At 71.7% G+C, this 56,355-nt stretch carries 52 protein-coding genes and 1 tRNA gene (2 of these 53 running past the window's edge); 26 read left to right on the plus strand and 27 right to left on the minus strand.

Going from position 1 to position 56,355, the window contains the following annotated elements:
• Positions 1–371: the 5' portion of a GNAT family N-acetyltransferase gene (locus tag ACIA5C_RS41660; RefSeq protein WP_396065462.1), read on the minus strand. 190 nt of this gene lie to the left of the window's left edge; the window shows 371 of its 561 coding nt (coding positions 1–371); the start codon lies at positions 369–371; its stop codon lies beyond the left edge, outside the window.
• A 225-nt stretch (positions 372–596) separates the two neighbouring features.
• Here ACIA5C_RS41660 and ACIA5C_RS41665 point away from each other — a divergent pair, with 225 nt between their 5' ends.
• The gene (locus ACIA5C_RS41665; RefSeq protein ID WP_396065464.1) at positions 597–1,718 is read left to right on the plus strand and encodes an arabinogalactan endo-beta-1,4-galactanase; all 1,122 of its coding nucleotides are present in this window, start codon (positions 597–599) and stop codon (positions 1,716–1,718) included.
• Here the strand turns inward: ACIA5C_RS41665 and ACIA5C_RS41670 are convergent.
• Positions 1,703–2,173, minus strand: coding sequence for a nuclear transport factor 2 family protein (locus ACIA5C_RS41670; protein ID WP_396065466.1), 471 nt, complete (start codon positions 2,171–2,173; stop codon positions 1,703–1,705). The two genes, ACIA5C_RS41665 and ACIA5C_RS41670, sit on opposite strands and share 16 nt — an antisense overlap.
• 41 nt (positions 2,174–2,214) lie before the next feature.
• Positions 2,215–2,832 carry a hypothetical protein gene (locus ACIA5C_RS41675; protein WP_396065468.1) on the minus strand — a complete coding sequence of 206 codons (618 nt, stop codon included), beginning with the start codon at positions 2,830–2,832 and terminating at the stop codon, positions 2,215–2,217.
• A gap of 53 nt (positions 2,833–2,885) precedes the next feature.
• Between ACIA5C_RS41675 and ACIA5C_RS41680 the strand changes: the two genes are divergently transcribed.
• Entirely contained in the window at positions 2,886–3,140 is a 255-nt protein-coding gene (locus tag ACIA5C_RS41680) for a hypothetical protein (RefSeq protein WP_396065470.1), read from the plus strand.
• A 77-nt stretch (positions 3,141–3,217) separates the two neighbouring features.
• Here the strand turns inward: ACIA5C_RS41680 and ACIA5C_RS41685 are convergent, their stop codons facing one another.
• Positions 3,218–3,838 carry a hypothetical protein gene (locus ACIA5C_RS41685; protein WP_396065472.1) on the minus strand — a complete coding sequence of 207 codons (621 nt, stop codon included), beginning with the start codon at positions 3,836–3,838 and terminating at the stop codon, positions 3,218–3,220.
• 93 nt (positions 3,839–3,931) lie between these two features.
• On the opposite strand from ACIA5C_RS41685, the gene ACIA5C_RS41690 reads away from it, so the two are divergent.
• The 4 genes from ACIA5C_RS41690 to ACIA5C_RS41705 all read left to right on the plus strand — a co-directional run bounded on the left by ACIA5C_RS41690 (position 3,932) and on the right by ACIA5C_RS41705 (position 6,434).
• Positions 3,932–4,669 carry a DUF899 domain-containing protein gene (locus ACIA5C_RS41690; protein ID WP_396065474.1) on the plus strand — a complete coding sequence of 246 codons (738 nt, stop codon included), beginning with the start codon at positions 3,932–3,934 and terminating at the stop codon, positions 4,667–4,669.
• A gap of 170 nt (positions 4,670–4,839) precedes the next feature.
• Entirely contained in the window at positions 4,840–4,989 is a 150-nt protein-coding gene (locus tag ACIA5C_RS41695; RefSeq protein ID WP_396065476.1) for a hypothetical protein, read from the plus strand.
• Positions 4,986–5,840: a 5'/3'-nucleotidase SurE gene (locus tag ACIA5C_RS41700; RefSeq protein ID WP_396065478.1), complete on the plus strand. Its 855-nt coding sequence runs from the start codon at positions 4,986–4,988 to the stop codon at positions 5,838–5,840. Before ACIA5C_RS41695 ends, ACIA5C_RS41700 begins: the two co-directional genes overlap by 4 nt.
• 54 nt (positions 5,841–5,894) lie before the next feature.
• Positions 5,895–6,434 carry a DUF6218 family protein gene (locus tag ACIA5C_RS41705; RefSeq protein ID WP_396065480.1) on the plus strand — a complete coding sequence of 180 codons (540 nt, stop codon included), beginning with the start codon at positions 5,895–5,897 and terminating at the stop codon, positions 6,432–6,434.
• A gap of 403 nt (positions 6,435–6,837) precedes the next feature.
• Here ACIA5C_RS41705 and ACIA5C_RS41710 read toward each other — a convergent pair whose 3' ends face one another.
• Positions 6,838–7,125, minus strand: coding sequence for a hypothetical protein (locus tag ACIA5C_RS41710; protein WP_396065482.1), 288 nt, complete (start codon positions 7,123–7,125; stop codon positions 6,838–6,840).
• A 9-nt stretch (positions 7,126–7,134) separates the two neighbouring features.
• Between ACIA5C_RS41710 and ACIA5C_RS41715 the strand changes: the two genes are divergently transcribed.
• From ACIA5C_RS41715 to ACIA5C_RS41725, 3 genes are all read left to right on the plus strand, one after another.
• On the plus strand, positions 7,135–7,365 hold the full coding sequence (locus ACIA5C_RS41715) for a BRCT domain-containing protein (protein WP_396065607.1): 231 nt from the start codon (positions 7,135–7,137) through the stop codon (positions 7,363–7,365).
• 126 nt (positions 7,366–7,491) lie between these two features.
• A complete protein-coding gene (locus ACIA5C_RS41720) occupies positions 7,492–8,601 on the plus strand; it encodes a hypothetical protein (RefSeq protein ID WP_396065484.1) in 1,110 nt (369 codons plus the stop codon).
• 15 nt (positions 8,602–8,616) lie between these two features.
• Positions 8,617–10,683, plus strand: coding sequence for a prolyl oligopeptidase family serine peptidase (locus tag ACIA5C_RS41725; protein WP_396065486.1), 2,067 nt, complete (start codon positions 8,617–8,619; stop codon positions 10,681–10,683).
• Positions 10,684–11,517: 834 nt separating this feature from the next.
• Here the strand turns inward: ACIA5C_RS41725 and ACIA5C_RS41730 are convergent.
• The 10 genes from ACIA5C_RS41730 to ACIA5C_RS41775 form a co-directional block, all read right to left on the minus strand.
• On the minus strand, positions 11,518–12,159 hold the full coding sequence (locus ACIA5C_RS41730) for an FHA domain-containing protein (RefSeq protein WP_396065488.1): 642 nt from the start codon (positions 12,157–12,159) through the stop codon (positions 11,518–11,520).
• On the minus strand, positions 12,156–13,424 hold the full coding sequence (locus ACIA5C_RS41735; protein WP_396065490.1) for a VWA domain-containing protein: 1,269 nt from the start codon (positions 13,422–13,424) through the stop codon (positions 12,156–12,158). The genes ACIA5C_RS41730 and ACIA5C_RS41735 overlap by 4 nt, the downstream gene beginning before the upstream one ends.
• Positions 13,425–13,426: 2 nt before the next feature.
• Positions 13,427–14,503: a PP2C family protein-serine/threonine phosphatase gene (locus ACIA5C_RS41740; RefSeq protein ID WP_396065492.1), complete on the minus strand. Its 1,077-nt coding sequence runs from the start codon at positions 14,501–14,503 to the stop codon at positions 13,427–13,429.
• Between the two features lie 16 nt (positions 14,504–14,519).
• Complete coding sequence (locus tag ACIA5C_RS41745; RefSeq protein WP_396065494.1) at positions 14,520–16,718, minus strand: tetratricopeptide repeat protein; 2,199 nt, start codon at positions 16,716–16,718, stop codon at positions 14,520–14,522.
• Positions 16,715–17,905: a hypothetical protein gene (locus ACIA5C_RS41750; protein ID WP_396065496.1), complete on the minus strand. Its 1,191-nt coding sequence runs from the start codon at positions 17,903–17,905 to the stop codon at positions 16,715–16,717. The genes ACIA5C_RS41745 and ACIA5C_RS41750 overlap by 4 nt, the downstream gene beginning before the upstream one ends.
• Positions 17,902–18,870 (minus strand): glutamate ABC transporter substrate-binding protein, encoded by a 969-nt coding sequence (locus ACIA5C_RS41755; protein WP_396065498.1) that lies wholly within the window; start codon positions 18,868–18,870, stop codon positions 17,902–17,904. Before ACIA5C_RS41755 ends, ACIA5C_RS41750 begins: the two co-directional genes overlap by 4 nt.
• A 38-nt stretch (positions 18,871–18,908) precedes the next feature.
• A complete protein-coding gene (locus ACIA5C_RS41760) occupies positions 18,909–20,252 on the minus strand; it encodes a hypothetical protein (protein ID WP_396065500.1) in 1,344 nt (447 codons plus the stop codon).
• 169 nt (positions 20,253–20,421) lie between these two features.
• Entirely contained in the window at positions 20,422–21,969 is a 1,548-nt protein-coding gene (locus ACIA5C_RS41765) for a long-chain fatty acid--CoA ligase (protein ID WP_396065502.1), read from the minus strand.
• 149 nt (positions 21,970–22,118) lie between these two features.
• Entirely contained in the window at positions 22,119–22,790 is a 672-nt protein-coding gene (locus tag ACIA5C_RS41770; RefSeq protein ID WP_396065504.1) for a hypothetical protein, read from the minus strand.
• A gap of 44 nt (positions 22,791–22,834) precedes the next feature.
• Complete coding sequence (locus ACIA5C_RS41775) at positions 22,835–23,671, minus strand: DUF1028 domain-containing protein (RefSeq protein ID WP_396065506.1); 837 nt, start codon at positions 23,669–23,671, stop codon at positions 22,835–22,837.
• A gap of 61 nt (positions 23,672–23,732) precedes the next feature.
• Between ACIA5C_RS41775 and ACIA5C_RS41780 the strand changes: the two genes are divergently transcribed.
• Both ACIA5C_RS41780 and codA read left to right on the plus strand, forming a co-directional pair.
• Entirely contained in the window at positions 23,733–24,893 is a 1,161-nt protein-coding gene (locus ACIA5C_RS41780; RefSeq protein WP_396065508.1) for a Rieske 2Fe-2S domain-containing protein, read from the plus strand.
• Entirely contained in the window at positions 24,890–26,134 is a 1,245-nt protein-coding gene (gene codA, locus ACIA5C_RS41785; RefSeq protein WP_396065510.1) for a cytosine deaminase, read from the plus strand. Before ACIA5C_RS41780 ends, codA begins: the two co-directional genes overlap by 4 nt.
• On the opposite strand, the gene ACIA5C_RS41790 is transcribed toward codA, so the two are convergent.
• Complete coding sequence (locus ACIA5C_RS41790; RefSeq protein WP_396065512.1) at positions 26,131–26,379, minus strand: hypothetical protein; 249 nt, start codon at positions 26,377–26,379, stop codon at positions 26,131–26,133. The genes codA and ACIA5C_RS41790 overlap by 4 nt on opposite strands.
• Positions 26,380–26,433: 54 nt before the next feature.
• Entirely contained in the window at positions 26,434–26,946 is a 513-nt protein-coding gene (locus ACIA5C_RS41795; RefSeq protein WP_396065514.1) for a pyridoxamine 5'-phosphate oxidase family protein, read from the minus strand.
• A 100-nt stretch (positions 26,947–27,046) separates the two neighbouring features.
• On the opposite strand from ACIA5C_RS41795, the gene ACIA5C_RS41800 reads away from it, so the two are divergent.
• The 3 genes from ACIA5C_RS41800 (at position 27,047) to ACIA5C_RS41810 (ending at position 30,273) form a co-directional block, all read left to right on the plus strand.
• Complete coding sequence (locus ACIA5C_RS41800) at positions 27,047–28,201, plus strand: type III PLP-dependent enzyme (protein ID WP_396065516.1); 1,155 nt, start codon at positions 27,047–27,049, stop codon at positions 28,199–28,201.
• A 354-nt stretch (positions 28,202–28,555) separates the two neighbouring features.
• Positions 28,556–28,627, plus strand: a tRNA-Ser gene (locus tag ACIA5C_RS41805).
• Between the two features lie 95 nt (positions 28,628–28,722).
• On the plus strand, positions 28,723–30,273 hold the full coding sequence (locus ACIA5C_RS41810) for a TROVE domain-containing protein (protein ID WP_396065518.1): 1,551 nt from the start codon (positions 28,723–28,725) through the stop codon (positions 30,271–30,273).
• 58 nt (positions 30,274–30,331) lie between these two features.
• Here the strand turns inward: ACIA5C_RS41810 and ACIA5C_RS41815 are convergent, their stop codons facing one another.
• On the minus strand, positions 30,332–30,994 hold the full coding sequence (locus tag ACIA5C_RS41815) for a DUF4360 domain-containing protein (protein WP_396065520.1): 663 nt from the start codon (positions 30,992–30,994) through the stop codon (positions 30,332–30,334).
• A 449-nt stretch (positions 30,995–31,443) separates the two neighbouring features.
• Between ACIA5C_RS41815 and ACIA5C_RS41820 the strand changes: the two genes are divergently transcribed.
• On the plus strand, positions 31,444–32,100 hold the full coding sequence (locus ACIA5C_RS41820; RefSeq protein WP_396065609.1) for a DUF4360 domain-containing protein: 657 nt from the start codon (positions 31,444–31,446) through the stop codon (positions 32,098–32,100).
• A 462-nt stretch (positions 32,101–32,562) separates the two neighbouring features.
• Here ACIA5C_RS41820 and ACIA5C_RS41825 read toward each other — a convergent pair whose 3' ends face one another.
• The 3 genes from ACIA5C_RS41825 to ACIA5C_RS41835 form a co-directional block, all read right to left on the minus strand.
• Entirely contained in the window at positions 32,563–33,762 is a 1,200-nt protein-coding gene (locus ACIA5C_RS41825; protein WP_396065611.1) for an IS30 family transposase, read from the minus strand.
• 719 nt (positions 33,763–34,481) lie between these two features.
• A complete protein-coding gene (locus ACIA5C_RS41830; RefSeq protein ID WP_396065522.1) occupies positions 34,482–35,900 on the minus strand; it encodes a purine-cytosine permease family protein in 1,419 nt (472 codons plus the stop codon).
• 213 nt (positions 35,901–36,113) lie between these two features.
• On the minus strand, positions 36,114–37,349 hold the full coding sequence (locus ACIA5C_RS41835; protein ID WP_396065524.1) for a lactate racemase domain-containing protein: 1,236 nt from the start codon (positions 37,347–37,349) through the stop codon (positions 36,114–36,116).
• 105 nt (positions 37,350–37,454) lie between these two features.
• Between ACIA5C_RS41835 and ACIA5C_RS41840 the strand changes: the two genes are divergently transcribed.
• The 6 genes from ACIA5C_RS41840 (at position 37,455) to ACIA5C_RS41865 (ending at position 45,279) form a co-directional block, all read left to right on the plus strand.
• Positions 37,455–38,699, plus strand: a complete 1,245-nt coding sequence (locus ACIA5C_RS41840) for a cellulose-binding domain-containing protein (RefSeq protein ID WP_396065526.1) — start codon at positions 37,455–37,457, stop codon at positions 38,697–38,699.
• Positions 38,700–38,728: 29 nt separating this feature from the next.
• A complete protein-coding gene (gene uxaC / locus ACIA5C_RS41845) occupies positions 38,729–40,138 on the plus strand; it encodes a glucuronate isomerase (protein WP_396065528.1) in 1,410 nt (469 codons plus the stop codon).
• Complete coding sequence (locus tag ACIA5C_RS41850) at positions 40,135–41,430, plus strand: mannitol dehydrogenase family protein (protein WP_396065530.1); 1,296 nt, start codon at positions 40,135–40,137, stop codon at positions 41,428–41,430. The genes uxaC and ACIA5C_RS41850 overlap by 4 nt, the downstream gene beginning before the upstream one ends.
• A 110-nt stretch (positions 41,431–41,540) precedes the next feature.
• Positions 41,541–42,662 carry a nitrous oxide reductase family maturation protein NosD gene (locus ACIA5C_RS41855; RefSeq protein ID WP_396065532.1) on the plus strand — a complete coding sequence of 374 codons (1,122 nt, stop codon included), beginning with the start codon at positions 41,541–41,543 and terminating at the stop codon, positions 42,660–42,662.
• 400 nt (positions 42,663–43,062) lie between these two features.
• On the plus strand, positions 43,063–44,535 hold the full coding sequence (locus tag ACIA5C_RS41860; RefSeq protein ID WP_396065534.1) for an ATP-binding protein: 1,473 nt from the start codon (positions 43,063–43,065) through the stop codon (positions 44,533–44,535).
• Between the two features lie 51 nt (positions 44,536–44,586).
• Complete coding sequence (locus ACIA5C_RS41865; protein WP_396065536.1) at positions 44,587–45,279, plus strand: hypothetical protein; 693 nt, start codon at positions 44,587–44,589, stop codon at positions 45,277–45,279.
• Here the strand turns inward: ACIA5C_RS41865 and ACIA5C_RS41870 are convergent.
• The 6 genes from ACIA5C_RS41870 to ACIA5C_RS41895 all read right to left on the minus strand — a co-directional run bounded on the left by ACIA5C_RS41870 (position 45,269) and on the right by ACIA5C_RS41895 (position 52,013).
• Entirely contained in the window at positions 45,269–45,970 is a 702-nt protein-coding gene (locus tag ACIA5C_RS41870; RefSeq protein WP_396065538.1) for a response regulator, read from the minus strand. The two genes, ACIA5C_RS41865 and ACIA5C_RS41870, sit on opposite strands and share 11 nt — an antisense overlap.
• Entirely contained in the window at positions 45,967–47,913 is a 1,947-nt protein-coding gene (locus ACIA5C_RS41875; protein ID WP_396065540.1) for a histidine kinase, read from the minus strand. The genes ACIA5C_RS41870 and ACIA5C_RS41875 overlap by 4 nt, the downstream gene beginning before the upstream one ends.
• A gap of 44 nt (positions 47,914–47,957) precedes the next feature.
• Positions 47,958–48,683 carry an ABC transporter permease gene (locus ACIA5C_RS41880; protein WP_396065542.1) on the minus strand — a complete coding sequence of 242 codons (726 nt, stop codon included), beginning with the start codon at positions 48,681–48,683 and terminating at the stop codon, positions 47,958–47,960.
• On the minus strand, positions 48,680–49,558 hold the full coding sequence (locus ACIA5C_RS41885; protein ID WP_396065543.1) for an ATP-binding cassette domain-containing protein: 879 nt from the start codon (positions 49,556–49,558) through the stop codon (positions 48,680–48,682). The genes ACIA5C_RS41880 and ACIA5C_RS41885 overlap by 4 nt, the downstream gene beginning before the upstream one ends.
• Before the next feature lie 68 nt (positions 49,559–49,626).
• Positions 49,627–50,310: a glycerophosphodiester phosphodiesterase gene (locus ACIA5C_RS41890; protein WP_396065545.1), complete on the minus strand. Its 684-nt coding sequence runs from the start codon at positions 50,308–50,310 to the stop codon at positions 49,627–49,629.
• Positions 50,311–50,408: 98 nt separating this feature from the next.
• Positions 50,409–52,013, minus strand: a complete 1,605-nt coding sequence (locus ACIA5C_RS41895; RefSeq protein WP_396065547.1) for an acyl-CoA dehydrogenase family protein — start codon at positions 52,011–52,013, stop codon at positions 50,409–50,411.
• 64 nt (positions 52,014–52,077) lie between these two features.
• Here ACIA5C_RS41895 and ACIA5C_RS41900 point away from each other — a divergent pair, with 64 nt between their 5' ends.
• From ACIA5C_RS41900 to ACIA5C_RS41920, 5 genes are all read left to right on the plus strand, one after another.
• Positions 52,078–52,839 (plus strand): aminoglycoside N(3)-acetyltransferase, encoded by a 762-nt coding sequence (locus ACIA5C_RS41900; RefSeq protein ID WP_396065549.1) that lies wholly within the window; start codon positions 52,078–52,080, stop codon positions 52,837–52,839.
• A 108-nt stretch (positions 52,840–52,947) separates the two neighbouring features.
• Positions 52,948–54,720, plus strand: coding sequence for a prolyl oligopeptidase family serine peptidase (locus tag ACIA5C_RS41905; protein WP_396065551.1), 1,773 nt, complete (start codon positions 52,948–52,950; stop codon positions 54,718–54,720).
• The gene (locus ACIA5C_RS41910) at positions 54,717–55,412 is read left to right on the plus strand and encodes a pentapeptide repeat-containing protein (protein WP_396065553.1); all 696 of its coding nucleotides are present in this window, start codon (positions 54,717–54,719) and stop codon (positions 55,410–55,412) included. Before ACIA5C_RS41905 ends, ACIA5C_RS41910 begins: the two co-directional genes overlap by 4 nt.
• Before the next feature lie 2 nt (positions 55,413–55,414).
• On the plus strand, positions 55,415–56,191 hold the full coding sequence (locus ACIA5C_RS41915) for a hypothetical protein (RefSeq protein WP_396065555.1): 777 nt from the start codon (positions 55,415–55,417) through the stop codon (positions 56,189–56,191).
• Positions 56,188–56,355, plus strand: the 5' portion of a protein-coding gene (locus ACIA5C_RS41920; protein WP_396065557.1) for a class I SAM-dependent methyltransferase. Its footprint extends 579 nt past the window's final position; 168 of the gene's 747 nt are visible here — the first part of the coding sequence; the start codon lies at positions 56,188–56,190; its stop codon lies off the right edge, out of view. The genes ACIA5C_RS41915 and ACIA5C_RS41920 overlap by 4 nt, the downstream gene beginning before the upstream one ends.

Genomic DNA, 56,355 nt, shown 5'->3' on the forward strand with positions numbered 1-56,355 from the left:
AGCCCGAAACCTTGCCGCCATCGTCGCGGGTCGACCACGTAGCCCAGCCCCATGGCCGGGCCGGGTTCCACCGCGTCGATGACCGGCCCGTGCGGGGTTTCGGCATATCGGCACCAGCGGTCGAAGACGTCCCCACCGACCTTGGCCACCGGGTCGCCGGCCGCGTCGAACGCCACCCACGAATGGGTGCGGACCACCCGGCGTCCCCGGAACATTTCCCCGATGCCCGAGCCCAGCAGACGCAGCTCCCGCTCCGGCCACTCCGGGCCGCCCAGCCACCGCCGGACCTCCGGGTGGTGGAACCAGGGACGCACGGCCGGCAGCAGGTCCTCGGTGAAGGGCGACAACGTGAGCGCGGGCGGGATCCCCATGAGGCCCGAGTCTGCCGACTCCGTCCGAGGAGCGCAAAGGTCGCGTTTTCCGGTCCGGAACCCGGGTACCCGGGAGTCTTCCGAGGTAGGGAGTGGCCGAGTCAGTGGCAACCGTCTGGGTTCCGGTCGACGACATGGACCGGGCGTTGCCGCACCGGGCCGAGGTTGACAGCGGCGGGCCGGCGCGACAGCTTGGAGGCAAGCGCTTTCCGTTGGAGGTTGTCGATGGCCGGGATCAGTCGGCGTGGGGTTCTGGGCGGTGGGCTCGCGCTTGCCGCCGGGCCGATTCTTCCGGTGCCGCGGCACGCGCGGCGGGCGCTGTCGGTGCGCGGCGCCGACCTGTCGTTCCTGCCTCAGCTGGAAGAGGCCGGGGTGAAGTACCGGGACCTCGGCGGGCGGGTCGAGCCGGCCGAGCGGATCCTCGCCGAGCAGGGCGCGAACGCGATGCGGCTGCGGGTCTGGGTCAACCCGCCGGCCGGTTACAGCGACGAAAGAAGGGCGCTCGGGCTGGCGCGGCGAGCGAAGCGGGCCGGCCTGAAGATCGTCCTCGACCCGCACTACAGCGACTTCTGGGCCGACCCGGGCAAGCAGCCGATCCCGGCCGGCTGGCCGGTTGATCTGGCCGGCCTCACGGCGAAGATCCGGCAGTACACGCGGCGGCTGGTGCGTGACTTCGCGGCCCAGGGCACGCCGGTCGACATCCTGCAGATCGGCAACGAGATCACCAACGGGATCCTCTGGCCGGTCGGGCAGCTCTACCCGCCGGACGGCACCCAGCGGTGGGAGGCGTTCACCCAGCTGCTCAAGGCGGCGATCGGCGGGGCCCGCGAGGAGTGCGACGCGCGGATCATGCTGCACATCGACAAGGGCGGGCTGATGGGCGACACCCGCTGGTTCTTCGACCACATCGTCGCCCACGACGTGCCGTTCGACATCATCGGGCAGTCCTACTATCCGATGTGGCACGGGTCGATCGCCGACCTGGCGGCCAATACGAACGATGCGGTCGAGCGCTATCGGAAACCGGTGCTGCTGGCGGAGATCGCCTATCCGTGGACGTTCGAGGACGGCGACGGGCGGGGCAACATCGTCGGGCCGGGCACGGTACTGCCCGACGCCGCGCGCTTCCCGGCGACACCGGACGGGCAGGCCGCCTTCTTCCACGGCGTACGGGAAGTGCTGGCGAAAGCACCCGGCGGGGGCGGACTTGGTTTTCTGGCCTGGGAACCGGAATGGGTTCCCGGTGTGGGCTGGGAACCGGGCGCGGAAGCGTCGAACGACAATCTGACCCAGTTCGATTTCACCGGCCGGGCCCTTCCGTCGATCCGGGCCTATCGGCGGCCGTGATCATTGCAGCGGAATGTCGTCCTCCGGCCCGGAACGGGGCCGGACAGGCGCCGCTCCGACTCGCTGATCGGCACGTCGTTGATCGAGGCCTCGCGGCGGCGCATCAGGCCGTTCTCGTCGAATTCCCACAGCTCGTTGCCGTAGCTGCGGAACCACTGGCCGCTCGCGTCGTGCGATTCGTACTGGAAGCGGACCGCGATGCGATTGCCGCTGACCGACCACAGGCTCTTGCGCAGCACATAGTCGAGTTCCCGCTCCCATTTCGCGGTGAGGAACTTGACGATCTCGTCGCGGCCGGTGACGAACTGGTCGCGATTGCGCCACACCGAATCGGGCGTGTAGGCCAGGCTCACCCGGTGCGGGTCGCGAGTGTTCCAGGCATCTTCGGCCGCCTGCACCTTCTGGCGGGCGCTCGCCTCGTCGAAAGGCGGAAACGGCGGGCGGGACTCGGGCATGGCGGCCTCCTTACGGTTCGGGTCGGTCCGACCGTACGCCCTCAGCTCAGCACGGCGAGGGTGACCGAGCCGCCCGGCCAGGTCCCGGTGAGCGTGAGCGTCGCGTCGGGCGGCGTGGCCAGCGGAAAGCGGGACACCGAGAGCTCGCCCACGTTGGTCAGGATGACCGCCGGGTCACCGTCGTCGACGCGGATGATCTCGGCGACGCTGCCTTTCGCCTGGGTGCCGGAGCCGAGCATGGTCATCAGGGGTTCCCGCGCGACGAGCGGTCCGCCGGGCGTCTGAAAATATTCCGTCGCCTGGTGACCGCCGGTGCGGATGGCCTCGGCCGTGGTGGCGACGAAGACCGGATCGGCGACGGCGTCGTAGACCCAGCGGGCGCCGAGCGTCGAGTGCTCGGTGGTGCCGATCAGCCACTCCCCGGCGCCGTCGAGCGGTGCGGCGCGGTAGGTCATCGGCACCTGGGTGAGTGGCCCCTCCGGCGTCCGGACCAGAAAGATCTCCACGCCGACCGCATCAGCCGGGTCGTCGAACCGGGCCGCCCCGACGCGTTCGAGGCCGGCCGCGACGGCGCCCGGGTACCAGGAGCGGGTCGGCAGCCACGCCTCCAGCAGTTCGAGCTTGGTCGGGGTCAGCGTCGCCTGATGGATGAGGGCCATGCGGACGGATGGTAGCGGCTGCGAGTAACGGCCGGGGGTGCGACGATCGCGGGATGACCGTCATCGCGACGCTGACCGTGACCCGCCCCGCCGGCTCGTGGGCGGCCCGGCTGCGCCCCCACGAGATCGTCGTCGACGACGTCTCGCGGGGACGCCTGGCCGCCGGCAGGAGCCTGTCGCTGGCCCTGCCCCCAGGGCGCCACCGCGTGCGGGCCGGCCACGGCGACGAGATCGAGGTGCACCTGGGCCCGGGCACCGAGGAGCGGCTGATCCTGGACGGGACGTCGCTCAGGGGCGCCGGAGCGTAGCGACCAGTCGTCGCCGGCGACGTAGGCCACTCCACACTCGAGTGCTCCGGCCCGTTCGGCCGGCACAGCAGCGGTCGCTACGATTCCGCGCGGCTCACCTGCAGCCGGCCGGGGCCCCGTGTCCAGTGCGGGCGGCGGCTCAGGCCGGCGATCAGCAGGATCAGCGAGAGCAGCGGCATCGGGTGACCGATGACCAGGGCCAGCGCCAGGTCGGCCAGGCCGCCGAGTACGGTCGCGGCGAAGACCCAGGCCGGGGCGGTGCCCGGGAGCGGGCGGCGCGGGCCGATGCGGCCCCACGGTTTGGCGATCGACAGCCAGCCCTGGAAGGCGATCGCGGACGCCATCAGGCCGCTGCCGACGATCTGCGCCGGGCCGGGACCGGATGTCGTCGCCGCGTCGAGGGCGGGGGACAGCACGAAGATGGCGAGCACGAACTGGACCATCGAGATCGCGAACTTGGTGAACACCCACCAGTTGCGGAAGATGCCCCACGCCGTGGCCGCGCCCAGCATGACGCCGGTGAAGACCGAGGCGTCGGCCATCGGGCCGACCAGGCGGCCGTCGAGGGCCTGAGCCATGGCGGTGGCCGCGCCGGAACCGATCGAGAGCAGCACGCACAGGGACATCGCCTGGGCCATCCAGCCGACCGAGGTCAGCACGTGGAGCCACACGGTGAGCTGCCGCCAGCGTCGGGTCATGGGCCGATCCTCTTCGGCGGCCGCACCGAGAAACCATCCGGAAAAACCCTTAGGGACCGATGACTTGACGGCCCGGAGCCGGTCTGCACTCACATGACACTTCCGGAAATCGTTTCGCGCGAAGACTGGCTGGCCGCCCGCAGGGAGCTGCTGACCAGCGAGAAGGAGGCCGTGCGGGCCAAGGACGCACTGAACACCCGGCGCCGCCTGCTGCCGATGGTCCGGATCGAGAAGGACTACCGGTTCGACGGCCCGGACGGCCCGGCCGGGCTGCGCGACCTCTTCGACGGGCAGCGCCAGCTGGTGGTGCAGCACTTCATGTTCGACCCGGGCTGGGAGGACGGCTGCGGCAGCTGCACGGCCGCGGTCGACGAGCTTTCCGACGGACTGTTGCGGCACCTGCGTGCCCGTTCCACGACGTACGCGGTGGTGGCGCGCGCCCCGCTCGCCAAGCTGGAGGCCTATCGGGCCAAGCGCGGGTGGACGATCCCGCTGTACTCGTCCTACGGGTCGGAGTTCAACTACGACTTCCAGGTCAGCCTGGACGCCGGCGTCACCCCGGTGATGTTCAACTACCGCGGCCCGGACGAGCTGCGGGCGGCCGGTCAGGGCTGGGCGCTCGACGAGCCGATGGAACAGCCCGGCATGAGCTGCTTCCTCCGCGACGGCGACGACGTCTTCCACACCTATTCGACGTTCGCCCGCGGCACCGAGCAGATGGGCGGCGCCTACGGGGTCCTCGACATGACCGTCCTCGGGCGGCAGGAGGAGTGGGAGGAGCCCAAGGGCCGGGCCGACACGTCGCGCGGCCCGATCCCCGACTTCACCTGACCGGCGGTCTGCGCTTCACCGACCAGGCGCGGCAGGCAGCGGCCTACCGCATCGGGCGGGTCCCTGACCAATCCCATCTTCCTGGGTCAGGTGAATTCTCGGTCGGTGAGGTCGTGGTCGTCTCCCCGGCTGTCGTAGGCTGGCGGCGCCGAGACCCAGCGGAGGTGCGGATGCCGGAGCGGGCCACCGCGGTCGCCGGCATGGCCGAGGGCCGGCCGACCGCCGAGAGGCCGGCCGTGGGCCGCTTCGAGCTGGTTCCGGGCTGTCGCTTCGGCCGGCCGGTGCCGGCTGATCGAGTCCCGCCGGCGATGGCCGCATGACCAGGGTCCTGATCACCAACGACGACGGCATCGCCGCTCCCGGGCTGGCCGCGCTGGCCGGCGCCGCCCGCCGGCACGGCTTCGACGTGGTGGTGGCCGCACCGGCGCGGGAGATGAGCGGCATGAGCGCCGCGCTCCGCCTCGAGCACACGTCCGTGCGCCGCACCGACGCCGGGCTCGCGGTCGACGCCACACCCGCCTCGATCGTCGGGCTCGCGGCCCGGGGTGCCTTCGGTGAGCCGCCCGACGTGGTGCTGTCCGGCATCAACCGGGGCGCCAACGTGGGCCTCGGCATCCTGCACTCGGGCACGGTCGGCGCGGTGCTGACCGCGGCGAACGGCGGCCTCCGCGGCCTGGCCGTCTCACTCGACGTACTGCTGCCGGGCGGCGACCTGTCCGAGCCGCCGGACGGCGAACTGCCCTGGCGGGCGGCGGCCGAGGTCGCGGCCGGCCTGTTCGACGAGGTGGTGGCGGCGCCTCCGGGCACGGTGCTCAACCTCAACGTGCCCGGCCGGGTGCCGGTGGCCGGGCTGCGCACGGCCACGCTGGCGCCGTTCGGCCAGGTCGAGCTGGTCATTGCCGCGCCCACGTCGGACAGCTTCGAGCCGGGCCTCGAGCGGAGCAGGGCCAGCGCGCCCGGCAGCGATGTCGACCTCCTCGGCGAGGGCTTCGCGACGGTGACCGCCATCCAGCCGCCGGCCGCGGTGGCCATGCCCTTCATCCCCGCCCAGCGTCAGCCGGCCCAGCGTCAGCCGGCCCAGCGTCAGCCGGCCCAGCGTCAGCCGGCCCAGGGTCAGCCGGCCCAGCGTCAGCCGGCCCAGCGTCAGCCGGCCCAGCCCAAGGTGGATTAGCCGGACGACCTCACGGTCGCCGCGGCCACCATCCCGGGCGTACGCGGGCACGCCGTGCTCGCCGAGGACGCCGACGCCACCGCCGTCCGGCGTCTCGACGCCTTCGGCACCGCGATCGGCGCCTGGGTCGTACCCCGGGCCGGCGACCCGGATCTGCCAAGCCTCGCCGACGTGTACCGTGGCCTGCGCGGCTGCGCGACGGTCGCCTGGGCCGGCGACGAGAAGGTCGGTCCGGATACCCCGGTCCTGTTCATCGACGACCTTCTGGACGAGATCCGCGAGCACCGGCAGCGCTACGCCGAGGCCCACGACGCCTTCCGGGCCACCCGCAGGGCGAAGATCACCGACTTGGACCGGGCGTCCGAGGTCCCGCCGCCCGGCCGGGCCCGGTCGCTGCTCACCGTGCGCCGCCCGGCGGCCTCCCCGGTCGCCGCGAGCGCCCTGGCCGTCGCGGGCGCGGTGCGCACCGCCATCGAGCTTTGGGTGGTCCACGAGCAGGTCCGCTACCGCCGCGTGCACCTGCGATCGTCCGGCGACGCCCAGCCGCTGCCGCCCCGCTGGCTGGCCGGGCTCCGCGCGGCGTACGGGCGGTAGGCGCATGTACGCGGTGATCGACCTGGAGACGACCGGGTTACGCACGAGTTGGCACGAACGCGTCGTGGAGGTCGCGGTGGTGCGGCTCGACGCGCCTGGCCCGGCATTTCCTGCCGGCGGCCGGCCGTAGCCTGGCGGCCTGCCGGGCCGCGGCCGGGCTGCCACCGCACCGGGCGCACTCCGCGCTGCACGACGCCCGGGCCGCCGCCGACCTGCTCGCCCTGCATCGGCGGGCGGCGGGTGATCCGCCGCCCTGGCCGGCCCCGGTGGACGAGGCCTGGCCGCCGCTGCCCGCCGCCGGTTCCGGTCCCGTGTCGCGTCGTCGGCCCGGGGAGCGCGAGCCGCACTTCCTGACCCGGCTCGTCGACCGGCTGCCGCGGTCGGCCGACCCGCGCGGCGACTCCTACCTCGCCTGCTCGAGGGGGCTCTCGTCGACCGGCACATCTCGGCGTCCGAGGCGGACGACCTGATCGCGGTCGCCATCGGTTCGACCTGTCCCCGGGCCGACGTCGAGCACCTGCACCGCGGCTACCTGGCCGGGCTCGCGGCGGTCGCCCTGGAGGACGGCGTCGTCACGGCCGCGGAGCGTCACGATCTTGACGGCGTCGCCGTCCTGCTCGGTCTGTCCACCGCGGCGGTCGACGAGGCCCTCGCGGCGCCCGCACCGGCTCGCGACCGATGGCAGCTCCACGTCGGTGACCTGGTCGTTTTCACGGGCGCGACGAGCCCGCCCCGCGAGGACTGGCAGCGGGAGGCGGTCGCCGCGGGCCTCACCGTCGGTGACAACGTCACCACCAAGACCCGCCTGCTGATCGCCGCCGACCCCGACTCGATGTCCGGTAAGGCCAAGAAGGCGAGGCAGTACGGGGTGCCGATCGTCCATCCGGTCGCCTACCAGGGCATACTCGCGGGCCTCGGCGCAACTGTCTGACCATCGGCGTGTCGTCCGGAAAAGGTCGGCTGAGCGTCGCGCGGTATGGACGCGTACCGGAGTTTTCTCGGATGGGAAGGTTGTTAACGTCAGCTCCCGGAAGATCGTGGGGGCAGGATGTACGCGGTGGTCGACCTGGTGACGGCCGGGGCAGGGCTCGGGGTCGCCGAGATCGCGGTGGTGCGGGCGGACCGGCTCGGCCGGGTGATCGACGAGTGGTGCCGGCCGGTGGCGGAGGACTTCGCCGCGCTCGCCGGCCACCTGGTGTCGCTCCTGAAGGGCCGGACGGTGGTGGCGCACAACCTGGCGGCGCGCGGGCTGGCGCTGGCCGACGAGTTCGGGCGGCTCGGTGTGACCGCGCCGCTCGACGGTCTGTGCACGATGCGGCTGGCCCGATATTTCCTGCCCGCCGCCGGCCGCGGGCTCGATGCCTGCCGGATCGCGGCGGGGCTGTCGCCCCACCGGGTCACCGGCGCACTGCCGGACGCCCTCGCGGCCACCGACCTGCTTGCGGTCTATTTGCGTACGACCGGCGCGCCGCCGCCCTGGCTGCCGATCCTCGACGAGGCGGCCGTCGCGCGCTGGCCCGACCTTCCGCCCGGCCGTGCGGAAGCCCCGGGTGGCTGCACGGCGACCGAGCAGGCGCGAACCCTCCGGACGCGACTGGTCGAGCGGTTGCCCCGGGCCGCCGAGCCGGCTGCCGACGCGTACCTCGAACTGCTCGACCGCGCCCTGCTGGCCCGCCGCACCCACCTCGACCACGGCGAACTCCGCGCCGTGGCGCGCCACCTGGGCGTGCCCGACATCGAAGTCCTTCACCGCCGATATCTGGCCGACCTCGCGGCGATCGGCCGCGACCTCGACCCGCATGGCGCCGCCCGCGCCGACCTGACCGAGATCGCCCATCTGCTGGGGCTGACCGACGAGTGCGTCGACGCGGCCATCGATCAGGTCTCGACGGATCCGGGCGAGTCGTGGCGGCTCCGTCCGGGCGACAGCGTCGTCTTCGCCGGCATGCTCACCCCGTCGAGGGATCGCTGGCTCAGCGAGGCCCGCGACGCCGGGCTGGTCGTCGGCAACGCGGTCACCCGCAAGACGCGCCTGCTGGTGACCGCCGACCCCGAGGCACGGACCGGCAACGCCGAGAAGGCCCGCCGCTATCAGGTCCCGATCGTCCACCCGGCGGCCTACCGCGAAATCCTGCGCCGGGCCGGGCCCCGCAACTCCCGTTTCTGAGCAAGACTGAGGCGCATGTCGTTCCCGCGCCTGCTCTCGGACACCCAGAGCTTCCGACTCGGCCGCCCGGTCCGCTTCACGATCAGCCCCGACGGCCGGCGCGTGCTCTTCCTGCGCAGCCGGGGCGGCCACGATCCGGTGCGCCTGCTGTGGAGCCTCGAGGTCGGCAGCGGGGAGGAACGCCTGCTGGTCGATCCGGTGGCGGCTCCGGCGGCTCCGGCGGCTCCGGCGCCTGCGGCGCCGTCCGCGCAGGAACGCATCCGCCGGGAGAGGGCCCGGGACCGAAGCTCCGGCATCGTCGATTACAGCACCGATGACGAGGTACGCGTCGTCGCGTGCACGATCGGCGAAGGCCTCCGGGTCCTGCACATGGGCACCGGCGAGGTGACGTCGGTGCCCGCGCGGACGCCGCTCTCGCACGCCGCGATCAGCCCCGACGGCTCGGCCGTGGCGTACGTCTCGGAAGGCTCTCTCCGGATCGTCGGCACCGACGGGCAGGACGACCGTGAGCTGGCCGGGTCGACCGGCCCCGACGTCACCTACGGCCTGGCCGAGCACGTCGCCGCCGAGTCGATGGGCCGGCACTACGGCTACTGGTGGTCGCCGGACAGCGACCGGCTCGCGGTGGCGCGGGTCGACAACTCGCCCGTCCAGACCTGGCACCTGGCCGACCCGAGCCACCCCGAGATGCCGCCGATGTCCCGGCGCTACCCGCCGGCCGGCACCGACAACGCCGACGTGTCGCTCTGGGTCGTCGGCGTCGACGGCAGCCGGGTCGAGGTGCTGTGGGACCGGGAGGCGTTCGAATATCTGGTCGAGGTGCTGTGGGACACCCACGGCCTGTTCATCGTCGTGCAGGACCGGGCCCAGCACGAGTTGCGGGTGCTCGCGGTGGTGGCCGCCACCGGAGCGACCACCGAGATCGCCCGGGTCACCGATCCGGCGTGGACCCAGATCGTCCCCGGCGTACCGACCCACCTCACCGACGGCTCCCTGGTGTGGACGGTCGACGACGACCAGACCCGCCGCCTGACCGTGGACGGCACACCGGTCACCCCGGGCGGGCTGCAGGTCGGTGCGGTGCTGGGCGTCGACGGCGACACGGTGCTGTTCGCCGGGTCGCGGGAGCCGACCGAGGAACACCTGTTCATCTGGTCACCCGGCGCCGGGCCGGTGCAGCTCACCCGGGAGCCCGGGCGGCACGGCGGCCGACGGTCGGCCGGGCTGACCGTGATCAGCTCGTCGACGTTGTCCGGGCACTCGGTCACGGTCCACGGCGATGAGGTATATCCGGTGACGTCGCTGGCCGCGGAGTCACCGGTCCGGCCGGAGGTGACCCTGATGAGGGCCGGCCGGCGCGAACTGCGCACCGCGGTGCTGTTCCCGACCGGCTGGCGGGGCGAGCCGCTGCCGGTGCTGATGGACCCGTACGGCGGCCCGGCGGCGCAACGGGCAATGGCCGACCGTGACTTCTACTGGGCGTCGCAGTGGTTCGCCGACCAGGGCTTCGCGGTGATCGTGGCCGACGGGCGCGGCACTCCCGGCCGGGGCCCGGCGTGGGAACGCGAGATCTACCTCAACCGCTCCGACGCCCTGCTCGAAGACCAGATCGAGGCGCTGCAGGCGGTCGCCGCGGCGTACCCGCAGATCGACCTGGGCCGGGTCGGCATCCGCGGCTGGTCGGCCGGGGGTTATCTGGCCGCGCTGGCCGTGCTCCGCCGCCCGGACGTCTTCCACGCGGCGGTGGCCGGCGCCCCGGTGACCGACCACCTGCTCTACGACACGCACTGGCAGGAACGTTTCCTGGGCGACCCCCGGGTCGACGTGGGCCCCTACCAGCGCTCGTCGGTGATCGACGACGCCCCGAAGCTGTCCCGCCCGCTGATGCTGATCCACGGCCTGCTCGACGACAACGTCTACCCGGTGCACACGATGCGCCTGTCGGCGGCCCTGTTCGCGGCGGGCCGCCCGCACACGGTGCTGCCGCTGCCCGGCGCCAGCCACATGGCCCCGGACGCCGACATGCTAACCCCGCAGCTCGACTTCCTGCGGGCCGCCCTTCAACCGGCCGGCGCCGAATAGTCCCGCACGTCCTGCCGCGCCCGGTGGATCCCCCCTCCCCCGAGATGGGCCGCGACCTACGCGTAGCGGAGACGGCACAGATCCCGCGGCATGCAACGCCCCGACCGGATCGGGCCGCCGTGCCGCCGGCCTTTCCAGGAAGTCGATGCGCGAGCCGGCGATCCGCGGGTCCGCCGGGGAACTCGAAAGCCACCTCGCGAGACCATCGCCTCATGAGGTCCAGATGCTGCGCCGGGCCGACCCGGAGCGTCTCGTCCGCGTCCACGATTCCGGCGAACTGCCGGACGGCCGCTCGCCGAGCGGCTCGCTGCCGGGCCGATGTGCTTACGCGACGCGCTGCGCATCGCGCAGGCGGCCGATGACCTGCACGACGCGGGAGTTCTGCATCGAGACCGGAAACCGTCGAACGTCCCCTTCGGAACGGTGCGTGGCCCCGATCTGGCGCTTGCCAAGGCGATCGCGTGCTCGGGAGGTCGACGGGGTCGTGCTGCGCGCGCCGGCGCCGCAGCGGGACCGGCGTTATCCGACCACCGCGGCCCTGGCCGATGCGCTCGACGAGGCCGGCTCCAACCGAGCCCGGCCCCGGCGGCACGCGGTCCGCCTTCTCCCGCTCGCCGTGCGGGTTTCCGACACGACGGGTGCGACCGAGGTGGCGGCGCCGGGGGAGTGGGCCGCCCAACTGCGTGCTCAGGTCCGGGTCCGGCGGCGGTCGGCCTTCCGGCCGGCCGCGCGCCGGGACCGATCAGGCTGTTGCATCCACGCCGACGCTCCACGCAGAATGACGCTCGAAAGTGACGGTCACGGCCGACCCGGCAGCGGTGCGGTCAAGCGTGATCAGGATGCCGGGGCGTGCAGGGTGATCGTCGTCCAGGCGCCGACGTGCACCTCGTCGCCGTCCTTCAGGGTTCGGGTCTGGCCGGCGCTCAGCGGGGTCTGCTCGTCGTTGAGGTAGGTGCCGTTGGTCGAACCGAGATCGGACACCAGCCACGTGCCGTCCACGCTCAGCGTCAGCAGGGCGTGGCTGTGCGAGGTGCCGGGGTCGGTGTCGGCCAGGTCGATCTCCGGGTTGGTGCCCTTCGACGCGCTGCGCCGGCCGATCCGCGCCTGCGGCGACGGCAGCGTGATCAGGCGCTCGCCCGCGTCGGCCGGGAACTCGACGCCCTCGATCGCGTTCTCCTCGAAGTATTTCCGGTCGGCGCGCACGGTGGCCGTCCAGCCGCCCACCGGCGTACGCGAAGGAGCCGGAACCGGCGCGGTGAGAGTGGGCACCTTCCCGGTCGTGTGGTCGAAGCCGCAGTCCTCGCAGAACCGGCTCGCCCCGGCCCGCGGGGTGCCGCAGTTCGGGCAGAGGTCGCCGGTCGCGGCCGGTGCGGACGGGACCGCCGCGGGCCCGGTCCCGCCGATCTTCGCCCCGCACTCGTCGCAGAAGTCGGCCTCGGTCGACTCGTGGCCCTTCGGACAGGTGTAGGTGCTCACTGGCTGGACCGTCCCACCCGGACGGTCTTGGTCGAGCGGGTGTCGAGCGCCATCTCGTCGGCCGCCTCGACCTTGCGCCGCAGCCGTACGGTGCCGGTCGCCGCGTCCTCGATGTCGACGACCGTGGCCAGCAGTTCCTCGGTCTGCTTGTTGCCGGTCTCGTGGGCCAGCTGGGCCGCCCGGCCGAACTTGATCGTCGCCGTGCGGTCGTCGCCCGCCTTGCGCGCCTCGATGCCGGCCTGGATCACGTCGGCCAGCTCGGCCTGCCCCGTGTAGTGGGCGACCTGCCGGTTGATGCGGGTCGACAACGCGGTGTCCTCGGTCCAGACCGCGCGCACCAGCGTCTGGGCCAGCACGTCGTCGCCCTCGACCACCGACACCCGGGCGGCCAGCATCTCGTCGCCCGCCGCGCCGGAAGTCACGTCGATGCAGACGTGGTAGTCGCGGCTCTCCGAACCCCAGGAGCCGATCGGGTAGCGGCCGGCCCGGGCGCCGTCGGCCACCCGCTTGCCGGTCAGGTCCATCACCTCGGGTTCGACCTGCTTGACGAACCGTACGGTCGAATTGACCGGCGTCCACACCTTGAGCTGCACGTCTCCGCTGGTCTTGCCCATCGCCCTGGTCATCATCTCCTGGAAGGAGGCCGCCAGGTCGGCCGGCCGGGCGACGATGTCAACCGTGCCCAGCATCGCCTCGGCGATCTTGCGGATCTCGGAGACCTTCCAGTTGGTGCCGACGCCGCGCGAGTCGACGACGAACCGGCCGCCGATCGAGTCGAGCACCGTCTCGAGGTAGCCCTGGCGCTCGCCGTTCTCGCCGTCGGTGAGCAGGATCGCGTGCGCGATGTCGCCCGGCCGCTGGCTGAACAGCTGGGCGGCGAGCAGCAGCCAGGCGCCGATCGCGGTGCCGCCGCTGGCCTGCAGCCGGTCGATCGACCGGACCGCCTCGGCCCGCGACTCCGGCGACGATACCGCGAGCTGACCCGGGCCGGGGTACAGCTGCTGGGCGGTGCTGACCCCGGCGATGATCGCGAAGTGGACCCCGTCGTCGATGCTCTCGACGGCGGTCTTGGCGGCCTGGCGCGCGGCGGCGATGCGGCCCTCGGCCTGCATCGAGCCGGACGCGTCGACGATGATGATCTCGGTCGCGCCCGATGTGCGGCGGCCGCCCTCGGCGCCGGACGAGGTGACCGTGACGATCGCGTTGACCTCGGTTGCGCCCAGGGCGAGGAACTCGTTCTGGAAGGCCTCGGCGGTGTACGACATCCCTACTCCTTGATCTCCGTGTCGGCGGGGGCTACGGGGATGAGAACTACGGTGATGTTGTCGGCGCCGCCGGCCGCATTGGCGAAGTCCGCCAGCTGCCGGGCGGCGCCGAGGAGGCTGGTGCCGTCGAGCGCGTCGCGGACCGTGTCGGCGAAGCGCGCGGGATCGGGCAGGTAGTTCCACAGGCCGTCGCTGCAGAGCACCAGGTGCCCGGGGGCGGTGACGGTGAAGCCGGCCGTTCGTGGCCGCACCGGCCCGGCGTCGGCGCCCAGCCAGGCGGTGATCGCGTGCGCCTTGGGGTCACGCAGCGCCATCTGAGGGTCGGCACCCAGCGCGATCGCGTGGGTCGCCCACGAGTCGTCCTCGGTGAGCTGCTCGGCCGGTCCCTCGGCGGGAAGCCAGTAGGCGCGGCTGTCGCCGACCCAGCCGACGTCGACCAACTGGTTGCGGACGGTGGCCGCGACGATCGTGCAGGCCGGGTTGGAGGCGGCCCGGCGCGGGTCGCCGCTGCCGGCCAGCTCGGCGACCGCCGCACCGGCGGCCCGGATCGCGTCGGCGAGGCGGTCGGCCTCGGAGCTCTCGGCACCTGCGGCCACCGTCCCGCCCGGCGCTGTGCCGGCCAGCACCGCCCCGGCCGTGTCGGCCGCGGTCTGCGAGGCGACGTCGGGGTCGAACGAGGCCGAGACGCCGTCGCTGACCACCGCGTCGATGTGACCCGCGCTCCCGGCCAGCCACATCGCGTCCTCGTTGCGGTGGTGCCGTTGCCCGCGGTCGGTCACCGCGGCCGCCGCGTCCAGCTCGATCTCGATGTGGTCGCGGGGCCGGGCGGCGAGCATGCCGCAGTTCTCGCAGTAGCCGTCGGCGCCGACGGATCCGGCGGTGCCGCAATGCGGGCACGCTTTCGGGTCCTTCGCCCCGTCCGCCGCGGCGTCCGGGATCCCGGACGCCGCGGCGGACGGGATCTCGGCCTCGGCTTCCGCTTCGGTGTCGGCTTCGTTGAGCTTGTTGCCGCATGCTTCGCAGAAGGCCGCGCCGGCGGCCCTCTCATCGGCGCAGGAGGCGCAATCGGTGATGGTCATGGTGCCTCGCTGCTTCTCAGGTCCGGGTCCGGGGGCGGGCGGCATTGGCCAGGTCGACCAGGCGGATCTTCTCCGGCCCGTGCGCCGCCCGGGCCATTTCGCGGTACGCATCCTCCAACGCGAACCGTACGTCGCGCTCCCCGGCCTGGCCGTTGCGCGCCGAGCCGAGAACCGTGCCCGGCAGTGTGGCCCCGCCCAACAGCGATTGCAATGCCTGTTCGAGCAGTTCCGCCCGCAGTGCCGCGAGCTGGGCCGCCTCGACCTCCAGCCGCTCGATCAGCGCCGCCGCGGCGGCCAGCGAGATCACGTCCGCGGCCGCGGACGGGTGCGGCTGCACCAGCGCCCGCACCGCGCCGACCTGCGACGTCCGATAGGCCGACGACGTGCCGGGCACCCGGTTGTACGCCTCGACGGCCCCGCTGCGGTCGCCGGAGCGCAGCCGGCAGCGGGCCAGACCGGCGGCGGCCGTCGTGTACGCCGGGTCGGTGCGGCTCACCGTGTCGTAGTAGCCGGCCGCGGCGGGATCGCCGGCCATCTCCAGGGTCAGGCCGATCGCCAGCTGCGGAGCCAGTTCGCCGGGCAGCGCCGAGTAGACGGCGTCGAACCGCTGATGGGCGTACCCGAAATCACCCGTGGCGAGCGCGAGCAGCCCGTCGTACCAGGCCAGCCGCCAGTCCGCGCCGTCGGTGGTGAACAGCGCGTCCCGTGCCTTGCGGGCATCGTCGAAGTATTGATGGCGTACGGCCAGGTCGATCTCGGCCCGCAACGCCCGCAGCCGCACCTCGACGGTGTCGTCCGGCGCGTTCTTGAGCAGCTGCAACACCTCGGACGGGTCGGTGACGGTCACCGAGGCGAGGAACGCGGCCGCCGGGTCGGTCAGGTCGATCAGCGGCGTCGGCAGATCCTGCCAGCGCGGTCCTTCCGACTTCAGGTCGGTGCGCATCTCGCCGGTGAACAGCTTGGACGGCGCCGGGTGGGCCTCGCCGGCGCTCGCCAGCACCTGACGCAGCACGCCGAGCATCTGGTCGCTCATCTCGCCCGCGTCGATGAACCGCTCGGCCGGGTCGAGGCGGGTCGCCCGCAGCAGCAGCCGGTAGAACGACTCGTGTTTGCGGTAGACCTCGACGTCGCCGCGATCCGGCAGCGACTCCTTGAACGTGCTCTGATAGCCGCGGAAGTCGGTGGTCAGCACGGCCAGCGTGCGGCCGATCGTGAACAGGTCGGAGGCGATCGACGGCCCGAGCGTGGCCATCTCGGGCGCCTGGTAGCCGACCGTGCCGTAGATCGCGGCGTCCATGTCGTCGAAGCGCACCACGCCGCCGAGGTCGATCAGCCTCATCTGGTCGCCGGACTGGATCACGTTGTCCGGCTTGAAGTCGCAGAAGATGAGCCCGCGGTCGTGCAGGTAACCGAACGCCGGCATGATCTCCAGAAGGTAGGCGAGCGCCTGGTCGACCGGCAGCGGGTCGGGGTTGCCGCCGTTCGCGGTCCGCCGGTCCTTGAGGATGCTCTTGAGCGACTCGCCGCCGACGTACTCCATGACGATGTAGCCGGCGCCGTCGTGCTCGACGAAGTTGTAGATCTTGACGATGTTGGGGTGCTCGACCTCGGCCAGGAACCGCCGTTCGGCCACCGCCGCGGCCAGCGCATCCTCGTCACCGGAGTTGAGCAGGCCCTTCAGCACCACCCAGCGGTCGGAGACGTTTTTGTCGACCGCCAGATAGATCCAGCCGAGACCGCCGTGCGCGAGGGCGCCGACCACCTCGTACTGCCCGCCGACCAGCTCACCCTTGGTCAGCTTGGGGCTGAAGTTGAACGGTTCGCCGCAGTGCGGGCAGAAGCCGGAGGTGCGTCCGGGCCGGTCGCCGCGGGACCGCCCGACCGGCTGCCCGCACTTCGCGCAGTACCGCTTGTCCTCCGGCACCTCGGCGTTGGCCATGATGGCGGTCGCCGGATCCACCTGCACGATCGGCGCGACATCGACGAGACCGCCGCCGAAACGGCGGCGGCGGGAACCGGTCCGGGAGCTGCCGGTGCGTCCGCTCCCGGACGTACGCGTGGAGAGCGCGCCCGTTCGTGCCGAGGCCTCGCTCGCCCTGGTCGCCGTGCTCGCCGTAGTGCTCCGGGGAGCCGCCGCTTTATGCAGAGGGGCCAGGCCACACGTGTCGCAGTAGCCGTCCTCGATCGTCCCGGGGCAGTCACGTTCGCATTTCATCGGTTGGTCCTCGCGATCGTGGCGGTGAGGGCTTCCTGGTAGGCGTCGACGGCGCGGCGGGCCGCGTCGAGGTCGCAGGGTGCGGTGTAGAGCAGGTCGCGGGCCCCCTCGGCCAGCGGGGTGAGCGTCGCGTCCTCGCCCAGGCCGCGGCTGAGCGCCTTCGCCCGGTAGGCGTCGAGCCGGCCACGCATCTCGTTACGGCCGGTCAGCAATGCGGTGTTGCGGGCGGTGGCGGTCTGGATCGCGGCCAGGTGCTCCCGTGCGCGGCGCGTCCAGTCGGACAGGCGGGGGCTGATCAGGGCCCACTGCCCGGCGGCGGCGAGCGCGTCGAGAGCCGCCAGGTCCGGCAGCAGCGCGACGTCGCGTACGGTCGAGATCTCCCGATCGTCGAAGCGGCCGTCGGCCCTCTCGCGGGCCGCGTCGGCGGCCCGGCGGGCCGCCGCGATATCGGTGGCCAGGGTGTGCGCATCGCTCAGGCGGCGCTCCAGCGCCTGCCGCAGCTCGGCGGCCGACGTGCGCTCGGCGTCGGCCCGGGCGATCAGATCCCGTACGCCGGTGAGCGCGCTCCCGTCGGCTCCGAGCGGATCGTTCGCCAGCGTCGAGGTGAACGCGCCGAGCCGCCGGTCGGCCTCGTCGAGAGTGGCGGGGCTGCCGCCGGCCTCGCGGGTCAGCCGGCGCACGTTGTCGAGCTCGGCCGCGGTGTCGGCGGCCGACGGGAGCAGCTTCTGCCAGACGTCACCGGCCCGGGTGACCACGGTGGCGGCGGTCGCGAACGCGGTCTCCATGGCGCCGAGCAGTTCGGCCGGTGAACACGTCGTGCTGATCTGGCCGGTACCGAGCAGACCCCGCTGGGCCAGCGGGACGGTCGTGGTCGACAACGTGACCGACTTGCCGAGCACCAGATGGACGAACTCGGCCCGTTCCCGGTCGTTGAACCGCCGCTGGTCGCGCAGGCCGCGAGCCTTGGCGATCAGCTCGGTCAGCATGCGGTAGCCGTCCCACAGCTCGGTCAGCGCCTCGGTGGCGTCGGCCCAGGCGGTCGCGGTGCGGCCGGTCAGCCGGGTCTTGTCGAGTTCCTTGCGGTGCGGGTTGTCGTCGAGGTCGACCAGGTTGGCGGCGATCGCCGTCACGGCCGTCTCCAGCCGGAGCAGTTCGGAGTCGGCCGGCGCGACGTCGGGTGCGGTCATTGATATTCGGCCTTCGGCGGCTGCGGCGCCGCCCCGAACGCACCCAGCCACCGCTTGTAGGTCGCGGCCCAGGTGCCGTTCTGCTTGTTCTTCTCCAGCACCGCGTTGACGAAGCGCGTGAAATCGGGCGTCTTCTTCGACGTCGCCATGCCGTACGGCTCGTCGGTGAAGCGCGGCCCGACGACCTTCGCGTACGGGTCCTGCGCCGCCATGCCGGCCAGGATCGTGTCGTCGGTCGAGATCGCGTCGACCTCGTTCTGCTGGAACGCGACCAGGCAGTCGCCGAACGCCGGTTTGGCCACCGCGATCGGCTTGGTCGGCACCTTGGCGATGTTGTCGTACGAGGTCGACCCGGACGCCGCGCAGACCTTCCTGCCGCCCAGGTCATTGATGCTCTTGGCCCCCGAGGTGCTGTTGACAAGCACCTTCTGCCCGGCGTTGTAGTAGATCGTGGAGAAGTCGACGTCCTTCCAGCGGGCACAGTTGGCGGTCATGGTGTCGGCCACGATGTCGACCGACCCGTCGACGACGGAACTCACCCTCTTGTCGTACCCGATGACCTTGATCTGGATCTTGTCAGGGTTCCCGAAAATGGCCTGCGCGAGCTGCCGGGCCATGTCCACGTCGAACCCCTCCACCTTGCCGGAGAACGGGTTGCGCGAACTGAAGAGCAGCGTGTCCTGGCTGGTGCCGAGGATCAGCCGCCCGCGCTTCTGGATGGTGGCCATCGTGCTGCCGGCCGGCATCCGGCCGGGCGCCGGCAGCGCGCCGCTGGGCCGCAGGCTGGCCCGCGGGTTGCACGAGGTGGCTTCCGGCGCCGCGGCGTCCGGCGCGGGCGCGGAGGCGGACGGCGCTCCGACCCGGGGCGGCAGGGGAGAGGAGTCGCCGGCACAGCCGGCGAGCCCGAAGCCCAGCAGGACAAGGGTCACGCTGGCCGCGGCGGCCAGGGCGGCACGGGTACGCACGAGCTTTCCTCCCCGATCCAAGTTCTCCTGAGCCGACATCAGCGGTACTCCTCCAGCCGGGCGCGGATGCCGACGAAGGCGAGAGCGCAGACCGCCAGCGCGACCAGCGGCCCGAGCACGGTCAGCAGGCCCAGCCCGTTGCCCGCACTGTCGATCTCGGCAGTGAACGCCGCTTTGCGTTCGTCGAGCGCCGTCCCGATATCCGTCGTAACGGTGTCGAACGCCTTGGTGGTGTCCGGCCCGATGGCGAGCTGCACGGCACCGTCGTAGTTGCCGCCGTCGTCCAACTGGCGAACCTGCTTGTGCTGGTTGAGATAGGTCTCGTGGGCGATGACCGCCTCGTTGGCCAGAAAGTCGCTGGTCAGCGGCCCGTGCGCGGCCGTCAGTTGCTTCTGCGCCTGCCCGAAGTCGGTCTCGTAGACGCTGCCGCTGCCGTGCGCGGCCAGTTCAAGCGCCTCGTCGCCGCGTTCCTGCAGCGCGAGGATGCGTGCCTCGGCGAGCTGTGCGGCCGGGGTCGAGCCCTGCTCGCCGGCCCGGTGCAGGTGCACATTCTGACTGATCAGCACCCCGGCCGCGCCGAGCCCGAGCAGGACGGTGAGGCCGGTGGCCGCGAGCAGCGGCAGGTTGAAGGTGCGGTGCGTGGCCCGGCTCAGGTAACGCTGGGCGAGCAGCAGCCCGGCCAGCAGCACCAGCACCAGCAGCGTGAACAGAACCACCCACACGATGCTGCGCGCGTTGCCGTACCCGTCACTGACCTCGCTCTGGGCGACGCCGAACAGCGCATCCGCCTGCTTGAGGAGCGTGTCGCGGTTGAGCTGCGAGGCCGCCGACAGATAGGACGAACCGACCGGAAGCCCCTGCCGGTTGTCGGCCCGCGCGGTCGCGACGAGCGCCGAATATTGCGCGACCCCGGAGGCGAGCGCCGCCACGGCACCGGCCGACTTGCTGCCGTCCGGCGTGAGCCGGGCCGCCGCGGTCAGGGCCGTGGTCGCGCGGGACAGGTCGTCCTCGTACCGCCGGGTCAGCGCCACCGGCTCGAGGCCGCCCGCGAGGAACGCCTGGGCGGCGGTCGTGTCGGCGTCGGCGAGCGCGGAATAGATCGTCTCCGCCTGGACCAGCAGGGGCTGCGCCCGGTTGCCGAGATCGTCGGTGCCGGACCGGGCCGATCGCGCGGTCAGGCCCGCCACCAGCCCGGCAAGCACCCCGAGCACCAGCAGAACCGACAGGATCAGCTGAAGCCGCCCCGGCGACGTACGCCGTAGCGCGGCCACTCGCCGCAACGGCCCCCGGCCGCTCGCCGTCACGGCCGCCGGCGTCCCGCTGACCGGCGCAATCGCGTCCCGCGTGCCCGGCGCGGGCCGGGCCACCAACCCAGTGCTCAAGCTTCCTCCGTCGGCCCCGTACCGCCTCTGTTCCGGCGGTGTCATCTCTGCTCGTTACCGTCCGGTACCGACTCCACTGTGCGGCACCGGCGCAACTGATCATCACCGTGCGTGCCGTGATCGAATGAGTCTACGGAGGCGGCACACGGTCGCGCGCCCCCGGCGCGGCTCAGCTCAGCGCGCGTTTGAGGAGCTTGCCGGTCGCGGTCATCGGCAACGTCTCCACGATCGCGACCATGCGCGGGTACTTGTACGCGGCCATCTGCTCCCTGCCCCAGGCGACCAGCTCCTCCTCGGTGGCCGAGACGCCGTCCTTGAGGATCACGAACGCCTTGACCTCCTCGCCGTGACTCGGGTGCGGGACCCCGATGACCGCGGCCAGCGACACCGCGTCGTGGGTCATCAGCACCTCCTCGATCTCCCGCGGATAGACGTTGAAGCCACCGCGGATGATCATGTCCTTGGCCCGGTCGACGATGTAGTAATAGCCGTCCTCGTCGCGCTTGCCGAGGTCGCCGCTGCGGAACCAGCCGTCCCGCATGACCTCCGCGGTCGCCTCCGGCCGGTTGTAGTAGCCCCGCATGATGTTGTGGCCCCGGATCGCGATCTCGCCGATCTCGTCGACCGCCTCGACGGGGTTCCAACCGGCGTCGATCAGCTTCACCTCGACACCCCAGATCGGTACGCCGATCGAGCCCGGCCGCGGGTCGCTGCCCGGCCGGCTGAACGTCGCGACCGGCGACGTCTCCGACAGCCCGTACCCCTCGAGGATCGTGACCCCGAGCCGCTCCCGGACCTCCTTGATGATCTCGACCGGGAGGCTGGAGCCGCCGGACACCGCGACCCGCATGTTCCGGGCGATCCGCTCCACGTCGACCTCCTCGGTCAGCGCGTTGAGCAGCCCCCAGTACATCGTCGGGACGCCGGCGAAGAAGGTCACGTTCTCGCTCTGGAGCAGCGTGACCGCGGCTGTCGCGTCGAACCGGGGCAGCAACACGAGGGTCGCGGCGGTGGCGAACCCCGCGTTCATGTTCACCGTCGAGCCGAACGAGTGGAACAGCGGCAGGACCAGCAGATGGGTGTCGGTGCCGGGCACTGAGCCGAACAGCCGGTTGCAGGTGAGCGCGTTCAGGACGAGGTTCGAGTGCGACAGCTCGGCGCCCTTGGCCTGCCCGGTCGTCCCGCTGGTGTAGAGGATGACCGCGGGGTCGTTCTCCTGCGCGAGCACGGGCTCGAACACCGGCGACTGCCCGGCCAGCGCCGCTCCGAGGGTCTCCGCGCCCTCGATCGGCGACGGGGCGGCCGGGTCGGCGGTGATCAGAAAGAAGTGCTCGCAGTCATCGGCCTGACCGAAGCCGGTGTACCCCTCGGCGCCCATCGGGAGGTCGGCCGTGCCCTGGAAACAGAAGTAGGCCCGAGCCTCCGAGTCCTTCAGGTGGTAAGCCACCTCGCGGCCCTTGAGCAGCACGTTCAGCGGCACCACGACGGCGCCGGCCTTGAGGATGCCGTAGTAGACGACCGGGAAATACGGCAGATTGGGGCAGGAGAGCGCAACCTTGTCGCCCGGCCGGATGCCCCGGGCCACCAGCATGTTGGCGACCTGGTTGGCCGCCGCGTCGACCTGTGCATAGGTCAGCCGCTGATCGCCCAGCACCACCGCCACGCGCTCCGGGTAGTTGCGGGCGCTGTCCTCCAGAAAAATGGAGAGGTTGAGCATGCGGGCGCTCCCTTTCTAGGTGTAGCCGTCCATCTCCAGGGTCGCCCCGGCACCGCTGGGGCGCACGTCGCAACCCAAGCACGCCGACCCCTTCGTGAAGAACCCTCCGTTCCGCTGCTTTCCCGCTCGCCGACCCGCAGGCGCCGGCGTCAGAAGTTGTGGGCCAAGGGGTTGTCGGCGGCGGCGCGGAGCTGGTCGGCTACCCGGCGGGCGTCGGCGTCGCGGCCCTCGGAGGCCCGGGCGGTCGCGATCGCGCCGGCCAGGGCGCGCAGTTCGCCGACCGGCAGGCGTAGAGGCAGGCGGACCGGGGTTGCGGCGTCCGGGTCCTTGGCGATCAGGGTGGGGACCTGGCGGATCACCGGGTGGCCGTCGTCGGTGGTGCGGCGGGTGATCAGGTCGATCGAGACCTCGGCGGTCGACAGGTCGGCCCGGCGGGTGGTGAAGGCGTAGCGGAGGTGCAGACGGGTGCCGTCCAGCCAGGCGGCGGAGCGCAGGACCCGGACGATCAGGTACAGGCCGATCAGGGCGAACGGCAGGCCGATCAGGCCGACGAAGCGGATCGGGCCGAGGCCGGAGTCGGGTACGCCGGCTGACGGCAGATTGACGCAGTCGCGGAGTTCCGGCGGGAGGGCGTCGGGCGGGATGCCCTGCAGGCCGTCGCACGAGCCGCCCTGGCCGGTCAGGTCGCGCAGCCAGCCGTCGGCGATCAGGGGCAGCGCGGCGAACGCGGTGCCGACCACGACGAAGATCAGGCCGGCGATCACACCGATCACGCGGGCCGCGAGCGAAGGCGTCGCGGACAGGCGGAGCTTCTCGGTCATCCGGGCAGCATAGGGACCACCGCCGACAACCCGGCAGCGGGCGGCTAGCGGGCGGCGGCCGCGCGGAGCTGGTCCAGGACGAGCGGGTCGATGGCGCCGGCCACCAGGCGCTCCTCCAGGTTTTCGATGCCGGCCCACGACGCCAGCGCCCTGTCGAGGTCGGCGTCGGTCTCGTCGACGGCGGCGAGCAGCGCCCGGACCTCCGACGCGACCTCGCCGGACAGCGGGATCAGGGTCTCCGGGTCGGGGCGCTCGAAGTAGAGCGTGTGCAGCTCCAACAGGCGCAGCAACTCGGCCACCGGGTCGGGGTGGTCGTCGACGCGCAGGTCGACCCAGACGTCGCTGGTGCCGCCGTAGCCCATGCCCTTCGCGGCCACCAGCAGCGCCGCGCTCTGGCGGCCCCGGCGGTCGCCGCCCGCCTCGTCGCCGGTGCCCAGGGCCTCCAGCAGGCGGTAGGGGAACGACAGGGACTCCGCCGACCGCCACGCCGCCTCCATCGCGCCGACCACGGACGGGCCGGCCAGCATGTTGCCCTGGATGGCGTAGTCGTCGCCGGCCACCCCGCCCGCCCACGGGTGGCATTCGTCGCCGGTGAACGTGGCGCCGGGGCCGGTGGCGCCGACGACGCCGACCTGGCGCTGGGCGACCGGGCCCTCGTCGCCGGCGGTCAGGGCCTGCACGGCGAACGGGGCCGAGACGCCGCTCGACAGCAGGGCCAGCGCCTGTGGGCGATAAGCGAGATTTGCATATGACTGCGTCGCCACCGCGCCGACGTCGGCCAGGGCGGCCGGGACGGCGGCCCCGACACCGAGGAACTTGCTGGCCACGGCCACGCCGAGGGCTTTGCCGTCGGCCGAGCGGGCCACGATCGAGAACGTCACGGGCGAGACATTAGCCGCCCGGGGCTGCAACTTGTAACACCAGGAGAGCAGACTGGCCGGCATGGAATGGTTGGTCCTCGCCCGCGACGACGAGGTGGGCACCCGGCCGATGGCGGTGACGGCTCAGGGCGTACCGCTGGTGCTGTGGCGTCCGGAAGCCGGCGCCGAGCCGGTGGTTCTTGCCGACCGGTGCCCGCACCGGCTGGTTCCGCTGTCGGCCGCCACGCCGGTCGACGGGCGGTTGCAATGCGCTTATCACGGGTGGCAGTTCGACGCGTCCGGCGCGTGCACCGCACTGCCCTCGCAGGAGGGCGCGGCGCCCCCTCGGGCGAACCTGCCGACCATGACGACACGCATTCACGAGGGTCAGGTTCAGGTCGCGGCCGCCGATCTGCCGGAAAAAGATCCGGGCGATCTTTTCACCAACGAGGATCCGTCGCTGGCCAAGGCCTGGCATCCGGTCGCGGTCGTGGGTGAGGAGCTTTCTTCCGTACGCCTTCTGGGGCGCCGCATCGACCCGGGCGATTACGCCACCCGGGAACGGTGGGGCCTGCGGTGGCTGGCCCTGGAAGAGCCGTTGACCGACCTTTTCCCCGACCCGGATGAGGACGACCGCAATTATGTCGGCGCGTGGCTGCCGCCGGTGCGCACCCCGGCCTCGGCCGGTGTGGTGGCCGACAACTTCCTCGACGTCGCGCATTTTCCTTTCGTGCACGCCAAGACGTTCGGCGCGGCCGAGGAGAAAGTGGTCGGGCGTTACGAGGTGACCGCCGAGGAGTTCGGTTGTCGCAGCGTGCAGGAGCAATGGTTCGACAACCCGGAGGACCCCGGGGTTCTCGAGGGGGAAAGGCCGCTGCGGCAGCGCCGCCGGGCCACGTACGTCTATCGGGCGCCGTTCCAGCTCATGCTGCGCCTCGAGGAGCTGGACGCGGGCGCCGTCAAGACGATCCTGTTCTTCGCCCAGCCCGAGTCGCTGACCAGTACCCGCGTCTATACGAAGATGCTGCTGCACGGCATCGGCGGCGTCGCCGACCCGGGACCGGACGTGGTGGCGAGCGAGGTCGCGTTCGAGGACGCCGTGCTGGCCGAAGATCTCGAGCTGCAGCACAAGATGCGGCTTTCGGGTCTGCCGTTGCGCATGCGCGACGAGCTCCACGTCCGCGCCGATCTGCTCGGTGTGCATCTGCGCCGGGTTCTCAGCGAGTTCCGGGAGACGGCGTGATCGACCTCCTGCTGACGAATACGTCCCGTGGCGACATCGGCATCGACCACGGCCGCATCGTGGCGGGGGAGAAAGAGGCCAGGGAGACCCGTGACCTCGGCGGCCGCCTGGTCACGCCGCCGCTGGTCGAGCCGCATATCCACCTCGACGCCGTCCTGACCGAGGGGCAGCCCCGCTCGAACGCGTCCGGTTCGTTGTTCGAGGGCATCGCGATCTGGGCCGAACGCGTCCGGGACCTCAGCGTCGACGACGTGAAGGACCGGGTCCGCCAGGTGCTGCGCTGGCAGCTGGCGCACGGCGTCCAGCACGTCCGCAGCCACGTCGACGTCTGCGACCCCGGCCTGACCGCGCTGCGTGCGCTGGTCGAGGTTCGTGAGGAAGCCCGCGGCCTGGTCGACCTGCAGCTGGTGGCGTTCCCGCAGCAGGGCATTCTCGGCTTCGACGGCGGCCGGGAGCTCATGCGCAAGGCGGTCGAGGTGGGTGCCGACGTGGTCGGGGCGATCCCGCATTTCGAGCTGACCCGCGAGGACGGTGTCGAGTCGGTCAGGTTCGCGATGGCGCTGGCCGAGGAGCACGGCCTGCGGGTCGACGTCCACTGTGACGAGACCGACGACGAGCATTCCCGGTTCGTCGAGACGATGGTGGCCGAGACGATCCGGCGGGGGATGGGCGGCCGGGTCACCGCCAGCCACACCACGGCGATGCACTCGTACAACGCGGCGTACGCCAGTCGCCTGATCACCAACATCGCCCGCGCCGGGCTGCACATGGTGACCAACCCGCTCGACAACGCCCTGCTGCAGGGCCGTTTCGATCAGGGCCCGATCCGGCGCGGGCACACCCGGGTGAAGCAACTCCTGGAAGCGGGCGTGAACGTCGCGATCGGGCACGACTCCGTCATGGACCCGTGGTACCCGCTGGGTCACGCCGACCCGCTGCAGGCCGCGTTCGTGCTCGCCCATCTCGGGCACATGAGCGGCGCCGAGGAACTGCGCACCCTCATCGACATGATTACGGTCCGGCCCGCCGCCGCCCTCGGCGTGGCCGACTATGGACTGCACATCGGCGGGCCGGCCGATCTGGTCGTCTTCGACGCGCGGTCCGAAGCCGAGGCGCTGCGTTTGCAACGACCGCGGTTTCAGGTGCTGCGGGCGGGCCGGGTGGTTGCCGCCACCGAGCCCGCCCGCAGCACCGTCACCTGGAACGGAAAGGAAGAGGAAGTGACCTTCCGGCCGGCCTAGCGGCTGGCGTGCAGGAAGGTCGAGTGGCTGGCCGACCCGCAGTAGAGGCAGTCGGTGGCCTCGAGGGCCGGCTCGCTGTGGTGGTGCGGGTGGTTCTCCTCGGCCCACTGCCCGAGCCGGTAGACGGGCAGGTTCCAGCCCTCGGCGGGGCCGTCGGCCTCGGCCCAGCCGGGGTTCCAGGCGAACACACAGATGACCACGGCCGCCGCACCGGCGGCGAAGATGAGACCCAGCACAATCGTCATCGGAGCACCCCTTCGTTCACGGGGCATCTCTGACGGACAGAACTCCACCGATGGTCAGCGCGGGAACCGGAATCGGGTCTGCGAGTAGGGTTCGCCCTTGCCGAAGGCCAGGATTTTGGCCGGCGTCACCGCGAAGACCAGGCCTTTCCGGTCGCCGCCGTCGGAAAAAGAATCTTCGCCGACCTCGAAGTCCCAGTTGAGCCGCTCCTTCCACAACGTGGCCAACGTGGCCAGCCGGTCACGGTCGGTGACTCGTTTGGCGGTGCCCTCGACGATCACGTCCAGGCCGGTGTCGATCGAGGGGGTGCCGGTGGTGAGCACGCAGTGCGGGTCGTGGTCGAGGTTGCGCGTCTTCTGCTCCTGTTCGCCGGTGCAGATGTGCAGCGCGCCGTCGTGCCAGACCGCGGGGATCGGGGTCACGTGCGGACGGCCGTCCGCCCGGACGGTCGAGATCCAGAACATCTCCGCCGCGGCGAGCACCCGCTCCACCTCGGACCATGGCCGGGCGGCGGCCTCCGGGGAGCTGAATTCGGTGTTGAGTGTGGTGATCGGTGCGGTCGCGGCCATCAACGGATGGTAACGAGGACAGTGGATCATCGACGGGTTTGGCAGCAACTACTACTCTCTGCTTCTGTATCGGCACCGATTGTCGTCGTAGTCTGACGCCATGACCGTGACCGCCGATGAACAAGCGGCCCACCGGCCCGCCCCGGACCCCGTCGCCGAGACACCCTGCCTGGTCGTCGATGTAGCGGTGGCCGAAGCGCAGTACCGCCGGATCGCCGGCGCCTTCCCGGACGCCGACGTCCATTACGCGGTGAAGGCCAACCCCGAACCCGCTCTGGTGCGCCGGCTCGTCGCGGCCGGTTGCCGGTTCGACGTGGCCGGCCCGTCCGAGATCGACCTCTGCCTGGACGCCGGCGCCGACCCGTCCGACCTGTCCTACGGCAACACCATCAAAAAGGCACCGGACATCGCGTACGCGTACCGCCGGGGTGTCCGCCTTTTCGCCTTCGACAGCTGGGCCGAACTGGACAAGCTCGCGATCCACGCCCCGGACGCGTCCGTCATCTGCCGGGTGCTCGCGTCGAGCCGGGGCGCCCGCTGGCCGTTGAGCCGCAAGTTCGGCTGCGCCCCCGAGATGGCGGTCGACCTGCTGCGCCGGGCCGCCCGCCTCGGCCTCGACGCGGCCGGCATCGCGTTCCACGTCGGATCGCAGCAGATGACCCCGGCCCGCTGGGAGCCCAGCATCGCGATCGCGGCCGACGTCTTCGCCCGGCTCCGGGCCGAAGGCGTCAACCTGCGCATCCTCAACGCGGGCGGCGGGTTCCCGGTCGACTACCTGGCCCGGGCCGCCCCGATCCAGGACTACGCGGCGGCGATCGAGGAGGCGCTGGTCCGGCACTTCGAGTTCGACCAGCCCGAACTGATGATCGAGCCGGGCCGCTACATCGCCGCCCCGGCCGGGGTGCTGCACACCGAGGTCGTGCTGATCTCGCAGAAGTCGTACGGCATCGAGCCCCGCTGGGTCTACCTGGACGTGGGCCGCTTCGGCGGCCTCGCCGAGACCGAGGGCGAGGCGATCCAGTACCGCCTGACCACCCCGCACGACGGCTCCGGCCGGGTCGGACCGGTGATCGTGGCCGGGCCGACCTGCGACAGCGTCGACGTCCTCTACGAGCGCACCCGCTACGACCTGCCGATGGATCTGCGGGTCGGCGACATCCTGCGCATCGAGGGCACGGGCGCCTACACCGCCACCTACGCCTCGGTCGGCTTCAACGGCTTTCCGCCGCTGCGCACGGTCTGCGTCAACGGTTGAATTTAATTGCGTTGCCCGCTCCGGCGCGCGTTCGTAGTGTGATCGGCACAGGAACGAATGAGGAAAGGGGTTCGAAAGTGTTGTCGAAACAGCCGCAACGAGCCCCTCGACACTTGCGTCCCCGGCGGACGTGACGCGCCACCACCGCGTCGCGAGCGCCGCCCAGCGGGTCGAGAGACCTGCGGGGCGGCGTCTTTCATCTGCTTTCCGGTGCGTAGGCGGACGGCTACTTCTTTCGTAGAGAATGTCCCTCATCGGGGCTTCGGGGTTCAATTCCCCTCAACGCCGGCCGCCGCTCTGATCTCGGAAAGCGCGAAGAAAGCGCGAAGAAAGCACGGAAAACGTCAGCGGGGTGCCCGGTGCGAAGGCATTCGGTTACTTCCGCTCATAACGGAGAGGTCGCGGGTTCGAATCCCGCCGGTGGCTTCGGGCCGCCGTAGCTCAGCGGGCAGAGCACTTACGTACCGAGGCCGACTCCGATCTCGGGCACCCCTGACGTCCACAAAGGAAGCGGCACGCCCATGAGCAAGTTCAACCTCGCACGTACCCGGGGCGCCGGACCGATCACCGCCGAGACGGTGCCGACCGCGCTCACCCACGAGGGCGGCAGCGGCTACGCCCACGACGACAAGAGCGCGCTCTTCCTGCTGGCGGTCTCCAACTTCGTCGGCGAGGACACGTTCTACGAGTCGGGCGGCGAGCGCGACCGCCGCTTCACCGACCTGATCCGCCGGGTCGCCGTCGCCGACCCGGAGTGGATCGGCCGCTTCCTGAGCTGGCTGCGCACCGGCGCGTACATGCGCTCGGCGTCGCTGACCGGCGGCCTCGAGGCGGCGCTCGCGCTCCGCGACGCCGGCGTGCCGGGCGGTCGCCGGATCGTCGACTCCGTGCTGCAGCGGGCCGACGAGCCGGGCGAGGCGCTGGCCTACTGGACGGCGGCCCACGGGCGGGCGCTGCCGAAGCCGGTCAAGCGGGGCGTCGCGGACGCGGCGGTCCGGCTCTACAACGAGCGGTCGCTGCTGAAGTACGACACGGCCTCGCACGCCTTCCGCTTCGGCGACGTACTCGACCTCACGCACCCGTCGCCGGGAACGGGCAAGGTGTGGCAGGGCGATCTCTTCGCGTACGCCATAAGCCGTCGCCACGCCCGCGAGGGCGCCCCGCCGGCCCGTCTGACCACCGTGCTCGCGAACGGCGATCTGCGCCGCCGCGCGGCGCGGGAGCCGGGCGCCCTGCTCGACCCTTCCGCGCTCGCCGGCGCGGGCATGACCTGGGAGGACGCGCTCTCGCTCGGCGGGGATCGCGTCGACAAGAAGCGGCTGTGGGAGGCGATGATCCCGGGCATGGGGTTCATGGCGTTGCTGCGAAACCTGCGCAACTTCGATGAAGCGGGCGTCAGCGACGAGGTGGCCGCCGCCATCTGCGCGCGGTTCGTCGACCCCGGGGAGATCGCACGGTCCAAGCAGTTCCCCTACCGGTTCCTGGCCGCCTACGAGAACGCGCCGTCGCTGCGCTGGGGCCCGGCGCTCGACAAGGCGCTGCAGATGTCGCTGTCCAACCTGCCGGCGCTGCGGGGTCGCTCGCTGATCCTCATCGACACGTCGGGCTCGATGATGAGCGGGCATTCGTCGATGCCTCCGGTCAAGGCGGCCGCGGTCTTCGGGGTGGCCCTGGCCGCCCGGGGGGAACGGGTCGACCTGCACGGTTTCGCCGACGGGGTGTTCCGGCACGACGTGCGCCGGGGTGCGTCGGTGATCCGCGAGGTGGACCGGTTCGTGCGCCGGGCCGGCGAGGTCGGCCACGGCACGCGGATCGCGACGTCGCTCGCGGCGACCTTCCGGGCCCACGACCGGGTCTTCGTCTTCTCCGACATGCAGACCTTCGCCGACGGGTCGGTCACCGCGGCGATGCCGCGGGAGGTCCCGCTGTACGGGTTCAACCTCGGCGGGTACGCGCGGACGGCGTTCGACGCGGGCACCGTCAACCGGTTCGAGTTCGGCGGCCTGACCGACGCCACGTTCCGGATGATCCCGTTGATCGAGGCGGGAAAGCGGGCGGCGTGGCCGTTCTGAGGTGCTGCGGTGGCCTCCGCGAAGCAGCGGAGGCCACCCGGTGTGCGGTCCTTGTCGCTCAGCACTGCTTCCACTGGAACTGGACGACGGTGTAGACGTCGCCCTCCGAGGCGCGGAGCGAGATGTAGCTCGTGGTCGCCGTCGCGGTTCCCGGGTCGACGCGCAGCTCGGTGTTGATGTTGAGGCTGCGTACCGCGCCGCACGCGGCGTAGACCAGTTCCGCGTCGTCGGTGACATCGACGGTGTGCCAGGTGCCGGCGGTCGGCCCGGCGATGGAGTGGTCGACGTAGTTGTCGTCGGACGAGCCCTGGTAGTAGTAGTTGGACCGCTCCAGGGCGGAAGCGCCGGCGGCCAGTCTCAGCTTGCCCCAGTAGTCGGCCCGGGCGACCGCGAAGGTGAAGCCCTGCGGGATGTGCACGAGCAGGTTCACCTGGCAGTTCTTTCGGAAGTCGGTGGCCGGCACGGTGCCACCCGCGCGGGCGAGGAAGTCGCTGTAGGTGATCCGGAAGCCGGTGTTGTCCGGCAACATCGTGACGGACGCCGTGCCGGCGGGGCAGCCGGAACCGTTGACGGTCTGCACCGTTACGGTCACCGGCGTGCTCGGCGGCGCGACTGCGGCGTAGTCGCCGGAGCCGAGTGCCTGCCCGGGCAGGGCGAGGGCGGACAGCGTGATCACGGTCGCGAGCGTGATCCACCTCGCGCCGGTCTGCCTGACGGTCATGGGTGTTCCTCTCTCGGCGGTCCCGGCTCTGCGGTCCCGGCTCAGTGGTCCTGGGAGTGGTCCTGGGAGTGGTCTGGGAATGGAAGATCGATTCAAAATTGACGGCTCTCGATGTTCGAGACGAATCGTAGCGGCGTTATGCGACCGTAACAAGCGCCAGTTTTTCTGCTCGCTTGATCCTCGTGCCGGTCAATCGTCCGACTTATTGGGCGACCTCGCGCGGTTACCGCACTCCCGGCGACCGTCGCATCAGCTGGTCGGTGGATGTGCAAGGAGCTGCTTAGATTGATATACGTCAATCAAACTGTGCCGGCCAGGAATACCTCAGAACTTTTATAAAAACCCGGAAGTCGCGATTCTTACATTGACCTCTATCAATGTCACAAATAGCATGACGGCATCGTCGGCACCTGCTGACAATCTTGGAAGGAGTGCCCATGCGCAAGGCGCTGCTCGCTGTCTTCGCGACGCTGGGACTGTTCGCGTCCACGCTCTTGGCCGGCCCGGCGTCGGCCGAGGGCTTCATGAGCCTTCCCGTGCCCCCACCCAGCGACCGCATCGTCATCGACCTGGTGACGGTGAACGGATCCGGTTGCCCGGCCGGAACCGCGGCGATCGCCGTCTCACCGGACAACACCGCATTCACGGTGACCTACTCGAACTACATGGCGCTGATCGGCGTCGGCTCGACCACGACCGACTGGCGGAAGAACTGCCAGCTCAACATCGTCGTACACGTCCCGCAGGGCTTCACCTACGCGGTCAGCCAGGTCGACTACCGGGGATTCGCCTCACTGGCGAGCGGCGCTTCGGCAATCGAGCGGGCAAACTACTACTTCCAGGGCCAGACGCAGACCGTCTACAGCAGCCACACCATCGCCGGCCCGTTCGGCGACGACTGGCAGACCACCGACAACGTCGACATGGCGGCACTGGTCTACGCACCCTGCGGTGTCCTGCGCAACCTGAACATCAACACCGAACTACGGACGATGGCGGGCACCTCGAACCCCGCCACCACGACAAGCTTCATCTCCATGGACTCGACCGACGGCGCGATCAACACCGTCTACCACTTCTCCTGGGCCCAGTGCCCTGGCCACTGACCCGGGCCACTGATCCGCGCACGCGGCCACACCCTCGCTGTCGGCCGAGGGTGTGGCCCGCACTGCCTCGGCAGGTGTGGCCGGCCGCGGCGTCGCATCTGGTCGACCGCGGCCCGTCGCATCATCTCTGCCGGGAGTTCCGGGTCGCCTCGCTCACCGCGGACCGGCCCGCGCTGAGCGGTCAGCCAGGCTCGCGATGCCCGGCCGCCTTGCCGACGATGCCTCACCTTGCTGAACGTGCGGGCGTCCCGGTCGGCCGGCGAAGCCCCGCTCGGCGAGCACGAACCGGATCGGCGCGGCCAGCACCGTGACGCTGACCGGCGGCCCGAGGGTGTCGGTGAATCGCCTACGGCCGTCGATGCTCGGCCGGTAGGCCGGCTTCCTTTGATTCGGGCCGTCGCCTCCGAAGAAAACCAAACGACGGTGACAACGGGATGGTTGCCCCCCGGTCACTACGCGAGTTCAACCGGTCGTTGCAACGCCAGCCTCTTGGGCCGAGCGTAGTTGTTCCTCGAATACCTCGGCCGGGGTGCGCCAGCCTAGGATCTTGCGAGGTCGGTTGTTGAGTGCCAGGGCGACGGCTTCGAGGTCGTTGGCGGTCCACCTCGACAGGTCGGTTCCCTTCGGGAAGTACTGACGCAGCAGTCCGTTCGTGTTCTCGTTCGTAGGCCGCTGCCACGGGGAGTGCGGGTCGGCGAAGAACACCTTCGTGCCGGTCTCGAGCGCGAACTGCGCGTGCGCCGACAGCTCCTTGCCCCGGTCGCAGGTAAGGGTCTTGCGCAGCTGCTCGGGCAGCTCGGTCATCGACGCCGTCAGGGCGGCGATCATCGCGATCGCGCCGTAGCCGCCGAGTGCGGGGCCGTTCTTCACCGGTGGCGTCTCGCCCCACCCGTCCAATCGTGGCAGCTGCACCAGCAGCGTGGAAGGGCTGGCGCGTTCCACCACCGTGCCGATCGCCGACCGACCGGTGCCGATGATCAGGTCTCCCTCCCAGTGCCCAGCAACGGCGCGATCGTCGGCTTCGGCCGGCCCTTGACTGATGACCACGTCGGCGGTGACGTGGCCCTGCAGCTTGCTCCGGGCCCTCGCGCGCGGCTCACGCAACGCACGTCCGGTTCGCAGGCACGCGACCAACTCCCGCTTGAGCGCACCGCGGCCCTCGATGAACAGGGACTGGTAAATAGCCTCGTGGCTGATGCGCATGGACTCATCGTCGGCGAAGTCGATCCTCAGCCGATGGGCGATCTGCTCCGCGGTCCAGGCCGTCGCCCACCGCCGGTCCTGTTGGTGCGCCTTGTTGAACCCCTTCCACGCAGGCGTTTTCGGCCCGGCGACAACCGTGCCATCGGGTCTGTGGACGCTGCCGCACAAGCGCTCCTGCACGTACTCGCGCAGCCGCGGATTCGACACCAGCTTGGCTGTCTTCGGGCGCTTGGCCGCCTGCTGTGCCTTCCACTGCGCCACCGTGGCTCGATACTCCTGCTTGCCGCTCCGTGTCGCCGCGTTGCGTCGCAACTCACGCGAGATCGTCCCCGCATCGCGCCCGATGCTGCGGCCGATCTCCCGCACGCCCTTGCCCTGCACCCGAAGCAGCGCGATCTCCTCGTGTTCGACGAATGACAGATAGCGGCCCGAGGGTTCGTCCAGGCTGATCGGCGGCATCCCGCCGGCGTGGCGAAACCACCGCGCCCCTACCGGCCACGACACGCCAACATGAAGCGCGCTCTCGACCGTCGTGATCCCCGTCGCGATCAGGCGCCAGAACTCCCGCTGCACAGCGCGCGAGGGCTCAGGCCGACCCGGCGACCGCATCGCCGGCCGTAACGCCCGGTCCGCCGACCACTGCCTCCGCGCCCGTTCGGGCACCCGTTCCAGCTTCGTGTTGCCGCCCATCGCACACCTCCATGATCGAGGTGTTGCGACGACCGGTTGAATTCGCCCTATCAATGATCGACCGTATGCCCTCGCGGTTGCTTGCCCGGACCGAGGCGTCACGGCCGGACTGCGCGAAGCGCGGTCAGCGACGCCGATCGGATGCCGGGACGCCGAGCCCTTGCGATCAGAACGACCCGTGACCCGCTGGCAGAACACGGAGACTGCCTGAGGGCCGGCGCGGGGGCCGGGCCGTCCACGCCGTCAACCCTCTGGCCGTCGCCCGGCACCGCGGTCGCCACGCCGTAACCGGCAAGGAGTCCGGTAACAGTCCTCTGGATCGACGCGGCCGTCCATCGGGCCGGCCCAAGCTATTGCCGTGCTCGCCCGCGCTCAGCCGGGCCCGCCGACCCGTGGCGGGCGCCCGACGGCACCCCTTCAGCCGCCCGCACCACTGCCCCGGCCGAAGGCTGCGCATCGCGGCCCTCGGCCGGGCCTCTGAAGGGCACTCAGATGACGGCGGCCTCGGAGCGGTTGCGGTCGGGCTGGAAGCGGAACAGCACGGCGTAGACCAGGGCCGCGATCACGAAGCCGGCCTCGAACGCGATGTCGCCGAAAGCGGGCCAGTGCGAGGGTACGAGGCCGACGTAGTCGCTCTGGTTGGAGAACAACCAGATCGACAGGCCCATGCCGGCCACCATCGCGATGACGCCGCTGAGCGGGTTGTGCTTCCTGTCGTAGAGGAAACCGTCGACCTGCCTGCCCCGGCGCAGCAGCCAGTCGGTGAGGTAGACGGCCAGCCACGGCCCGATCCAGTACGAGATGATCAGCAGGAAGTTCTCGTACTTCTCGCCCGCGTCGCTCAGGCCCGACCAGGCCAGCAGGAAGCCCAGTACGCCGAAGACGCCGGAGACGATCGCCCGGCGGATGTGCGACGGCAGGTTGATGCCGAGGGCCAGGAACGACATCGAGCCCGAGTAGATGTTGATGGCGTTGGCGCTGATCGCGCCGAGGGCGATCGCCAGCAGCGTCAGGTCGGCCAGCCAGGTCGGCAGGTGGCTGGTGAAGGCGGCGGTCGGGTTGAGACCACCCTTGGTGACGATGGTGGCCGAGGCGGCGCCGACGATCTCGAGCAGCGTGCAGGAGATGAAGACGCCCAGGCCGGCCCAGAGACCGGTGGCGACCCGGCTGGTGTCCGGCTTCATGTAGCGGGTGTAGTCGGTCGCGTACGGGTTCCAGCCCGCCGCGTACCCGAAGGTGGCACCGACCGAGATGAGGAAGCCGCCGACGCCGCCGACCACGCCCGGCGTCGCGCCGCTGTAGTGGCCCTTCGACAGCGTGACCACCGAGGTGATCAGGAAGATGACCGCGAGTACGGGGAACGCGTACCGCTCGAAGGCGTGCACCAGGTTGTGCCCGAAGAACGCGACCACGACCTGGGCCAGCACGACGATGACCAGGCAGAGCAGGTCGGGCAGCTTGGTCAGGGTGGCCAGGGCGAGCGCGCCGGAGACGCTGTTGACGGCGAACCAGCCGATGCCGGCGACCAGCGAGTTGATGCCCGCGGGCAGGATGTTGCCGCGGTAGCCGAAGCCGATGCGGGAGAGCACCATCTGCGGTACGCCCATCCGCGGGCCGCGGGCCGACAGGATGCCGTGGGTGGCCGACCCGAGGGCGGTGCCCAGCACGATGGTGGCGACCGCGGCGCCGAACGACTTCGTGAAGACCATCGCGGCCAGGACACCGACGAAGATGGTGGCGAACTCGAAGTTCGGCGACATCCAGGTCCAGAAGAGCTGCAGAGGGCGGCCGTGCCGCTCGTCCAGCGGGATGAAGCCGGCGCCGCCGGGCTCCACCGCAGTCACCCGGGAGCCGTAGCTGCCCTCCCGGACCTCGGCCGAAACTTCGGCCGGCGAACCCACCGTCATGGTCGTGCCTTTCTATATCGGTGCTGGTCGTTGCATGAGGAGATCATGGCAGTACACGCCGGTCACATTCCAAGATTGTTGCCGCGACGTATCACACATGGCGGCTTCCCCTGGGCCACGAGTGCGGCTCGCTGATCTCCTAGCTGCTCGCCTTCGTGATGCTCCGGGTCGTGTGGCGGCAGCACCAACCGCTGGGGCGTGCTCGACCGGCGGCTAGTCGTGATGGCGTAGGCGGAACAGCACCTCGCCGGCATCCGGCACGACGAGCGTGTCCGGGTCGGTCTCGTAGGCGGCGAGGTCGATCGAGGCCGGGTCGAGATAGTTCAGGTTGACCGCGCGTACGTCCGCCTCGCTGATGCCCGTCGCGAGGGTGACCGTCACGCGGTCTTTTTCGCCCTCGACCGGGTCCCAGGTGCCGGCGCCGCGCAGGTGGGTCGAGTGGGCGAGGTCGCCCCAGTGGTAGCGGGAGAACCGGTCCCACTGCTTCACGAAGTAGTCGCGGCAGTGGTAGCCGATCTCCTGGATGGCGGGGTGCGTCGACGCGATCTCGGTGATGTGCGGGGCGTAGATGATCACTTCGCCGCCGTCGGCGACGACCGGCTCGACCTTGTAGAAGCCCTTGGCCCCGGTCCACATGTCGTCGTATTTCTCGCCGACCAGCGAGAGCACGCGCCGCATCGGGCGCGGCAGGTAGCGCACGTGGACCTCGGCCGAGACGTCGGCGCAGGCCGCCCAGGCCTGCTCCGGGGTGCCGAAGGACGCCGCGTGCAGGCGCTTGGTGCCCGACTCGACGACCAGGCAGAGCGCCAGGCGGCGGGTCGGGATCAGGCCGGCGGCGTCGTCGATGAGGGCGCGCACCGGCGTGATGCCGCGGGTGCCGATGATCTCGGAGCTGGTGATCAGGGCGCCCAGCCAGTGCGAGAAGTCGATGATCTCCTGGCCGGCGACGCCGGGCACGAAGTATTTGTTGCCGCCGGAGAAGCCGACCACCTCGTGCGGGAAGACCGGGCCGACGACCAGGCAGACGTCGTGCTCGACGACCGCGCGGTTGACGACGACGTCGATCGGCTCGGTGAGGCGGCCCTCGGACAGCTCGGCGACCCGCTCGGCGCCGATGGCGCCGACTGAGGTCAGCCTCGCCGGATCCCACCACTCGTGGTTGCGGACCTCGATGTTTTTCCGTACGCCCAGATGACGCTCGAGATGGTCGGGGGTCATCGCGGCGTGGGTGCCGAGGGCGACGAGCACCGTGATGCGGGTGGCCTTGCCGTCGAGGGCGTCGCCGATGGCGTCCAGCAGCAGGGGGAGCGGGCCGGAGCGGGTCGCGTCGGGGACGATCACGCAGACCGATCGGCCGTCGAGCCCGGCCGACTCGACGCTGCGCCGGACGAAGTCGCGGACGGCCGCGTCGTCGAGGGTGTCGGTGGGGCCGCCGATCGTTTCGCTCACGGGTTCACCCTGCCACTCTTCGGCCGGCTCTGGCGCGGCGGATTGTGGGGAGTTATGGTCTTCGATATATGGGAGCGCTCCCATACCAGCTTCGAGGAGGCTCTCATGCGGATCCGTCTGCTCGGCGCGGCCGCCGCGCTGCTCGCCGGCGCCGGCGCCGGCCTGGTCGCGGTGACCCAGGGGGTGGCCACCGCGGCCACGCCGGTCTGCGGCGTGGTCTACACGCTGAACAGTTGGTCCAGCGGCTTCACCGCCGACGTCAAGGTGACCAACAACGGGCCGGCCGTCGCATCGTGGACGCTGGGCTGGACCTTCAACGGCACCCAGCAGGTGACCAGCGCCTGGAACGCGACCGTGACGCAGTCCGGTCAGTCGGTGAGCGCGGCCAGTGTGGGCTGGAACGGCGCCCTGGCCACCGGCGCGTCGGCGTCGTTCGGCTTCCAGGGCACCTATTCGGGTGGCGTCGACGCGGCGCCGGCCTCGTTCACCTTCAACGGCGTGGCGTGCGACGGAAACGTCCCGACCTCGCCGCCCACAACCGCTCCGACGACGCCGCCGACCACGCCTCCCACCACCCCGCCCACGACGCCTCCCACGACGCCTCCCACCACGCCGCCGACGACCCCGCCCACCACGCCTCCCACCTCGGTGCCGCCGACCGGTGGCTGCGCGACCGGGGCCAACTGCGACGGCTTCGAGAACCAGACCGGCACCGCGCCCTCCGGCAACTGGGCCGTCAGCTACCCCGACTGCTCGGGCGCCGGCACCGCCGCCATCGACCGCACCACCGCACACAGCGGCACCACCTCGCTGCGGGTCAACGGCGCCGCCGGCTACTGCAACCACGTCTTCGTCCGCGACACCCAGATCCTCGGCACCACCAGCAACGTCTGGTTCGTGCGCTACTGGGTCAAGCACACCACCGCCCTGCCCACCTCCCACACCACCGCGGTCGCCCTGCAGGACGCCAACGACGGCAACAAGGACCTGCGGTTCGGCGGCCAGAACGGCGCGATGCAGTTCAACCGGGCCTCCGACGACGCGACGCTGCCCGAGCAGAGCCCGGCCGGTGTCGCCCAGTCCGCCCCGCTGCCCACCGGCACCTGGAACTGCGTCGAGTTCAAGGTCTCCGGCGCCGACGGCACCATCCAGACGTGGCTCAACGGCCACGCCGTGGTGGGTCTCACCGAGGACGGCACGCCGACCCACGACATCGACAGCCAGTGGCTCAACCGCACCTGGCGGCCGCGGCTCACCGACCTGCGACTGGGCTGGGAGAGCTACGGCGAGGGCGCCGACACCCTCTGGTACGACGATGTGGCGGTCGGCTCCCAACAGATCGGTTGCTGAGCGGCCGAACCGAAACCACGATGTAGGGCATGGCAGATCTTCGGCTTCACCCCGACCGGCTGCTTCCCGCCGAACCTCAGGTCCGCGACATCGCCCGCCGGCTCTACACCGCCGTCCGCGATCTGCCGATCGTCTCCCCGCACGGGCACGTCGACCCGCGCCTGCTCCTCGACGACCCGCCCTTCACGGACCCGACCAGCCTGTTCATCCAGCCCGACCACTACGTGACCCGCCTGCTGCACGCGGGCGGGATCACGCTGGATCGCCTCGGCGTCGGCGCCGGGCCACTGCCCGAGGAGCAGGCCCGCGAGGCGTGGCGCCTGCTCTGCGCCAACTGGCATCTTTTCCGGGGCACCCCGGTGCGCTACTGGTTCGACGCCGAGCTGTCCGAGATCTTCGAGATCGAAGAGCGGCCTTCCGCCGCCAACGCCGATCTTCTGTACGACGTGATCAGCGCGAAACTGCAACAGCCCAGTCATCGTCCTCGCGCCCTGCTCGAGCGGTTCGGCATCGAATTCCTGGCCACCACCGACGACCCGGCCGACGACCTGGAGACGCATGCCGCGCTCGCCGCCGACCCGGGCGTGAAGACGCGGGTCGCCCCGACGTTCCGGCCCGACCGCTACCTCGAACCCGGCCGCACCGACTGGCCCGACCTGGTGAAGCGCCTGGGCGGGGCCGCGGACACCGACGTCGGCTCGTACGCGGGCTATCTGCGCGCCCTCGGCGCGCGCCGCCGGCACTTCATCGACCACGGTGCCGTCTCGGCCGACCACAGCCACGCCGACGCGGTCGCCGAGCCGCTCACCCTCGGCGAGGCCGACCGGATATTCCGGCGGGCGATGGCCGGGCAGGCCAACCCAGCCGAGGCCACGGCGTTCCGGCGGCACATGATGTTCGAGATGGCCCGCATGTCGGTCGAGGACGGTCTGGTGATGACCCTGCACCCGGGCGTGCGGCGCAACCACCACCCGGAGACCCTGCACCGGTACGGGCCGGACACCGGTCACGACATCCCGGTCGCGGTGGAGTACACCCGGGCGTTGCAGCCGCTGCTGTCGGCGTTCGGCACCGAACCCGGCTTCCACCTGGTGCTGTTCACGGTCGACGCCGACGTGTTCGGCCGCGAGATCGCCCCGCTGGCCGGCTTCTACCCGGCCGTCTACGCGGGCGCGCCCTGGTGGTTCCTCGACAACCCGTCGGCGATCCGGCAGTTCCAGTCGTCGGTGACCGAGATCGCCGGGTTCAGCCGGCTGTCCGGGTTCATCGACGACACGCGGGCGTTCTGCTCGATCCCGGCCCGGCACGACATGTCGCGGCGGCTCGACGCGGGCCACCTCGCCCGGCTGGTCGCCGAGCACCGCCTCGACCTCGACGAGGCCGCCGACACGCTCGCCGATCTGGTCAGCGAGCAACCGAAGCGGGTGTTCAAGCTATGAGGTCAAGTCACCGCAGGCTGGTCCACCTCGGACTGGGGAACTTCTTCCGTGCTCATCAGGCCTGGTACACCGCTTCGGCCCCGGACGCCTCGCAGTGGCCGATCGCCGCGTTCACCGGGCGGTCGCCGGACATGGCCGACGCGCTGAACGCTCAGGGCGGCCGTTACTCGCTGCTGACCCGGGGCCCGGAGCGCGATGACGTCGAGGTCGTCTCGGCGGTCGACGTGGCGTACGCGGGAAGCGACCTCGAAGCGTGGCGGACGCACCTGGCGTCACCACGCACCGCCGTTCTGACCCTGACCGTGACCGAGGCGGCCTACCTGAGGTCACCGGACGGCGGCCTCGACGCCGGCCACGCCCGGGCCGTCGCCGACCTGCGGGCCTGGCGCCGCGGCGAGCCGGTGTCCAGCGTGCCCGGCCGCATCTTCGCCGGCCTGGCCGAACGCCGCGTCTACGGCGGCGGGCCGATCGCGGTGGTCTCCTGCGACAACCTGCCGGGCAACGGCTCGGCGACCGCCCGGGTGGTGCTCGACTTCGCCGCCCTGGTCGAACCGGCCCTGGTGCCCTGGATCCGCGACCACGTCTCCTTCGTCTCCACGATGGTCGACCGCATCACGCCCCGCACCACCCCGGCCGACGTCGAGAGCGCAGCGTCACTGGCCGGCTTCCCGGATGCCGTCCCGGTAGTCACCGAGCCTTACAGCGAGTGGTTGCTGAGCGGGGTGTTCCCGGCCGGCCGGCCGGCGTGGGAGGCGGCGGGCGCCCGGTTCGTCGCCGACGTCCACCCGCATGAGCAGCGCAAACTCCTGCTCCTCAACGGCGGGCACTCGCTGCTGGCCTACGCGGGCAGCGCCCGCGGGCACGAGACGATCGCCGAGGCCGTCGCCGACCCCGTCTGCCGCCGATGGCTCGACCAGTGGTGGGACGAGGCGGTGCGGCACGTGCCGCTGCCGGCCCCCGAGCTGTCGGACTACCGGGCCGCCCTGCTGGAGCGTTTCGCCAACCCGCGGATCCGGCACACGCTGGCCCAGATCGCGGCCGACGGCTCCCAGAAGATCCCGATCCGCGTCCTGCCGGTCCTTCGCGGTGAGCTTTCCCAGGGCCGGCCGGCCACCGGGGCGATCCGCGTGCTGGCGGCCTGGACGGCGCACCTGCGGGGCGTCGGCGCTCCGGTCGCGGACGCCGGCGCCGCCCCGTTCCAGGAGCGCGCGTCAACTCCCAAGGCCTTCCTGGAACTGCTGGCGCCCGACCTCGCGTCCCACCCGGACGTGGTCGCCGCCCTGGAACCCTGACCCGAACGGGCGAATTCGGCCCGCAATGCTGGGACGCGCGGCGCGGAGATGCTATTTGCATTTCCGCGCGGTTATGGTGCCGCCAATAGCCACGCGATCCGGAGGATTCCATGAAAGCGATTCGGAAAATGCGGCCACTGCTGATCGTCGGTGGCGTGGTCGCCCTGACCGCCGCGGGCAGCGGCGTCAGTTTCGCGTCGACACGCAGTTCGGCGTGCAATGTGCCGGCGCGTTATCCGACCATTCTGTCGGCGGTCGACGACACCGGCTGCAAAACCGTTCAGGTGGCACCCGGCGCGTACACCGAAAGCGTGACCGTCTCCCGCAGCCTGACCCTGCAGGGAGCCCAGGCCGGTCAGGACGCCCGTTCCCGCCGGGCCGGGCGCGAGTCGGTCGTCAACGGCTTCACGGTCAAGGCCGACAACGTGACCGTCGACGGATTCACGGTGAACGGCCCGGCCGATCAGGGCTCGGCGGGACTCGTCATGCAGGGTGCGAACAGCGGCGAGACGATCCAGAACAACATCTTCAACAATCCGGGGCGGGCGGCGTCGTTCACGACCAGCCGCACGGTCTTCCGGCGCAATGCGGTGAAGAATACGGCCACGGCGGGCGACGGATTCCAGGGGAACAGCACGGCGGTGCACGACGTCACCATCGCCGACAACAATTTCAGCGGCGCCGACCCGAGCAAATACAATGCCGACGTCACCTTCATCGAAGGCGACAAGAACCTGACCGTCAGCGGAAACCGGAGCACGGGCGACGGCACGCTTGTCGCGCTGTTCAAGACCACCGGCGCCAAAATCACCGGCAACACGGTGACCGGCAGCAAAAGCTCGTCGGCGATCTACATCGGCGGCACCGACCACGCGGTGACCGTCAGCGACAACACGATCAGCGACGCCGGCACGGCCGTGAAGGTCGCAAACGACTTCGGCGGCACCCCCAACTCAGCGGTCACCATCACCCGCAACACGCTGCGCAGAAACCAGTACGGCGTGAACGTCGCCAAGGGCGGAACCTCCGACCCGGTCCGGGCCAACCGCAACACCATCACCGGCAACGCCCTGTACGGCGTCTTCAACGACCCGGCCGCCGGCGCCGACACCGACGCCACCTGCAACTGGTGGGGCGACGTCCGGGGCCCCGGCCACGGCGACAAGGTGAGCGCGAACGTCACCTACAAGCCGTGGCTGAAGCTCTCCAGCCTGTTCCTCGGCTGCCACTGACGCGCCACAACCTACGTCGCCAACCGCATCCGCGGCCCACTCATCCCGGGCATCTCACCGCCTACTCCCGGCCTGACCCCAGGTCACCCGCCGCGCGGGGGCGGCAGCCGTGGTGAACACCCACCCGAAGGCGGCAACAAACAGCGGTTGTGGATATCGGCCAGCTTCCGGCCCAGCTCGACCAGGACAGGACGGCCCAGGTCACGAAGCCGGTCACCGTCGCGGCGGCGCCGATCAGGGTGACGTCGTCCACGGACGCGCCCGGCACCTACGACGTGCACTGGGCCGGCCGCGAGCAGGAGCGCCCCGGCGAGGCCGGCCGGGAAGTAGAGGCGCTGATCAGCAGCGCGGGCCGAAGCACGAGCGGGCGGTTCCGGTGCGGGCGTGTCACGCTGGGGTCATGTCTGACGCGAGCACCGCGCGGCCGCGCGGCGAGACCTTCCAGTACGCCGGTGCGACCGTTGAGCTGGTCGAACCGGCCACCGTCCTGGCCGCGGCCCGGGTCAACCCGGTCGAGTTGCTGCGCCGCGCGTCGTGGCCGGCGCCGGTCAACCGGGTCGACCTGACGGTGTCCAGCGAGGACCGGCCCGACGGGCCGGTGCACACGTTCACCGCGGCGATCAGCACGGCCGACGAGCCGATGAGCAAGGAACGTATCCGGTCCCTGGTGCTCGGCCACGACCCGGTCGGGCTGCTGCTGGCGAAGCGGATCGAGGCCGGCGACCCGATCGCCACCCGGTTCGTGGACGGGGTCGGGGCGGCTGCCGTCGCCGCGTACCGGAAATTGGGCCTGGACCGTCCGGAAAAGCCGGCGGCGAGCCGCGAACCCGGCACCCTCGCCGACGCCGTCGTCGGCCTTCAGGCCGGCGTGACCTACGACGAGAGCGGAACCGTCATGCGGCTGACCGCCGAGGTCGCCCGCGACGAGGTGACGCCCGCCCACCTGCAGGCCTTCGTCGGTCTGTTGCTGCAGGCGGTGGTCGAGCTCGCCGGGCCCAAGGCCCTCGAAGGACGACGGTACGCGGTGAGCCGCGACAACCTGCCCCGCACGCCCGCCACCACCCAGGACGTCACGCTCGACATGGTCGGCGGCCTGGCCGACATCGTCGGTGAGCTGCGCCAGGTCGCGGTGTCGTTCCGCCATCCCGAGGCGATGGCGAGATGGGGTGCCCGGCGCCCGCAGGGCATTCTGATGTACGGGCCGCCCGGCACCGGCAAAACCATGCTGTCGCGGGCCCTCGCCAACGAGATCGGCGCCGACTTCCGCGAGATCCGCACCCCGGAGATCCTCGACAAGTGGCTGGGCGGCTCCGAACGCAACATCAAGCAGATCTTCCGGGACGCCCGCAGCTACCGGCAGCCCACGCTGATCCTGTTCGACGAGTTCGACTCGATCATCAGCTACGCCGGGGCGGGCGGCGACGCGGCCAGCCAGGCGATCAACGCGGTGGCCGGCATCTTCAAGCAGGAGATGAACGACCTGATCGAGGCCAACCCGAACGTCATCATCGTCGCGACGACGAACTTCCCGCACCGGGTCGACGACTCGCTGATCCGGTCGGGGCGATTCGACGTCAAGATGAGCGTGCCGAAGCCCGACGAAGCCAGCCGGGCGGAGATCTTCCGCAAGATGATCCGCGGCCTGATCGCCGCCCACGAGTCGGCCGGCTTCCAGATGTTCGCCGACGACCTCGACCTGGCCGCGCTGGGCCAGGCCAGTCACGGCATGACCGGCGCCGACATCAAAGAGGTGCTGCGCCGGGTGCAGCTGTCCAAGGCGATGCAGGACGCCCGCACCGGCGGGTCGGTCGAGCCGATCTCGCAGGCCGAGCTGCTGGCCAGCATCCGCGACCTGTCCGGCCGCAGCACGTGAGACCCGGCCCGTCGAGTTGATCGTCCTGAGGCCCGGCGGCATGCTGGGCCAATGGCACCGGCAGTCAAGGCCCGGCGGGGTGAGGCGCGGCTACCGTCCGCCCTCGTGGTGGTCGCGGCGATCGCGCTCTACGCGCTCCTGCCCGAGCAGTTGATCGTCGGTCCGCGCCTGGTCATCCCAGTGCTCGAGGCCGTGCTGCTCGTGGCACTCATCGTCGTGAACCCGCGCCGGATGACCCGGGACAGCCCTTGGGAGCGCGCCGCCGCGCTGACCCTGGTCGCGCTGATCGCCGTGGCCAACGCGGTCGCGCTGGTGCTGCTGCTGCGCCAGCTGGTCACCACCGACGACTCCCGCGCGGTCGAGCTGCTCATCGCGGCCGGACAGGTGTGGCTGACCAACGTGATCGTCTACGGGCTGGCGTTCTGGGAACTCGACCGGGGCGGCCCGGTGGCCCGCACGCACCTGCCCCGGCCCCAGCTGGCGAAGGCCGACTTCCGGTTTCCGCAGGATGAGGACCACGACACGGTCGACGAGGTGCAGGCCGGGTCGAGCAAGGTCAGCGACTGGGTCCCCGCCGTCGTCGACTATCTCTACGTGTCGCTGAGCAACTCCTCGGCGTTCAGCCCGACCGACACGATGCCACTCTCGACCCGGGCGAAGATCCTGATGGGCCTCGAGTCGACGTCGGCCCTGGTCATCTCGGTCCTGGTGATCGCCAAAGGCGTCGGGAGCCTCAGTTCGTAGCTTTTCTCTCGGCCAGCCCGTTCTCGTAGGCGAAGACGACGATCTGGACCCGGTCGCGCAGGCCGAGCTTGGTCAGCAGGCGTCCGACGTGGGCCTTGACCGTGGCCTCGGAGAGCGTGAGCGCGGCGGCGATCTCGGCGTTGGAGAGCCCGCGGGCGACCAGGTCGAGAGTTTCGCGTTCCCGGCCGGTGAGGCGCTCGACGAGCTCGTCGACCGGGCCACGCCCGTCGGCGGGGCCGGGCAGGTGAGGGATGAAGCGGTCGAGGAGTCGCCGCGTCACCACCGGCGCCACGACCGCCTGGCCCCCGGCGACCGCATGGATCGCGGTGATCAGCTCCGCCGGCGGCACGTCCTTGAGCAGGAAGCCGCTGGCACCCGCCCGCAACGCGGCATAGACGTATTCATCAAGGTCGAAAGTGGTCAACACCAGCACCCGGGCGGTGCCCTGCCCGACGATCCGCTCCGTGGCGGCAATGCCGTCGAGCACCGGCATCCGCACATCCATCAGCACGACGTCGGGCCGCAGCGCCCGCGTCATCGCGACCGCGTGCGCGCCGTCCCCGGCCTCGCCGACGACGGTGATGTCCGGTTGCGCCTCCAGGATGAGCCGGAAGCCGAGCGACAGCAGCGGCTGGTCGTCCACCAGGAGCACCGACACCGGCCTCGTCGCCTCCCGCCCGTCGGCCGTCATCGCCGCGACCCGTTCGCGTCGGCCGGGCTCGGTGCGGCCGACGGAGGTCCGTCGAACCGGAGGACGGCGTGCACCCGCCAGCCGCTGCGACCGGCGAGCGGTTCGGCGGCGAACTCGCCGGCGTAGGCCGCGGTGCGCTCCGCCATCCCGATCAGGCCGTGCCGACCGGCGCCGCCGGCGGCCCCAGCGGCCTGTTCGGCGTGGGCGGCGGCCCCGGCGGCGTGTCTGGCGCTGGCGGTGGCCCCGGTGGCCTGTCTAGCGCTGGCGGCGGCCCCGGTGGCCTGTCTAGCCCCGGCGGCGTGTCTGGCGCTGGCGGTGGCCCCGGTGGCCTGTCTAGCCCCGTCGGCCTGTCCGGCGCTGGCGGTGGCCTCGGTGGCGTGTCTGGCGCTGGCGGTGGCCTCGGTGGCCTGTCTGGTGCTGGCGGCGGCCCCGATGGCCTGTCCGGCGCTGGCGGCGGCCCCGGCCACCTGTCCGGCGCCGGCGGTGGCACCCGCCACCTGTCCGGCTCCGTCGTCGACAATGTCCAGCTCGGCCCGGTCGGGCGCGAACCGCAGGCGAACCTCGGCGTGCGCCAACGGACCCGCGTGCTTGAGCGTGTTGGTGAGTGCCTCCTGCACAATGCGGTAGACGGCGAGCCCTGCGCCCGGCCCCCAGGCACCCGGGGCGCCCTGGTGCGTGACGGTGACCCGCAGCCCGGCGGCCCGCACCCGATCCACCAGGGCGTCGAGATCATCGAGGCCGGGCTGCGGCGCGTGATGTGGGACCGGCGCGGTGAGCGGCCGCGGACCGGCGGGCATGGGTGCGGGCGCTGGAGAGTCGGTGGGTGTGGGTGCGGGAGAGTCGGTGGGCGTTGGCGTTGGCGTTGGCGTTGGCGCGGGTGCCGGTGCCGGTGCGGGTGCCGGAGGGTCGGTAGGCGCGGTCTCGGGCGCGGTCTCGCTCGCCGGAGAGTCGGTGGACGCGGATGTGGGTGCCGGAGGGCCGGTGGGTGCGGTCTCGGGTGCCGGAGGGCCGGTGGGTGCGGTCTCGGGTGCCGGAGGGCCGGTGGACGCGGATGTGGGTGCCGGAGGGCCGGTGGGTGCGGTCTCGGGTGCCGGAGGGCCGGTGGGTGCGGTCTCGGGTGCCGGAAGGCTGGTGGGCGCGGTCTCGGATGCGGGAAAGTCGGTGGGCGCCGGTGGAAGTGCCGGAAGCGGGTCGGCGGGGGAGCGGAGCACGCCGACCAGGCGGCGCATCTCGGCCAAGGCCTCGCGACCGGTGGCTGCTGCCAGCGTCATGACGGTGGCGGCCCGGGACGGATCGCCGGGGACGGTCGCGGCGGCGCCTTCGGAGAGGGCGGTCATGACCGTCAGGTGGTGGGCCACGACGTCGTGCATCTCGCGGGCTATGCGGGCGCGTTCGTCGGCCACGGCCAGGCGGGCGCGCTGGTCGCGGTCGCGTTCGAGGCGTTCGGCGCGGTCTTCCAGGGCGGCCAGGTAGGCCTGGCGGGTGCGCTGGCTCATGCCGATCGCCAGGATGGACACGCTGATCGCCACCAGCGTGAAGAGTGCCGCCCAGCTTTTCGTGCCGTCGAGGTGGGCGGCGAAACCGGGCGGGATGACGAAGCAGATGGCGGGCACCGCCCAGACCGGTGACCGGTAGCGGGCCACGGCGTGCAGGGCCGTGAGTGGGACCAGCACACCGGCCGGGGACTGGGCGCCGGCAGCGAGCGAGAACCAGTAGAGCAGGACAACGGTCCAGAAGACGATGACCGGGGCGCGGCGGCGCCAGATCAGCGGGGCGGCGACCACCACGACCCACGCCCAGTCGAACGGCGAGGCCGGAGTGACAGTTGCGCCGGTGCGCCCGCTCAGGATCAGGGCGCACGCACCGGCTACCAGCGCGGCGATCAGCGAGTCGGCGACGCGCGGACGGCGCCGGGCGGCCGCCACCAGGTCGACGGAGCTCATCTGCCCATTGTCGCCGACCGGCGCCTCCACGATGGGGGGCCGCGTCATGGGTCACGGTGCCAGAGGGTCAGCGTGCCCGCGGCCAGGGCGGCCGCGACCCAGGCCAGCAGGACCAGGGCGGCCGGCGTGGGGGAGAGCATGCGGAAGGGGTTGTCGGCGGCGTACATGCCTTGGGCGGCGGCGACCGGGACGTAACGCACGACGTGCTCACCGAGCCGGTCCGGGAGGGCGGCCTGCAGCAGGGCGGGCAGGACGAGCATCGACAACACGTACACGGTGATGGCGGCGGCGGTGTGCCGCACCAGGGCGCCCAGGCCCAGGCCGAGCAGGGCCAGGCCGATCGGCGCGGCCGCGGCGCCGATCGTGGCGCGCACGACGCCCGACTCGGGGAGCGGAGCGCCGGCGAACAGGCGGTCGGCGAACAGGGCGCCGCAGCTCGCCACGGCCATCACCGGGAGCGCGACGAGCAACAGGACGACCGCCTTGGCGGCCAGCACCGGCGCCCGCCGGGGGACCGCGGCGAAGGTCGCGCGGATCAGGCCCGAGGAGTATTCGCCGGTGATCATCAGAATGCCGAAGACGCCCAGCAGCAGGGAGAAGAGGTCCACGCCGAGGAAGGCGTCGCCCAGGCGGGTGGCCCGGGCGTGATGGCCGGACGCGCCGGCGATGCCCACGGTCAGCACGATCACCGTGGCCAGGACGATCCAGGTCGAGCGGAGGGCCGCCAGTTTCGTCCACTCGGCGCGGACGACGCGGGGGAAGGTGATCATCGGGTCAGCTCCATGTAGGCCTCTTCGAGTGATGCCCGGCGCGGGGTGAGTTCGTGCAGGACGAGCCCGGACGAGGCGGCCGCGGCGCCGATCGCCGGTGCGCTCAGGCCGTCGACCTCCAGGCAGCCGGGGCCGGGCGAGCTCACCGTGGCACCCAGGCCGGCCAGCAGGTCGCGCAAGGATGCCGCGTCGGGTGAGTGGACCACGACCCGGCCGACCTCGACCTGGTCGATCAGGTCGCGCACGCTCGTGTCGGCCAGGAGGCGGCCCTGGTTGATGATCAGGAGGTGGTCGGCGGTCACTGCCATCTCGCTCATCAGGTGGCTGGAGACCAGCACCGTGCGGCCCTCGGCGGCGAGGTCGCGCAGCAGCGTGCGGATCCAGAGCACGCCGTCGGGGTCGAGGCCGTTGACCGGCTCGTCGAGTATCAGCACCGCGGGATCGCCGAGCAGCGCCGCCGCGATGCCCAGCCGCTGGCTCATGCCGAGCGAGAAACCGCCCGCCCGGCGCCCGGCCACGCCGGCCAGCCCGGCCTGGGCCAGCACCTCGCCGACGCGCCCGGCGGGCAGTCCGTGCGTGCGGGCCAGGGCCAGCAGGTGGGTGTGTGCGCTCCGGCCACGATGGACCGCCCGGGCGTCGAGCAGCGCCCCGGCCTGGCGCAGCGGGTCGCGGTGGGCCCGGTAGGGGCGTCCGTTGACCGTCGCGACGCCCGCGCCCGGCCGGTCAAGCCCGATGATCATGCGGAGCGTGGTCGACTTGCCGGCGCCGTTCGGGCCGAGGAAGCCGGTGACCCGGCCCGGCCGCACGACGAACGAGAGCCGGTCGACCGCACGCGTGACCCCGTAGCGTTTCTCCAGTTCGCGGACCTCAATCATGGTGTCGACGCTAGGGATCCGGCGCCGCGCGAGGCTAGAGCCGGAAGTCGCTATCGGCCGCGCCGGGCTTAGACCAAAGTCGTAGCCACCGGGATACGGGAGTCGACGATCGCCTTCAGCATCGGCAGATTCTTGCTGATCACGCCCGTGACGCCGATCCGGCGGGCGCGCGCCAGCGCCTCCTCGGTGTCCACCGGCCAGGCGAGAACCCGGTCGGTGGCCCGGCGAAGCTCGGCGACCACGGCCGGCGTGAGAAGGCTCAAGCGGATGGACACGCCGTACACCCGCTGCCGCCGCAGGCGGCCCCGCAAGCGGGCCAGCTGAAGCGGATCGCCCGCCGAGAGCACCCGCCCGGCCCCCGGGTCGCCGGCGAACGCATCGAGCATCTGCCACTGCTTGGTGCAGACCGCGAACGGTACCCCCGGCGCGTGGGCCCGCAACGCGGCCGCGACCGTCGGCGCGACCGCCGGCGACGGGCCCTTGAGGTCGAACATCAGGCGCGGATCGCCGGACGCCACCGCCAGCACCTCGTGCAGCTGCGGCACGACCAGCGACCGCCGCCGGGTGACCTCGGTCCACTGCTCCCAGTAGTAGTGCGGTCCGACGGCCTTGCGATGCCGCACCTCGAGGGCGCCGCGGTAGAGGTGCACGTCGGCCTCGACGAGGTCGACTCCGGCCGCCAGCGCGGCCCGCAGATCGGCGAGGTTGTTGCCGGCCCGGTGCGCGACGGCAAGCAGGGGGCGGTCGTCCATAGCCGGAAAGCTAGACGTCGATGAAAGCCGCCATGTCGATCGCAGGCGACCGGCGGTTGATCGCCGGGCGAACGGCGATCGCTGTCCGGCCGCGTGCGCTAGGCGGGAGCCGCGCGCTCGACGATTTCCTTCGTGGCGGCCGACGACGGCAGGGTGCCGAGGGCGTGCCCCCAGTCGCCGTCCAGGCGGCTCGCGCAGAAGGCGTCCGCCACCTCCGGGGCAGCGTGCCGCACCAGCAGCGACCCCTGCAGCACCAGCGCCATCCGTTCGACTTCGCGCCGCGCCTCGCTCTCGCCGGCCCGGCCCAGCCGGGCTTTCAGCCCGGCTGTCGCGGCATCCAGCCGGCGGTCGCTCCCGGCGGCCAGTTCCACCTCTTCGATGTACGCGGTGAGGCTGTCCGGATCCTTCGTGATCGTTCGCAGCACGTCGAGGACCTGGACGTTGCCCGAGCCCTCCCAGATCGAGTTGAGGGGCGAATCCCGGAACAGCCGCGGCAGGCCCGACTCCTCGACGTAACCGTTGCCGCCCAGGCACTCCAGCGCCTCGCCGACCACGGCCGGCTGCCGCTTGCACACCCAGTATTTCCCGATCGCCACGGCCAGCCGCTGGAACGCCCGCTCGCCCCGGTCGGCCGCGCCGGCCAGCCTCATGCTCAGCGTCACCGCCGCCTCGGACTCGATCGCCAGGTCGGCGAGCACGTTGGTCATCGCCGGCTGCTCGGCCAGGATCCGGCCGAACGCGCTGCGGTGCCGCGTGTGGTGGATCGCCTGGCTGAGCGCGGCCCGCATCCCCGACGCCGACCCGGTCACGCAGTCGAGCCGGGTCATCGCGACCATCTCGATGATGGTGCGCACGCCGCGGCCCTCGTCGCCGACCAGCCACGCCACCGTGTCGTCGAACTCGGGCTCGCTGCTGGCGTTGCTGCGGTTGCCCAGCTTGTCCTTGAGGCGCTGAATGCGGAAGGTGTTGCGTTCGCCGCCGGGCAGCACGCGGGGCACCAGGAAGCACGACAGGCCGTTGGCCGTCTGCGCGAGCACCAGGAACAGGTCGCACATCGGCGCGCTGGTGAACCACTTGTGGCCCCGCAGCAGCCAGGTGCCGTCTTCTTGCGCGGTGGCGGTCGTGGTGTTGGCCCGCACGTCGGAGCCGCCCTGTTTCTCGGTCATGCCCATGCCGGCGAGCAGGCCGCGCTTGGCCGTCGGGGTGCGCAGCCCGGGATCGTATTCGCGGCTGGTCAGCAGCGGTTCGTAGGTCGCGGCCAGATCGGGGGCGTTGCGCAGCGCCGGCACGACCGCGTAGGTCATCGTGATCGGGCACGAGTGGCCGGCCTCGACCTGCGACCAGACGTAGAGGCCCGCGGCCCGCGCGACGTGCGCGCCGGGGCGATCGTCGGCCCAGGCCGCGCCCGCGAGCCCGGCACCGACCGCGACCCCCATGAGATGGTGCCAGGCCGGGTGGAACTCGACCTCGTCGATCCGGTGCCCGTAGCGGTCGTGGGTGACGAGCCGGGGCTCGTAGCGGTTGGCTTCGTCGGCCCAGCGCTGCGGCTCGGCCGTGCCCGCCAGCTTCCCCAGCCCGTGCAGGTCGCCGACCGCCCAGGGCGCCCCCTCGCGGGCCACCCCGGCGAGCAGGGCGGCGTCGGCCCCCACGTCGTAGTCGACCAACGGCGGCGGCTGGTTGAACACCTCGTGCGTCGCACTCACGCCCCGAATCTACTCCCGGTAACCGAGCCGGAAAGTCGCTGGACCGGCCCGGTACGTTGCCAGAGTGGACTACTCGACCGTCGGTACGCTCACCGACCAGTTGCGGGCGCTGGGGGTGCGGCGGGACGGCGTGCTGCTGGTGCACTCGTCGTACAAAAGCCTGGGTGAGGTGATCGGCGGCCCGCAGGCCGTCGTCGAGGCCCTGCTCGCGGCCGCCGGCACGGTCGTCGTTCCGACACACACGCCGGAAAACTCCGACCCCGCCACCTGGGCCCACCCGCCGGCCCCGCCGGCCTGGTGGGACCCGATCCGGCAGGAGGCGGCGGGCTTCGACGCCGCCCGCACCCCGGCGAGCCGCTGGATGGGCCGGCTCGCCGAGCTGGTCCGCACCTGGCCGGGGGCCCGGCGCAGCGACCATCCGCAGGTGTCGTTCGCCGCGATCGGTCCGCGGGCGACGGCGGTCGTCGACGAGCAGAGCCTGACCGGCAATCTGGGCGAGGAGTCGCCGCTCGGGGCGATCTACCGGATGGACGGCCAGGTGCTGCTGCTCGGCGTGGGTCAAGCCGTCAACACCTCGCTGCACCTGGGCGAGACCCGGCAGCCGTCGCCGCCGATGCACACGGCCGGGGCTTCGCTGCGGGGCCGCGGCTGGACGACGTGGACCGAGGTCGACGTCGACGCGAGCGACTTCGAGGCGCTCGGCCACGACTTCGAACAGACGGGTGCGGTCACGCTCGGCCCGGTCGGCGCGGCGACCGCCCGACTGATGTCGCAGCGCGCGGCGGCCGACTTCGCCACCTCCTGGATCCCGGCCAACCGGGGATGAACGCGTGGGAGGAGGTCGCGGACCGCGCGCGCCGCGGCCACCTCGCCGGGGTGGAAAAGCTGTTCCTCGACGCGACCGAGGAGGAGCCGGTTCTGGTCTGATGGGCCGATGGAGGATCTCCCGGCTCGGCTGGCCCGCACCCGCCGGTTCACCGCCGGCACGCCCACCGGCCTGAGCTGGGCCGGCGGCAACCTGCGTTTCCTGCGGGACGGCGACCTGTTCGAGGTCGACGGTGCGACCGGTGCGGAGCGGCTGCTCGCCGGCGGTGTCGAGGCGTACCACGGGCCGGCCTTCGTGCGCCGCGGCGAGCTGTGGACGTTCGCCGGCGGCCGGCGGGCCGCCGGGCCGGTGACTCGCCTGCGGTCCGATGCGGCTGGGCGCCGGATTGCGTACGCCGTGAGCACCGTGCTCCGCGTGCTCGACCATGATGTCGATCCGGGTCCGGCCGGGCGCGACTTCGTCTGGTCGCCCGACGGCACGCGGCTGCTGGTCACCCTGGTCGACGATTCCGGGGTGCCGCGGCGGCACGGCGTCCCCTATGCGGTGGCCGGCGAACCCGGTCCTCGCATCACGCTTGCCGTGGTCGGGCTCGACGGTTCGCGGCGGGAGTTCCCGGTCGGCGCATATCTGGTGCGGGCGGGCTGGGACCGGCACGGGCCGTACGCCGTGGTGCTGAGCCGTGACCAGCGCACCCTCCGGCTTCTGAGCCTCGACCCGGAGGGCGTGGTGCACGAGCAGCGCGGCGAGCCGTGGGTGACCGTCGTCCCGGGTCTGCCCGCCCGCCTCGACGACGGAACGCCGGTCGCGCACGAGGACCGCGGCGACACCCGCCACCTGACCGTCGGGGGAGAGGTGGTCACGCCGCCCGGCCTGCACCTGCGGGAGGTGCTGTCGGCGGGCGACGGCGTGGTCTTCACCGCCTCAACCGAGCCGGACGCCACCGGGCTCTGGTCCGATCGGGGTGGGCTGCGCTGCCTCGCCGGCGTGCCGGGTGCCGTGCAGGACGGCCACTTCGTCCACTTCGGCACCCCGGGGCACGTCACCGTGGTGCGGGCGGCGGAACGGCCGGTGGCGGTGCGGTCCTGGAGTGAGCGGGGCGAGCTCCGCGCGTACCGGATCGGTCTGAAGCGTGCCTCGCTGATGCTGCCGCCCGGGCACCGGGCCGGCGTCGCCCTTCCGGTCCTGCTGGATCCGTACGGCGGTCCCACCCGGCAGCGGGTCGCCGGTGTGCCCGACTGGCGTGACCTGGTGTCGGAATGGTTTACGGAGCACGGCTTCGCGGTGCTGGTGGCCGACGGCGCCGGCACCCCGGGCGGCGGCCCGCGCGACGAGCGCCGCATCTACGGCGATCTCTACACCGAGCCGATCAATGATCAGATCCGGTCGTTGACCGAGGCGGCCCGGGTCTGTCCGGACCTGGATCTGACCCGGGTCGGCATCCGCGGCTGGTCGTTCGGGGGTTCGCTGGCGCTGGCCGCCGTGCTCCGCCGCCCGGATGTCTTCCACGCGGCGGTCTGCGGCGCCGCGGTCACCGACCAGCGGCTCTACCACGCCGAGTCCCGGGAGCGCTATCTGGGCGATCCGGGTGAGCATCCCGAGCATTACGACGCGGGTGACCTGGCCGCCGACGCGGCCCGGCTGACCCGGCCGCTGCTGCTGATGCACGGGCTCGCCGACACCAACGTGCTGCCCGGGCACACGACGCGCCTGGTCGCCGCGCTGCGGGCGGCGGGCCGCGACCACGAGGTGCTCTTTCTGCCGGGCGTCGGCCACTCGGCGATCGGTTCCCCGGCCACCGAGCGGATCCTGTCGGCGCAGCTGGCCTTCCTCCGCAAGCACCTGTCGCCCGGGGCGGGTGGCGTCCGTAGGGTGGCCCGGTGACGATTCGACGAGGCGCCGCCAACCGGCGTCCCCGCCCGGGCCCACCGCGACCGCCGAAGATGCCCGCCGAGCTCCGGCCGGCGAGCGACCTGCAGCGCGAGCTCGAACCCGAGCAGACGGTCGAGGCCGCCGCCTACGACGACGCCGACCTGGCCGGTGCGCCGGCCGAGGGAGTCGCCTTCGACCGCTGCGGCTTCCGGCGGACCGGTTTCGCCGGCGCGCACCTGGCGGGCGTCCGCTTCGTCGACTGCGTGCTGGAGAGCTCCGACCTGTCGAACCTGCGGGCCGAGAACGCGCGGCTCGAACGGGTGCGGCTGTCGGGCTGCCGGGCGACCGGCCTGGCCGCCAACGGCGCGCTGCTCTCGGACGTCGCCTTCGCCGGCTGCAAGGCCGACCTGACGAACTGGCGGTTCGCCCGGTTCGACGTCGTCACGTTCGAGGACTGCAATCTGGCCGGCGCCGACTTCACCGAGGCCGACCTGCGGGGCGCGAGCTTCACCGGGTGCGATCTGTCGGGGGCGCAGTTCCACCGGGCCACGATGGCCGGTGCGCGTTTCCGGCGCTGCGAGTTGGCGGGGATCGGCGGCATCACCAGCTGGGAGGGCGCCGTGGTGCATCCCGACGACCTTCTCGAGCTGTCGTACGTCCTGGCCGGCGCGCTCGGCATCGTGGTGGACGCGGGCGGCCGGTAGCGGTGGAGGTGGTCGAGCGGTTCGTCCTCGGCAAGCGGGCCGACCCGGCGCTGTGCGAGGACGCGATCGTCGTCACCGCCGGCCATGCGGCGGTCGTCGACGGGGCCACCGACGTCAGCGGCCGCCGTTACGACGGCGTGACCGGCGGCCGGTGGGCGATGGCGGCCTGCGTCGAGGCGGTCCGCGCGCTGCCGGCCGGCGTCGACGCCTACGCCGCTGTCGAGGCCCTGACCCGCGCGCTGGCCGGGCGGGACGAGCCTGCGAACGAGCGCCCGAGCGCCTCCGTCACGATCTATTCGGCCGCGCGGCGGGAGGTGTGGCAGGTCGGCGACGTCGGGTTCCGGTACGCCGGGATGTCCGGCCGGTCGCCGCGCAAGCTGGTCGACGAGGTGGCGGCGGCGTTCCGGGCGGCGGTCATCGCAGCCGAGGCCGCGGCTGGAACGCCGGTCGTCGGCGACCCCGGGCGCGCCGCGGCGCGGGCGCTGATCGGTCGGCAGGGCTTCCTGCGGAACACCCTCGGACCGTACGGCTATGCGGCCGTCGACGGCCGCCCGGTGCCGCGCTCGCTGGTGGTGGTCCGCGAGGTGCCGGACGGCGAACTGGTGATCGCCAGCGACGGCTACCCGGTGATCGAACCGACCCTGGCCGCGAGCGAGGCGACGCTGGCCCGGCTGCTCGAAGCGGACCCGGCGTGCGTGCGCGAACTGAGGGGAACCAAGGGGCTGCGGGACGGGCAGGTCAGCTTCGACGACCGGGCCTATCTAAGATTGCGCCCGTGACGGAACGGGTCTTCGCCGCCGGGGAGGCGGCCTGGCAGAGCCATCTGGGCACCCTGCGGCAGGTCGTCCGGCAGGAGCTGGTGACCCGGCAGCTGGCCGAGCACGTCGGGCCTGCGCCCCGGCGGGTCCTCGATGCCGGGTGCGGGCAGGGCACGCAGGCGTTG

Origin of the sequence: Actinoplanes sp. NPDC051343 (assembly GCF_044455125.1) — a bacterium.
Classification (GTDB): domain Bacteria; phylum Actinomycetota; class Actinomycetes; order Mycobacteriales; family Micromonosporaceae; genus Actinoplanes.

Coding starts and splice junctions, on each gene's coding strand:
- ACIA5C_RS41665 (WP_396065464.1), top strand. CDS start 597: ATGGCCGGGATCAGTCGGCGTGGGGTTCTGGGCGGTGGGCTCGCGCTT.
- ACIA5C_RS41670 (WP_396065466.1), bottom strand. CDS start 2,173: ATGCCCGAGTCCCGCCCGCCGTTTCCGCCTTTCGACGAGGCGAGCGCC.
- ACIA5C_RS41675 (WP_396065468.1), bottom strand. CDS start 2,832: ATGGCCCTCATCCATCAGGCGACGCTGACCCCGACCAAGCTCGAACTG.
- ACIA5C_RS41680 (WP_396065470.1), top strand. CDS start 2,886: ATGACCGTCATCGCGACGCTGACCGTGACCCGCCCCGCCGGCTCGTGG.
- ACIA5C_RS41685 (WP_396065472.1), bottom strand. CDS start 3,838: ATGACCCGACGCTGGCGGCAGCTCACCGTGTGGCTCCACGTGCTGACC.
- ACIA5C_RS41690 (WP_396065474.1), top strand. CDS start 3,932: ATGACACTTCCGGAAATCGTTTCGCGCGAAGACTGGCTGGCCGCCCGC.
- ACIA5C_RS41695 (WP_396065476.1), top strand. CDS start 4,840: ATGCCGGAGCGGGCCACCGCGGTCGCCGGCATGGCCGAGGGCCGGCCG.
- ACIA5C_RS41700 (WP_396065478.1), top strand. CDS start 4,986: ATGACCAGGGTCCTGATCACCAACGACGACGGCATCGCCGCTCCCGGG.
- ACIA5C_RS41725 (WP_396065486.1), top strand. CDS start 8,617: ATGTCGTTCCCGCGCCTGCTCTCGGACACCCAGAGCTTCCGACTCGGC.
- ACIA5C_RS41735 (WP_396065490.1), bottom strand. CDS start 13,424: ATGTCGTACACCGCCGAGGCCTTCCAGAACGAGTTCCTCGCCCTGGGC.
- ACIA5C_RS41740 (WP_396065492.1), bottom strand. CDS start 14,503: ATGACCATCACCGATTGCGCCTCCTGCGCCGATGAGAGGGCCGCCGGC.
- ACIA5C_RS41745 (WP_396065494.1), bottom strand. CDS start 16,718: ATGAAATGCGAACGTGACTGCCCCGGGACGATCGAGGACGGCTACTGC.
- ACIA5C_RS41750 (WP_396065496.1), bottom strand. CDS start 17,905: ATGACCGCACCCGACGTCGCGCCGGCCGACTCCGAACTGCTCCGGCTG.
- ACIA5C_RS41765 (WP_396065502.1), bottom strand. CDS start 21,969: ATGCTCAACCTCTCCATTTTTCTGGAGGACAGCGCCCGCAACTACCCG.
- ACIA5C_RS41770 (WP_396065504.1), bottom strand. CDS start 22,790: ATGACCGAGAAGCTCCGCCTGTCCGCGACGCCTTCGCTCGCGGCCCGC.
- ACIA5C_RS41780 (WP_396065508.1), top strand. CDS start 23,733: ATGGAATGGTTGGTCCTCGCCCGCGACGACGAGGTGGGCACCCGGCCG.
- ACIA5C_RS41790 (WP_396065512.1), bottom strand. CDS start 26,379: ATGACGATTGTGCTGGGTCTCATCTTCGCCGCCGGTGCGGCGGCCGTG.
- ACIA5C_RS41795 (WP_396065514.1), bottom strand. CDS start 26,946: ATGGCCGCGACCGCACCGATCACCACACTCAACACCGAATTCAGCTCC.
- ACIA5C_RS41800 (WP_396065516.1), top strand. CDS start 27,047: ATGACCGTGACCGCCGATGAACAAGCGGCCCACCGGCCCGCCCCGGAC.
- ACIA5C_RS41810 (WP_396065518.1), top strand. CDS start 28,723: ATGAGCAAGTTCAACCTCGCACGTACCCGGGGCGCCGGACCGATCACC.
- ACIA5C_RS41815 (WP_396065520.1), bottom strand. CDS start 30,994: ATGACCGTCAGGCAGACCGGCGCGAGGTGGATCACGCTCGCGACCGTG.
- ACIA5C_RS41825 (WP_396065611.1), bottom strand. CDS start 33,762: ATGCCGCCGATCAGCCTGGACGAACCCTCGGGCCGCTATCTGTCATTC.
- ACIA5C_RS41830 (WP_396065522.1), bottom strand. CDS start 35,900: ATGACGGTGGGTTCGCCGGCCGAAGTTTCGGCCGAGGTCCGGGAGGGC.
- ACIA5C_RS41840 (WP_396065526.1), top strand. CDS start 37,455: ATGCGGATCCGTCTGCTCGGCGCGGCCGCCGCGCTGCTCGCCGGCGCC.
- uxaC (WP_396065528.1), top strand. CDS start 38,729: ATGGCAGATCTTCGGCTTCACCCCGACCGGCTGCTTCCCGCCGAACCT.
- ACIA5C_RS41850 (WP_396065530.1), top strand. CDS start 40,135: ATGAGGTCAAGTCACCGCAGGCTGGTCCACCTCGGACTGGGGAACTTC.
- ACIA5C_RS41855 (WP_396065532.1), top strand. CDS start 41,541: ATGAAAGCGATTCGGAAAATGCGGCCACTGCTGATCGTCGGTGGCGTG.
- ACIA5C_RS41860 (WP_396065534.1), top strand. CDS start 43,063: ATGTCTGACGCGAGCACCGCGCGGCCGCGCGGCGAGACCTTCCAGTAC.
- ACIA5C_RS41865 (WP_396065536.1), top strand. CDS start 44,587: ATGGCACCGGCAGTCAAGGCCCGGCGGGGTGAGGCGCGGCTACCGTCC.
- ACIA5C_RS41870 (WP_396065538.1), bottom strand. CDS start 45,970: ATGACGGCCGACGGGCGGGAGGCGACGAGGCCGGTGTCGGTGCTCCTG.
- ACIA5C_RS41875 (WP_396065540.1), bottom strand. CDS start 47,913: ATGAGCTCCGTCGACCTGGTGGCGGCCGCCCGGCGCCGTCCGCGCGTC.
- ACIA5C_RS41880 (WP_396065542.1), bottom strand. CDS start 48,683: ATGATCACCTTCCCCCGCGTCGTCCGCGCCGAGTGGACGAAACTGGCG.
- ACIA5C_RS41885 (WP_396065543.1), bottom strand. CDS start 49,558: ATGATTGAGGTCCGCGAACTGGAGAAACGCTACGGGGTCACGCGTGCG.
- ACIA5C_RS41890 (WP_396065545.1), bottom strand. CDS start 50,310: ATGGACGACCGCCCCCTGCTTGCCGTCGCGCACCGGGCCGGCAACAAC.
- ACIA5C_RS41905 (WP_396065551.1), top strand. CDS start 52,948: ATGGAGGATCTCCCGGCTCGGCTGGCCCGCACCCGCCGGTTCACCGCC.